This window comes from Streptomyces sp. NPDC127092 (assembly GCF_042722475.1).
In the GTDB taxonomy this organism is placed as follows: Bacteria; Actinomycetota; Actinomycetes; order Streptomycetales; family Streptomycetaceae; genus Streptomyces.
Genome location: NZ_JBHXFE010000016.1, coordinates 1 through 56,175, shown reverse-complemented (window position 1 = coordinate 56,175; position 56,175 = coordinate 1). Strand labels below are relative to the sequence as shown.

At 72.6% G+C, this 56,175-nt stretch carries 53 protein-coding genes (1 of these 53 only partly in view); 25 read left to right on the top strand and 28 right to left on the bottom strand.

Going from position 1 to position 56,175, the window contains the following annotated elements:
* Positions 1-282 carry the beginning of a phosphoribosyltransferase gene (locus tag ACFWJO_RS15800; protein WP_386865373.1) on the bottom strand. It extends 2,208 nt beyond the left edge of the window, so only the first 282 of its 2,490 coding nucleotides appear in the window; its start codon is at positions 280-282; its stop codon lies off the left edge, out of view.
* Positions 283-310: 28 nt separating this feature from the next.
* Positions 311-1,564, bottom strand: a complete 1,254-nt coding sequence (locus tag ACFWJO_RS15795) for an HpcH/HpaI aldolase/citrate lyase family protein (protein WP_386865371.1) — start codon at positions 1,562-1,564, stop codon at positions 311-313.
* 154 nt (positions 1,565-1,718) lie between these two features.
* On the opposite strand from ACFWJO_RS15795, the gene ACFWJO_RS15790 reads away from it, so the two are divergent.
* The gene (locus ACFWJO_RS15790; protein WP_386865369.1) at positions 1,719-2,633 is read left to right on the top strand and encodes a TerD family protein; all 915 of its coding nucleotides are present in this window, start codon (positions 1,719-1,721) and stop codon (positions 2,631-2,633) included.
* A 71-nt stretch (positions 2,634-2,704) separates the two neighbouring features.
* Here the strand turns inward: ACFWJO_RS15790 and ACFWJO_RS15785 are convergent, their stop codons facing one another.
* The 6 genes from ACFWJO_RS15785 to ACFWJO_RS15760 all read right to left on the bottom strand — a co-directional run bounded on the left by ACFWJO_RS15785 (position 2,705) and on the right by ACFWJO_RS15760 (position 7,173).
* Positions 2,705-3,439: a Tellurium resistance gene (locus ACFWJO_RS15785; protein WP_386865368.1), complete on the bottom strand. Its 735-nt coding sequence runs from the start codon at positions 3,437-3,439 to the stop codon at positions 2,705-2,707.
* 138 nt (positions 3,440-3,577) lie between these two features.
* Complete coding sequence (locus ACFWJO_RS15780; protein ID WP_386865366.1) at positions 3,578-4,726, bottom strand: DUF475 domain-containing protein; 1,149 nt, start codon at positions 4,724-4,726, stop codon at positions 3,578-3,580.
* 30 nt (positions 4,727-4,756) lie between these two features.
* On the bottom strand, positions 4,757-5,332 hold the full coding sequence (locus ACFWJO_RS15775; RefSeq protein ID WP_386865364.1) for a TerD family protein: 576 nt from the start codon (positions 5,330-5,332) through the stop codon (positions 4,757-4,759).
* Between the two features lie 96 nt (positions 5,333-5,428).
* Positions 5,429-6,004, bottom strand: coding sequence for a TerD family protein (locus tag ACFWJO_RS15770; protein ID WP_384417313.1), 576 nt, complete (start codon positions 6,002-6,004; stop codon positions 5,429-5,431).
* A 140-nt stretch (positions 6,005-6,144) separates the two neighbouring features.
* Positions 6,145-6,603, bottom strand: a complete 459-nt coding sequence (locus tag ACFWJO_RS15765) for a peroxiredoxin (protein ID WP_386865362.1) — start codon at positions 6,601-6,603, stop codon at positions 6,145-6,147.
* 147 nt (positions 6,604-6,750) lie between these two features.
* Positions 6,751-7,173 (bottom strand): DUF3052 domain-containing protein, encoded by a 423-nt coding sequence (locus ACFWJO_RS15760; protein WP_384417316.1) that lies wholly within the window; start codon positions 7,171-7,173, stop codon positions 6,751-6,753.
* 414 nt (positions 7,174-7,587) lie between these two features.
* On the opposite strand from ACFWJO_RS15760, the gene aceE reads away from it, so the two are divergent.
* Together aceE and ACFWJO_RS15750 are read left to right on the top strand one after the other, a co-directional pair.
* Positions 7,588-10,320: a pyruvate dehydrogenase (acetyl-transferring), homodimeric type gene (gene aceE, locus ACFWJO_RS15755; RefSeq protein WP_386865360.1), complete on the top strand. Its 2,733-nt coding sequence runs from the start codon at positions 7,588-7,590 to the stop codon at positions 10,318-10,320.
* A 142-nt stretch (positions 10,321-10,462) separates the two neighbouring features.
* A complete protein-coding gene (locus ACFWJO_RS15750) occupies positions 10,463-11,227 on the top strand; it encodes a potassium channel family protein (protein ID WP_386865359.1) in 765 nt (254 codons plus the stop codon).
* Here ACFWJO_RS15750 and ACFWJO_RS15745 read toward each other — a convergent pair.
* Positions 11,208-11,696: a peptidase inhibitor family I36 protein gene (locus tag ACFWJO_RS15745; RefSeq protein WP_386865357.1), complete on the bottom strand. Its 489-nt coding sequence runs from the start codon at positions 11,694-11,696 to the stop codon at positions 11,208-11,210. The two genes, ACFWJO_RS15750 and ACFWJO_RS15745, sit on opposite strands and share 20 nt — an antisense overlap.
* 127 nt (positions 11,697-11,823) lie before the next feature.
* Entirely contained in the window at positions 11,824-13,446 is a 1,623-nt protein-coding gene (locus ACFWJO_RS15740) for an MFS transporter (RefSeq protein WP_386865355.1), read from the bottom strand.
* A gap of 127 nt (positions 13,447-13,573) precedes the next feature.
* On the opposite strand from ACFWJO_RS15740, the gene ACFWJO_RS15735 reads away from it, so the two are divergent.
* The 7 genes from ACFWJO_RS15735 to ACFWJO_RS15705 all read left to right on the top strand — a co-directional run bounded on the left by ACFWJO_RS15735 (position 13,574) and on the right by ACFWJO_RS15705 (position 21,169).
* Positions 13,574-14,200, top strand: coding sequence for a TetR family transcriptional regulator (locus ACFWJO_RS15735; protein ID WP_386865353.1), 627 nt, complete (start codon positions 13,574-13,576; stop codon positions 14,198-14,200).
* A 258-nt stretch (positions 14,201-14,458) separates the two neighbouring features.
* Entirely contained in the window at positions 14,459-15,670 is a 1,212-nt protein-coding gene (locus ACFWJO_RS15730) for an alpha/beta hydrolase (protein WP_386865351.1), read from the top strand.
* Positions 15,671-15,746: 76 nt separating this feature from the next.
* Entirely contained in the window at positions 15,747-16,613 is an 867-nt protein-coding gene (locus tag ACFWJO_RS15725) for a DUF4429 domain-containing protein (protein ID WP_386865349.1), read from the top strand.
* Positions 16,614-16,702: 89 nt separating this feature from the next.
* Positions 16,703-18,094 carry a sensor histidine kinase gene (locus ACFWJO_RS15720; protein ID WP_386865348.1) on the top strand — a complete coding sequence of 464 codons (1,392 nt, stop codon included), beginning with the start codon at positions 16,703-16,705 and terminating at the stop codon, positions 18,092-18,094.
* Between the two features lie 40 nt (positions 18,095-18,134).
* Positions 18,135-18,815 (top strand): response regulator, encoded by a 681-nt coding sequence (locus ACFWJO_RS15715; protein WP_386865346.1) that lies wholly within the window; start codon positions 18,135-18,137, stop codon positions 18,813-18,815.
* Positions 18,816-18,986: 171 nt separating this feature from the next.
* Positions 18,987-19,967 carry an alpha/beta hydrolase gene (locus ACFWJO_RS15710; RefSeq protein WP_386865344.1) on the top strand — a complete coding sequence of 327 codons (981 nt, stop codon included), beginning with the start codon at positions 18,987-18,989 and terminating at the stop codon, positions 19,965-19,967.
* Positions 19,964-21,169, top strand: a complete 1,206-nt coding sequence (locus ACFWJO_RS15705) for an acyltransferase (protein WP_386865342.1) — start codon at positions 19,964-19,966, stop codon at positions 21,167-21,169. Before ACFWJO_RS15710 ends, ACFWJO_RS15705 begins: the two co-directional genes overlap by 4 nt.
* Before the next feature lie 80 nt (positions 21,170-21,249).
* Here ACFWJO_RS15705 and ACFWJO_RS15700 read toward each other — a convergent pair whose 3' ends face one another.
* Positions 21,250-22,290, bottom strand: a complete 1,041-nt coding sequence (locus tag ACFWJO_RS15700; RefSeq protein WP_386865340.1) for an aldo/keto reductase — start codon at positions 22,288-22,290, stop codon at positions 21,250-21,252.
* Complete coding sequence (locus ACFWJO_RS15695; RefSeq protein ID WP_386865338.1) at positions 22,287-22,727, bottom strand: MerR family transcriptional regulator; 441 nt, start codon at positions 22,725-22,727, stop codon at positions 22,287-22,289. The genes ACFWJO_RS15700 and ACFWJO_RS15695 overlap by 4 nt, the downstream gene beginning before the upstream one ends.
* A gap of 52 nt (positions 22,728-22,779) precedes the next feature.
* On the opposite strand from ACFWJO_RS15695, the gene ACFWJO_RS15690 reads away from it, so the two are divergent.
* Entirely contained in the window at positions 22,780-23,646 is an 867-nt protein-coding gene (locus ACFWJO_RS15690) for a serine hydrolase domain-containing protein (protein ID WP_386865336.1), read from the top strand.
* Between the two features lie 39 nt (positions 23,647-23,685).
* Here the strand turns inward: ACFWJO_RS15690 and ACFWJO_RS15685 are convergent, their stop codons facing one another.
* The 5 genes from ACFWJO_RS15685 to ACFWJO_RS15665 form a co-directional block, all read right to left on the bottom strand.
* Positions 23,686-24,282, bottom strand: a complete 597-nt coding sequence (locus ACFWJO_RS15685) for a hypothetical protein (RefSeq protein ID WP_386865334.1) — start codon at positions 24,280-24,282, stop codon at positions 23,686-23,688.
* Positions 24,279-25,751, bottom strand: a complete 1,473-nt coding sequence (locus tag ACFWJO_RS15680) for an ATP-binding protein (protein ID WP_386865333.1) — start codon at positions 25,749-25,751, stop codon at positions 24,279-24,281. Before ACFWJO_RS15680 ends, ACFWJO_RS15685 begins: the two co-directional genes overlap by 4 nt.
* An 8-nt stretch (positions 25,752-25,759) precedes the next feature.
* Entirely contained in the window at positions 25,760-26,446 is a 687-nt protein-coding gene (locus ACFWJO_RS15675; protein WP_386865331.1) for a response regulator, read from the bottom strand.
* A gap of 78 nt (positions 26,447-26,524) precedes the next feature.
* The gene (gene murJ, locus ACFWJO_RS15670) at positions 26,525-28,231 is read right to left on the bottom strand and encodes a murein biosynthesis integral membrane protein MurJ (RefSeq protein WP_386865329.1); all 1,707 of its coding nucleotides are present in this window, start codon (positions 28,229-28,231) and stop codon (positions 26,525-26,527) included.
* Positions 28,228-29,412, bottom strand: coding sequence for a lipid II:glycine glycyltransferase FemX (locus tag ACFWJO_RS15665; RefSeq protein WP_386865327.1), 1,185 nt, complete (start codon positions 29,410-29,412; stop codon positions 28,228-28,230). The genes murJ and ACFWJO_RS15665 overlap by 4 nt, the downstream gene beginning before the upstream one ends.
* 215 nt (positions 29,413-29,627) lie before the next feature.
* Here ACFWJO_RS15665 and ACFWJO_RS15660 point away from each other — a divergent pair, with 215 nt between their 5' ends.
* Positions 29,628-30,800 (top strand): Ig-like domain-containing protein, encoded by a 1,173-nt coding sequence (locus tag ACFWJO_RS15660; protein ID WP_386865325.1) that lies wholly within the window; start codon positions 29,628-29,630, stop codon positions 30,798-30,800.
* Positions 30,801-30,939: 139 nt separating this feature from the next.
* On the opposite strand, the gene ACFWJO_RS15655 is transcribed toward ACFWJO_RS15660, so the two are convergent.
* Positions 30,940-31,935 carry an ArsR/SmtB family transcription factor gene (locus tag ACFWJO_RS15655; RefSeq protein WP_386865323.1) on the bottom strand — a complete coding sequence of 332 codons (996 nt, stop codon included), beginning with the start codon at positions 31,933-31,935 and terminating at the stop codon, positions 30,940-30,942.
* A 67-nt stretch (positions 31,936-32,002) separates the two neighbouring features.
* On the opposite strand from ACFWJO_RS15655, the gene ACFWJO_RS15650 reads away from it, so the two are divergent.
* Both ACFWJO_RS15650 and ACFWJO_RS15645 read left to right on the top strand, forming a co-directional pair.
* Positions 32,003-32,896 (top strand): oxidoreductase, encoded by an 894-nt coding sequence (locus ACFWJO_RS15650; RefSeq protein WP_386865321.1) that lies wholly within the window; start codon positions 32,003-32,005, stop codon positions 32,894-32,896.
* Positions 32,897-32,936: 40 nt separating this feature from the next.
* The gene (locus ACFWJO_RS15645; RefSeq protein ID WP_386865319.1) at positions 32,937-33,458 is read left to right on the top strand and encodes a DinB family protein; all 522 of its coding nucleotides are present in this window, start codon (positions 32,937-32,939) and stop codon (positions 33,456-33,458) included.
* 154 nt (positions 33,459-33,612) lie between these two features.
* Here the strand turns inward: ACFWJO_RS15645 and ACFWJO_RS15640 are convergent, their stop codons facing one another.
* Entirely contained in the window at positions 33,613-34,272 is a 660-nt protein-coding gene (locus tag ACFWJO_RS15640; RefSeq protein WP_386865317.1) for a pirin family protein, read from the bottom strand.
* A gap of 90 nt (positions 34,273-34,362) precedes the next feature.
* Between ACFWJO_RS15640 and fasR the strand changes: the two genes are divergently transcribed.
* From fasR to fabF, 5 genes are all read left to right on the top strand, one after another.
* On the top strand, positions 34,363-35,544 hold the full coding sequence (gene fasR, locus ACFWJO_RS15635) for a fatty acid biosynthesis transcriptional regulator FasR (protein ID WP_386865315.1): 1,182 nt from the start codon (positions 34,363-34,365) through the stop codon (positions 35,542-35,544).
* A gap of 89 nt (positions 35,545-35,633) precedes the next feature.
* Positions 35,634-36,560: an ACP S-malonyltransferase gene (locus tag ACFWJO_RS15630; protein ID WP_385692247.1), complete on the top strand. Its 927-nt coding sequence runs from the start codon at positions 35,634-35,636 to the stop codon at positions 36,558-36,560.
* Between the two features lie 18 nt (positions 36,561-36,578).
* Positions 36,579-37,610 (top strand): ketoacyl-ACP synthase III, encoded by a 1,032-nt coding sequence (locus ACFWJO_RS15625; RefSeq protein ID WP_384417393.1) that lies wholly within the window; start codon positions 36,579-36,581, stop codon positions 37,608-37,610.
* Positions 37,611-37,671: 61 nt separating this feature from the next.
* A complete protein-coding gene (locus tag ACFWJO_RS15620; RefSeq protein ID WP_386865312.1) occupies positions 37,672-37,920 on the top strand; it encodes an acyl carrier protein in 249 nt (82 codons plus the stop codon).
* A gap of 94 nt (positions 37,921-38,014) precedes the next feature.
* On the top strand, positions 38,015-39,277 hold the full coding sequence (fabF, locus tag ACFWJO_RS15615) for a beta-ketoacyl-ACP synthase II (RefSeq protein WP_386865310.1): 1,263 nt from the start codon (positions 38,015-38,017) through the stop codon (positions 39,275-39,277).
* Between the two features lie 334 nt (positions 39,278-39,611).
* On the opposite strand, the gene ACFWJO_RS15610 is transcribed toward fabF, so the two are convergent.
* Entirely contained in the window at positions 39,612-40,106 is a 495-nt protein-coding gene (locus ACFWJO_RS15610; protein WP_384417401.1) for a DUF3145 domain-containing protein, read from the bottom strand.
* Positions 40,107-40,368: 262 nt separating this feature from the next.
* Between ACFWJO_RS15610 and ACFWJO_RS15605 the strand changes: the two genes are divergently transcribed.
* Entirely contained in the window at positions 40,369-41,241 is an 873-nt protein-coding gene (locus ACFWJO_RS15605) for an SGNH/GDSL hydrolase family protein (protein WP_386865307.1), read from the top strand.
* A gap of 74 nt (positions 41,242-41,315) precedes the next feature.
* Here the strand turns inward: ACFWJO_RS15605 and ACFWJO_RS15600 are convergent, their stop codons facing one another.
* Positions 41,316-43,772: a beta-glucosidase gene (locus tag ACFWJO_RS15600; protein WP_386865305.1), complete on the bottom strand. Its 2,457-nt coding sequence runs from the start codon at positions 43,770-43,772 to the stop codon at positions 41,316-41,318.
* 157 nt (positions 43,773-43,929) lie between these two features.
* Here ACFWJO_RS15600 and ACFWJO_RS15595 point away from each other — a divergent pair, with 157 nt between their 5' ends.
* The gene (locus tag ACFWJO_RS15595) at positions 43,930-44,553 is read left to right on the top strand and encodes a TetR/AcrR family transcriptional regulator (RefSeq protein WP_386865303.1); all 624 of its coding nucleotides are present in this window, start codon (positions 43,930-43,932) and stop codon (positions 44,551-44,553) included.
* Between the two features lie 213 nt (positions 44,554-44,766).
* Here the strand turns inward: ACFWJO_RS15595 and ACFWJO_RS15590 are convergent, their stop codons facing one another.
* Both ACFWJO_RS15590 and ACFWJO_RS15585 read right to left on the bottom strand, forming a co-directional pair.
* On the bottom strand, positions 44,767-46,005 hold the full coding sequence (locus ACFWJO_RS15590; protein ID WP_386865301.1) for a serine hydrolase domain-containing protein: 1,239 nt from the start codon (positions 46,003-46,005) through the stop codon (positions 44,767-44,769).
* Positions 46,006-46,197: 192 nt separating this feature from the next.
* Positions 46,198-47,175, bottom strand: a complete 978-nt coding sequence (locus ACFWJO_RS15585; RefSeq protein ID WP_386865299.1) for an NAD(P)-dependent oxidoreductase — start codon at positions 47,173-47,175, stop codon at positions 46,198-46,200.
* A gap of 49 nt (positions 47,176-47,224) precedes the next feature.
* Here ACFWJO_RS15585 and ACFWJO_RS15580 point away from each other — a divergent pair, with 49 nt between their 5' ends.
* Positions 47,225-48,151 carry a LysR family transcriptional regulator gene (locus tag ACFWJO_RS15580; protein ID WP_386865297.1) on the top strand — a complete coding sequence of 309 codons (927 nt, stop codon included), beginning with the start codon at positions 47,225-47,227 and terminating at the stop codon, positions 48,149-48,151.
* Positions 48,152-48,171: 20 nt separating this feature from the next.
* Complete coding sequence (locus ACFWJO_RS15575; protein ID WP_386865295.1) at positions 48,172-48,897, top strand: carbon-nitrogen hydrolase family protein; 726 nt, start codon at positions 48,172-48,174, stop codon at positions 48,895-48,897.
* 93 nt (positions 48,898-48,990) lie between these two features.
* Here ACFWJO_RS15575 and ACFWJO_RS15570 read toward each other — a convergent pair whose 3' ends face one another.
* Positions 48,991-51,183 carry a M4 family metallopeptidase gene (locus ACFWJO_RS15570; protein WP_386865293.1) on the bottom strand — a complete coding sequence of 731 codons (2,193 nt, stop codon included), beginning with the start codon at positions 51,181-51,183 and terminating at the stop codon, positions 48,991-48,993.
* Positions 51,184-51,328: 145 nt separating this feature from the next.
* Between ACFWJO_RS15570 and ACFWJO_RS15565 the strand changes: the two genes are divergently transcribed.
* Complete coding sequence (locus ACFWJO_RS15565; RefSeq protein WP_386865291.1) at positions 51,329-52,288, top strand: LysR substrate-binding domain-containing protein; 960 nt, start codon at positions 51,329-51,331, stop codon at positions 52,286-52,288.
* Positions 52,289-52,462: 174 nt separating this feature from the next.
* Here ACFWJO_RS15565 and ACFWJO_RS15560 read toward each other — a convergent pair whose 3' ends face one another.
* The 3 genes from ACFWJO_RS15560 to ACFWJO_RS15550 form a co-directional block, all read right to left on the bottom strand.
* The gene (locus tag ACFWJO_RS15560) at positions 52,463-53,353 is read right to left on the bottom strand and encodes an EI24 domain-containing protein (protein ID WP_386865289.1); all 891 of its coding nucleotides are present in this window, start codon (positions 53,351-53,353) and stop codon (positions 52,463-52,465) included.
* Positions 53,354-53,460: 107 nt separating this feature from the next.
* Positions 53,461-53,883: an organic hydroperoxide resistance protein gene (locus ACFWJO_RS15555; RefSeq protein WP_386865287.1), complete on the bottom strand. Its 423-nt coding sequence runs from the start codon at positions 53,881-53,883 to the stop codon at positions 53,461-53,463.
* A gap of 64 nt (positions 53,884-53,947) precedes the next feature.
* The gene (locus tag ACFWJO_RS15550) at positions 53,948-54,967 is read right to left on the bottom strand and encodes an NADP-dependent oxidoreductase (protein ID WP_386865285.1); all 1,020 of its coding nucleotides are present in this window, start codon (positions 54,965-54,967) and stop codon (positions 53,948-53,950) included.
* A gap of 90 nt (positions 54,968-55,057) precedes the next feature.
* Between ACFWJO_RS15550 and ACFWJO_RS15545 the strand changes: the two genes are divergently transcribed.
* Positions 55,058-55,507, top strand: a complete 450-nt coding sequence (locus tag ACFWJO_RS15545) for a MarR family winged helix-turn-helix transcriptional regulator (protein WP_386865283.1) — start codon at positions 55,058-55,060, stop codon at positions 55,505-55,507.
* 30 nt (positions 55,508-55,537) lie between these two features.
* On the opposite strand, the gene ACFWJO_RS15540 is transcribed toward ACFWJO_RS15545, so the two are convergent.
* The coding region (locus ACFWJO_RS15540) for a hypothetical protein (protein WP_386865281.1) at positions 55,538-56,175 on the bottom strand (638 nt) is incomplete at its 5' end.

Here is a 56,175-nt window from a genome sequence, read left to right as displayed (position 1 = left end):
GCTGTGGCCGAGGCCCGTCGCGGTCTCGGCGTAGCCGACGACGACGGCCCGGGCGGCCTCCTCGTCGCCGAGCAGTCGCCGTACCCGTACGCCGAGGTCGTGTCCCGCCGCGTACACGACGCCCGGCCGCTGCGGCACGTGCTTGCCCAGCACGTTGGACACCAGCAGGTGGGCCCGCTTGGGGTTGCGGCGCAGTGCGAGGCCGAGCAGGTCGGGCAGCGCCTCGTCGCCGATCAGTTCGACGCCCAGTCGCTCCGCGACCCAGGTTCCGGTCCACACCACGTCGTTGTCGTCCCTTCGTCGGCCGGCGTCAGCCGGCGAGTCCCGCGGTGAGCAGCTCCACGAAGCCGACGTCCTCGCGGGCGACGCCGAAGACCTCGGCGCGCCGCAGGGTCCGCTCGGCCCACGCGCGGTGCGGCTTCACCTCGTTCATCTTGTTGGTGTACGCGGAGCGGAGCACTCCGCCACCGCCTCGTTCCGGCCTCAGGATGTCCTGGGCGTCGCTGAACTCCTCGTGGCTGACCACGGACAACGCGTGGACCGGCACCACGTGGGTGGGGTGGATGCAGGTCTTGCCGAGGAGGCCGTTGGCGCGGTCGAGTTCGATCTCGCGCAGCAGTCCGTCGAGGTCGTGCTCGATGAGCGTGGTGCGCAGGTCCTCGGCGCGGCCCTCCAGGAAGGGGCTGCGGCGCAGCTGTGGCTTGAACATGCGCTCGCCGGGGCGGAAGTACTCCCACACGGGTCCGGTGACGGTGAAGCCGGTGCCGTCGGCGCGGCCGAGGACGTTGACGACGTCGCCGATGACGGCGGCGACGATCTGGACGTCGTAGGCGGTCATGAAGGGCGAGCGGCGCAGGCCGTAGTTGGAGCAGAAGTCGGTGACGCCGAGGCGGAGCGCGAGGATCCGCTCGCGGTACTTCCCGGTGAGGGCGGCGATGCCGGCCAGGGTCTCGGCCCGGGTCTCCAGGTGGAGCAGTTCGGGCGACTCCAGGACGGGCATCGCGAAGAGCCGGCGGCCGCTGTCGCGCTCGGCGACGGCGAGCGCTTCGAGGAAGGGACGGCCACGGGTCTCGGTGAACTTGGGAAGTACGAATCCGGACAGCAGCCGTACGGTGTCGCCGAGCCGGGCGACGAGGTCGGTGATCTGCCGGGGTTCGCGGACCCGGATGAAGAGCAGCGGCAGCTCGCCCCCGTCGCTCCCGGCCGCGTCCACGGCGCCGTCACCGCCCGCCGGCCCCTCGCCGGCCCCGTCCCGTGCCCCGGTGGACGCGCCCCGTGCGGTGCCCGCGGCCAGCTCGGCGAACTGGCGGACCAGGTTGGCCTCGCCCGCCTCCACCTCGGCGTCGCTGATCGAGTCCTCGAGGCAGAGGACCATCGAGGCCACGCCGCGAGCACCCTGCTTGCGCACGTCGTCGGCGAGCCTCGGCCGCGTGGCCGGGCTGTAGAGCGTGGCGCCGAGCGCCACGGCGAGCGTGTCCGCCGGCGAGTCCGCCGTGAACACGGCGGGCTCCTGGTGGAACAGCGCGGCTCGCGCGGCGGCCGGGATGTGCCCGAAATGACGCATGTTTCTCCCCCGACTGCCGGAACGGCCCCTGACGACATGTGGCCGGTAATAGTACGTAGGTGAGGGTGTCCGTAGTTCCCCGCGTGCGTGAAGTTCAGGTAACTCGTCCGCATCCGGCCCCCCGCGTTGTCCGGAAGGCGGCCGGGCAGGGAAGATGACGGGCATGACGCACGCGATGCTGAAGGGCTCCAACGTCCCGCTCGACACCGCGGCCGTACGGGCCGTGCTCCGCTGGACGCCGGGTACCGGGGTGCCCGACGTGGACGCCTCGGCCCTGCTGGTGGGCCCGGACGGGCGCGTGCGGTCCGACGAGGACTTCGTCTTCTACAACCAGCCGCGGCATCCCTCGGGTCTGGTGCGCCATCTGGCGAAGCAGCGCGGCCCGGAGGGTCTGACGGACACGGTGGAGGCCGACCTCGGCCGGCTGGACTCCGCGGTCGACCAGGTGGTGATCGCCGCGTCCTCGGACGGCGGCACCTTCCGCGCCGTCTCCGACCTGCGGATCCTGCTGTACGACGCGACGCCGGGCGCGGGTGCCGATCCGCTCGCGGTGTTCGACGTGTCGGCGGAGACCGGCGAGGAGACGGCGATCATCTGCGGCGAGCTGTACCGGCGCGGTGAGGGCTGGAAGTTCCGCGCGGTGGGGCAGGGCTATCCGACCGGTCTGGTCGGGCTCGCCACCGACTTCGGCGTGTCGGTCGACGACGCGGCGGAGGGCGGTCCGGCCGCGGAGTCCGCCCCGGACCCGGCCGCCGCTTCGGGCACGGACGCGTCCCAGGCCTCCTCCGCGGCCACCGGCTCCGCCTCCGCGGCCACCGCCTCCGGCTCCCCCTCCGGCCAGGATCCGGCGCACGACCCGGACGCCACGGTCGTCCGCGCTCCCGGCGTGCCCTCGACGCCTCCGCCGCCGCCCGTGCCGCCGCAGCCCACGGCGCCTCCGGCTCCGGCACCCGCCTACGGCTATCCGCAGCCGACCGGAGCGCCGGCCGGCGCTCCCGCGTACGGCTACCCGCACGCGGCCCCGGAGTTCCGGATGCCGCCGATGGGTCCGCAGTTCGCCAGGCCCTGACGCGCGGCGGGCGCACGGCCGGCCGCACCGCCGGTCGCACCGCCGGTCGCACCGCCGGCCCCGCGTGAGGATCAGGTCTTGGACTTGTAGCCGCGGCCCCACTGCATGCCCCAGCCGTACAGCCGGTCCAGTTCGGCCTGGAAGCCGTACACGAACCGCACCTCGCGGCGGACCACGAGATCGCCCTTGACGTTGTCGACGGAGAAGACGGCGCAGGAGCGGGCCTGCGGCGCGTCCTCGTCGAGCTCGATCTCGATGCGGGGGCCGTTGCTCGGGTAGAGGGTGACCTTGGCGTGGGTGCGGTCGAAGGCCGGCGTCTGGTCGTAGATGTAGACGAAGAACAGCAGTCGCTTGATCGCGTCGCGGTGGTCGAGGTTGACGAAGATCGTCTCGCCGGAGCCGGAGCCGAACCGGTCGTCGCCGCTGAGCTTCACGTACGGCGGCTCGTTCAGCTCGCCGTAGAAGCCGCCGAGCGGCTGCACCACGCCCCTGCTGCCGTCGGCCAGTTCGTACAGGCAGCCCAGGTCGAGGTCGACGTTGACCATGCCCTGGGTGTGGGCCTGGACCTCCTCGGGCTTGAAGAGCCGGGAGGGGTGGCGGAGGAGACTGGTGGACTGGCGGCGGCGGTCCTCGATGTCGGAGCTCCGCATCCGCCAGGAGAGGTTGACCCGGAGGTTGCCGGTGGCGGCGCCCTGCTTGGTGAGGGAGACCGTCGGACGGCGTCTGGTCAGGTCGATGGAACCGCCGGAGTCGCCCGAGTCGAACGGCTCTCCCCGTCCCGGAAAGAGATTGTCGAAGAAGCCCACGGCTCCGCACCCCCCACGCTCGGTCCACCCCTGTCCTGTGCCGCGCTCACACGCCGCGGGGCGGCCGGGTGCTCCCGGCCGCCCCGCAGTGAAGCGTTCCTCATTGCCGGGGTGGTCACACCCCGATTGTCGGAGGTGTCACACCCCGGACGTCACTTCGGCCTTGTCGTCCGAGGCGTCAGCTTTTCCCTCGGCCGCCGCGAGCGCCTTGTTGCGGCGGACGGAGGACCAGAAGGACCAGGCGATCAGGGCGACGCCGATGCCGCCGGTGACGATCTCCGGGATCTCGTACTGGATGGTGACCATGAGGACCACGGCCAGGGCGCCGATCGCGTAGTGGGCGCCGTGCTCCAGGTAGACGTAGTCGTCGAGGGTGCCCTGGCGGACCAGGTAGACCGTGAGCGAACGGACGTACATGGCGCCGACACCGAGGCCGAGGGCCATCAGGACGATGTCGTTGGTGATGGCGAAGGCACCGATGACGCCGTCGAAGGAGAAGGAGGCGTCGAGGACTTCGAGGTAGAGGAACATGAAGAAGGCGGCCTTGCCGGCGAGCTGGACCGCCGAAACCTTCTTGCCGCTGCGCTTGGCCTCTTCCTCGGCCTCGTGCTCGCGCTCCTCTTCCTCCTCCAGCTTGTTCTCGAAGTAGCCGGAGAGTCCGCCGACGACGAGGTACGTGATGAGGCCGGCGACACCGGAGATGAGCACCGTCTGCGCCTTGTCGACGTGCGCGCCGCCGTGCTGGTGGGCCTGGGTCGCGAAGGTCATCGCGGTGATCAGCAGGACGACGAGCGCGATGCAGACCGACAGCATGTCGACCTTGCCGAGCTTGGCCAGCGGGCGCTCGATCCAGCGCAGCCACTGGATGTCACGCTCCTCGAAGATGAAGTCGAGGAAGATCATCAGCAGGAACATGCCACCGAAGGCGGCGATCGACGGGTGCGCGTCGGTGACCAGTTCCTGGTACCTGTCCGGGTTGTTGAACGCCAGGTCGACGGCCTCGATCGGGCCGATCTTGGCGCTGATCGCGACGATCACGACGGGGAAGACCAGACGCATGCCGAAGACGGCGATGAGCACACCGATCGTGAGGAAGATCTTCTGCCAGAAGGCATTCATCTTCTTCAGGATTCCGGCGTTGACCACCGCGTTGTCGAAGGAGAGCGAGATCTCGAGGATGCAGAGGATCGCGACGACTCCGAACGCCTCCCACCCCCCGTAGATCACGCCGGCGACCAGGCCGAGCGCGGTGATCGCGAACGACCAGCCGAAGGTTTTCAGAACCACTGTCTACCCCATCGTGATATTTACGCGGCTTTACGAAACGTTGACCCCGAAGTCTAGAGCGATGCCCCGAAGGCCGGACGCGTACCCCTGACCCACGGCCCGGAACTTCCATTCGCCGTTGTAGCGGTAGAGCTCCCCGAAGATCATCGCGGTTTCGGTGGAGGCGTCCTCGGAGAGGTCGTAACGCGCGAGTTCCTGTCCGTCCGCCTGGTTCACCACGCGGATGAAGGCATTGCTGACCTGTCCGAAGGTCTGGCCGCGATTGTCGGCCTCGTGGATGGACACCGGGAAAATGATCTTGTCGCAGTGCGCCGGGACCTTGGTGAGGTCGACGATGAGCGACTCGTCGTCGCCGTCGCCCTCGCCGGTGAGGTTGTCACCGGTGTGCTCGACGGAGCCCTCGGGGCTCCTGAGGTTGTTGTAGAAGACGAAGTACTCGTCGCCGAGCACCCGTCCGGACTGGCACAGCAGGGCGCTGGCGTCGAGGTCGAAGGGGGCTCCGGTGGTGGAGCGCGCGTCCCAGCCGAGACCCACGAGCACCTGGGTGAGATTGGGTGCGGCCTTGGAGAGGGAGACATTGCCTCCCTTGGCGAGCGTGACGCCCATGACGGTGGTTCCTCCCCGGGGTTCTGCGGATGCGCGATGAGGCGCGTCCGGCGCCGCACGGAAGGTGCGGCGCCGGACGGGATGCGGTGCGTCGGCTCAGACGTTGACGCCGAAGTCCTGCGCGATGCCGCGCAGGCCCGAGGCGTAGCCCTGGCCGACGGCGCGGAACTTCCACTCCGCGCCGTGGCGGTAGAGCTCGCCGAAGACCATGGCGGTCTCGGTCGAGGCGTCCTCGGAGAGGTCGTAACGCGCGATCTCGGCGCCGCCGGCCTGGTTCACCACGCGGATGAACGCGTTGCGGACCTGGCCGAAGGACTGCTGGCGGTTCTCGGCGTCGTAGATGGACACCGGGAAGACGATCTTGGCGACATCGGCGGGGACGCCGGCCAGGTTGACCTTGACCTGCTCGTCGTCGCCCTCGCCCTCACCGGTGAGGTTGTCACCGGTGTGCTCGACGGAGCCGTCGGCGCTCTTCAGGTTGTTGAAGAAGACGAAGTCCTGGTCGTTGCGGACCTTGCCCGCCTCGTTCACCAGGATGGCGCTGGCGTCGAGGTCGAAGTCCGTACCGGTGGTGGTGCGGACGTCCCAGCCCAGACCGACGGTGACGGCGGTCAGGCCAGGGGCCTCCTTGGTCAGCGAGACGTTGCCGCCCTTGCTGAGGCTGACTCCCACGAGTCCCTCCATTGGTTTCCAGGGGCAGCGCCCCCAGTCGTGCGTTGGCATCGGATCAACGACTGGATCCTAGTGACGGGTTCCCAGTCGAAACAGACGTTTCGCCCGAGTGTTGGCGGGCGATCCCCCTGGACGGGGCCTCAGAGGGCCGCCAGGGCCTTGGCGTACTCGTCGGTGTCGCGGGCGTCCGGGAGGGCGTTGACGACCGACCAGCGGACCACGCCGGCCCTGTCGAGGACGAAGGTGCCGCGCACCGCGCAGCCCTTGTCCTCGTCGAACACGCCGTACGCGCGGGAGACCGCGCCGTGCGGCCAGAAGTCGGAGAGCAGCGGGAACTCCAGGTCCTCCTGCTCGCCGAAGACGCGCAGGGTGTGCATGGAGTCGCTGGAGACGGCGAGCAGCTGGGTGTCGTCGTTGACGAACTCGTCGAGGCGGTCGCGCAGCGCGCGCAGCTCGCCGGTGCACACACCGGTGAAGGCGAAGGGGTAGAAGAACAGCAGGACGTTCTTCGTGCCGCGGAACGAGGACAGCCGCACGGTCCGGCCGTGGTTGTCCTTCAGCTCGAAGTCGGGGGCCTCGGCCCCGATCTCGATCGCCATCGCTCACGCATCCCTTCGCGGACGGGCCGGCCCCTGGGCCGAAACGGTGAAACCCACCCTAAGGGGCCGGGGGGCCGCGCCCGGCCGGGCCCTGACGCGCGGGAGCCCCCGCCGGAGTCGGCGGGGGCTCTGCGCAGCGTAGGGGGATCAGCGCTTCGGAGTGCCGAGGCGGGTGCCCGTCCAGTCCTTGGCGACGCTGATGCTCTTGGTCTGGGAGAGACCAGCGGTCTGCGCGGCATCGTTGATGTCGCTCGGCTCGATGTAGCCGTCGCGGCCCGTCTTCGGCGTCAGCAGCACGATGTGGCCGCTGTCCTCGAGGAGACCGATGGAGTCCACCAGGGCGTCGGTGAGGTCACCGTCCTCGTCACGGAACCACAGCAGCACGACGTCGGCGACGTCGTCGTAGTCCTCGTCCACGAGATCCTGGCCGATAAGGGACTCGATGCCTTCACGGAGATCGAAGTCGACGTCGTCGTCGTAGCCGATCTCCTGGACCACCTGTCCGGGCTCGAACCCCAGCCTCGCCGCCGGGTTGGTCCGCTCCTCCGCGTGGTCCGCGGTCGCGCTCACGGCTTGCCTCCTGCTCATGTATCGGAAAATGCCTCGCCACGCGCGGGCGCGCGGCGCTGGCCGTAGTCCACACGTGCCGGGGCGGATCGCGCAAGTACCCGGCCGATGAGACCGCCGAAACGGTGACGTTTGGGGCCGTCTCGCCGCAACTTCCGGCGAGGACCCGTCGCGCTCCGTGACAAGGCACTCACTCTTCGCCCCGCTTTGTATGTCTCTGCGGCTTCAGTCTGCCGAACGGACTGGCGGAACGCATGCGCGGGATGGGCGTAAGGTTGCGATTTGACCGGACAAGGCACCCCGCGAGGGTTACCGCTCGGTAAAGATGACGTTTGCCGTCGGCGGGGTACACGATGAACATCCCGGCCCCGGCGGGGTTTCCGTCCCGTGGGCTCCACCGACCAGCGAAGGAACAGCGTGGCTTCCGCATCCGATCGCAACCCGATCATCATTGGCGGCCTTCCCAGCCAGGTCCCGGATTTCGACCCGGAAGAGACCCGGGAATGGCTCGACTCCCTGGACGCCGCCGTCGACGAGCGGGGCCGGGAGCGCGCCCGCTACCTCATGCTGCGGCTGATCGAGCGGGCCCGCGAGAAGCGGGTGGCCGTGCCCGAGATGCGCAGCACGGACTACGTCAACACGATCGCCACCCGCGACGAGCCCTTCTTCCCGGGCAACGAGGAGATCGAGCGCAAGGTCCTCAACGCCACCCGCTGGAACGCGGCCGTGATGGTCTCGCGCGCCCAGCGCCCGGGCATCGGCGTCGGCGGCCACATCGCCACCTTCGCGTCCTCCGCCTCGCTGTACGACGTCGGCTTCAACCACTTCTTCCGCGGCAAGGACGAGGGTGACGGCGGCGACCAGATCTTCTTCCAGGGCCACGCCTCCCCCGGCATCTACGCCCGCGCCTTCCTGCTCGACCGGCTGAACGAGACGCAGCTCGACGCCTTCCGCCAGGAGAAGTCGAAGTACCCGAACGGCCTCTCGTCCTACCCGCACCCGCGGCTCATGCCGGACTTCTGGGAGTTCCCCACGGTGTCGATGGGCCTCGGTCCCCTCGGCGCGATCTACCAGGCCCGGATGAACCGCTACATGGAGGCCCGCGGCATCGCCGACACCTCCAGGTCGCACGTGTGGGCCTTCCTCGGCGACGGCGAGATGGACGAGCCGGAGTCGCTGGGCCAGCTGACCCTGGCGGCCCGCGAGAACCTCGACAACCTCACCTTCGTCGTCAACTGCAACCTGCAGCGCCTCGACGGCCCGGTGCGCGGCAACGGCAAGGTCATCCAGGAGCTGGAGTCGGTCTTCCGGGGCGCCGGCTGGAACGTCATCAAGCTGATCTGGGACCGCTCCTGGGACCCGCTGCTCGCCCAGGACCGCGACGGCATCCTCGTCAACAAGATGAACACCACGCCGGACGGGCAGTTCCAGACGTACGCGACGGAGACCGGCGCGTACATCCGCGACCACTTCTTCGGCGACGACCAGCGGCTGCGGGCCATGGTCGAGCACATGACCGACGACCAGATCCTGCACCTGGGCCGCGGCGGTCACGACCACAAGAAGATCTTCGCGGCGTTCTCCGCGGCCAAGGCCCACAAGGGCCAGCCGACGGTGATCCTCGCCAAGACCGTCAAGGGCTGGACGCTGGGTCCCAACTTCGAGGGCCGCAACGCCACCCACCAGATGAAGAAGCTGACGGTCGACGACCTCAAGGGCTTCCGCGACCGGCTGCACATCCCGATCACGGACAAGCAGCTGGAGGAGGGCCTGCCGCCCTACTACCACCCGGGCCGGAACTCCGAGGAGATCCAGTACATGCACGACCGCCGCAAGGCGCTCGGCGGGTACGTGCCCACCCGCGTGGTCCGCTCCAAGCCGCTGGTGCTGCCGGACGACAAGACCTACGCCGCCGTCAAGAAGGGCTCGGGCCAGCAGTCCATCGCCACGACGATGGCCTTCGTCCGGCTGCTCAAGGACCTGATGCGGGACAAGGAGATCGGCAAGCGCTTCGTGCTGATCGCGCCGGACGAGTACCGCACCTTCGGCATGGACTCGTTCTTCCCGAGCGCCAAGATCTACAACCCGCTCGGCCAGCAGTACGAGGCCGTGGACCGCGAACTGCTCCTCGCCTACAAGGAGTCCCCGACCGGCCAGATGCTGCACGACGGCATCTCCGAGGCGGGCTGCACCGCCTCCCTGATCGCCGCCGGCTCCGCGTACGCCACGCACGGCGAACCGCTCATCCCGGTCTACGTCTTCTACTCGATGTTCGGTTTCCAGCGCACCGGCGACCAGTTCTGGCAGATGGCCGACCAGCTCGCCCGCGGCTTCGTGCTCGGCGCCACCGCCGGCCGCACGACGCTCACCGGCGAGGGCCTCCAGCACGCCGACGGACACTCGCACCTCCTCGCCTCGACGAACCCGGCGTGCGTCGCCTACGACCCGGCCTTCGGCTTCGAGATCGCGCACATCGTCCAGGACGGTCTGCGCCGCATGTACGGCCCCGAGGCCGAGGACGTCTTCTACTACCTGTCGGTCTACAACGAGCCGATCCAGCACCCGGCCGAGCCGGCGGACGTGGACGTCGACGGCATCCTCAAGGGCATCCACCTCTACCGGAAGGGCGAGACCGGCGCGATCCCCGCGCAGATCATGGCCTCCGGCGTCGCCGTGCCGTGGGCCCTGGAGGCCCAGCGGATCCTCGCCGAGGAGTGGAACGTCCGCGCGGACGTCTGGTCCGCCACGTCCTGGAACGAACTGCGCCGCGAGGCCGTGTCCGTCGAGGAGCACAACCTGCTCCACCCGGACGAGGAGCAGCGCGTGCCGTACGTGACGCGCAAGCTGCAGAGCGCCCAGGGCCCGTTCGTGGCGGTCTCCGACTGGATGCGCTCGGTGCCGGACCAGATCTCCCGCTGGGTGCCGGGCCGCTACACCTCGCTCGGCGCGGACGGCTTCGGCTTCGCGGACACCCGCGGCGCGGCCCGCCGCTACTTCCACATCGACGCCCAGTCGATCGTCCTCGCGGTCCTGACCGAACTGGCCCAGGACGGCAAGGTCGACCGCTCGGCCCTGAAGCAGGCCGTGGACCGCTACCAGCTGCTCGACGTCTCGGCCGCCGACCCCGGCCCCGCGGGCGGCGACGCCTAGCAGGCCAGGGCCGCGCGGCGACGGCAGGAGGACGCGCATCACCTGCCGAGGACGCGCATCGCCTGGTGAGGGCACGTATCACCTGGTGAGGGCGGTGGGACCGATGGTCCCGCCGCCCTTCGGCGTTCCCTACGATGCCGGGATGAAGGAACGCTGGGAAGAGCGCACCCAGACGCCGCTGCTGGTGCTGGCCGTGGCGTTCGGGATCGCCTACGCCGTACCGATCGTGGCACCGGACGCCGCCCCCTGGGTGCACCGGCTGTGCACCCATGTCGAGTGGGCGGTGTGGGCCGCGTTCGCCCTGGACTACCTCGTACGGCTGGCGCTCGCCCCGGCCCGCTGGGCCTTCGTGCGCAGCCATCCGGTGGACCTGCTCGCGGTGCTGCTGCCGATGGTGCAGCCGCTGCGGCTGCTTCGGGTGGTCTCCACGCTCCTCCTGGTGGGCCGGCGGGCCCGGATGGCCCCGCAGATAACGCTCACCACCTATGTGGCGGGCGCGGTGGTCGGGCTGATGATGTTCGGCTCGCTGGCCGTGCTCCATGTGGAGCGGGACGCGCCGAACGGCAACATCAAGACGCTCGGGGACGCGGTCTGGTGGTCCTTCACCACGATGACCACCGTCGGTTACGGCGACCACGCCCCGACCACCGGTCTGGGCCGGGTGCTCGCGGTGGGCCTGATGCTGTCCGGCATCGCGCTGCTCGGTGTGGTGACGGCCAACATCGCCGCCTGGTTCATCGCGCGCTTCGACCGGGACGACGAGGTCGAACGCCGGCAGACCGAGCTGCTGGAGGCGCTGACCCGGGAGGTGCGGGAGCTGCGGGCCGAGGTCGCGCGCCTCTCGGCGCCGCCCTCCGGCACCCCCGACGGACCGGAGCTGCCCGCCCCTATCTCTCCCAGATCTTGAACGCCCGGACCTGGTAGGGCGTCTGCGGCACCCAGGTGCCGCGCCCCGGATAGGTCTCGAACTCGCCGGTCTCCGCGCACGTCGGGGACTGGTACGTGGTGACCGGCCGGCCCGTGCGGTTGGCCAGGGACTGGGCGCTCGTCCCGGCCGGCAGGGCGACGCAGCTCTCGACGTCGACCGCGGCCAGCTCGTGCGCCTGCGCGCGGCCCTTGAAGTCGGCCTTGGGCCACAGACACAGCTGGCCGGCACCGCATGCGCCGAGCACCGTGCCGGACGCGGCGGCCGGTGCTGGTGCGGCGGCCGTGACGGCTGCCGGTGCGGCGGCCGGTGCTGGTGCCGCTGCCGGAACGGCGGGCGTGACCGCCGTCGGCGCCGCGGCGGTCGCGGCCGTCGGAACCGCTGCGGTCGCCGGGGCCGTGAGCGCGGCGGTCAGAACGGCCGCCGCGGCGAGAAACGTCTTCGTGTACATGCAGGTGAACCCCCGTCTCGTAACTCTCCGTAATCACGAGCATGGCGAAGAGATCCGGGGGACGGAAGAGGGGCCGCCCCCGTTCCCACGAACGGGTGACGGCCCCCTACGGGAACCCTGAGGGACGTCAGATGTGCGCCGCGCCCACGCCCGCCTCCGCGTTCTCGCCGCGCTTGGTGAGCGTGGCGACGAGCGCCGCGACGACGGCCACGACACCGGCGACGGTGAAGGCCAGGCCCATGCCGTCCATGAACGTGTCGTGGATGACCTTGCCGATGGTCTGGAACATCTCCGGCGTCATGCCGGGCGCCTTGGCCAGCTCCGGCGGCACCATGCCGAACTCGGCCGCCTGCTCCAGGCGCGGGTCGGCGGGCACCGGGATGCCGGCGTCCTTCCAGTTCTCGGCGAAGGCGCTCGACACCTTCGACGACATGACCGCGCCGAGCACCGCCGTGCCGAGCGCGCCGCCGACCTGCATCGCGGCCTGCTGCAGACCGCCGGCCACGCCGGACAGCTCCAGCGGGGCATTGCCGACGATGACCTCGGTGGCACCGACCATGACCGGGGCCAGGCCCAGGCCGAGCAGCCCGAACCAGAGCGACATCGCGAGGTTGCCGGTGTCGGCGGTGAGGGTGAGCATGCCGAACATGGCGGCGGCCGTGCAGACCATGCCGCCGACCAGCGGGACCCGCGGGCCGAACTTGGTGATCAGCGCGCCGGCCAGCGGCGAGGAGACGATCATCATGCCCGTCAGGGGCAGCAGCGCGAGCCCGCTGTCGACCGGGCTGAGGCCCTTCACGCCCTGGAGGTAGAAGGTCACGAAGAACAGGCCGCCCATGAAGGCGAAGGCCATCAGGACCATGAGGACCACACCGGCCGAGAGCGGCACGGAGCGGAACATCTGGAGCGGGATGAGCGGCTCCCTCACCTTGGTCTCCCAGAGGGCGAAGACCGCGAAGAGGACAACGGCGCCGATCAGGCAGCCCCAGGTCTTGCCGCTGCCCCAGCCCCAGGACTCGCCGGCCTTGATGATGCCCCAGATGAGGGCGGCCATCGCGGCGGAGAGCAGCACGATGCCGAGGATGTCGAAGGAGCGCGGGGCGTTCTCGGCGCGGTGGTCCTTGAGGATCACCAGGCCGAGCGCCAGCGCGAGGACACCGACCGGCACGTTGATGAAGAAGACGGACTGCCAGCTCTGGTGCTCGACGAGCAGGCCGCCGACGATCGGACCGCCGGCGGTCGAGGCGCCGATGACCATGCCCCAGATGCCGATGGCCATGTTGAGCTGCTCGGCCGGGAAGGTGGCGCGCAGCAGGCCGAGCGCGGCCGGCATCAGCAGGGCGCCGAAGAGGCCCTGGAGCACGCGGAAGGCGATGACGAGGCCGATGGAGTCCGACAGGCCGATCGCGCCGGAGGCGAGGGCGAAGCCGGCGATGCCGATGAGGAAGGTCTGCCGGTGGCCGAAGCGGTCACCGAGCTTGCCGGCGGTGATCAGCGCGACGGCGAGCGCGAGCAGATAGCCGTTGGTGATCCACTGGACCTCGGCGAGCGACGCCTGGAGGTCCTCCTTGATGGCGGGGTTGGCGATCGCGACGATCGTGCCGTCGAGCGCCACCATCATCACGCCCACGGCGACGGCGAGCAGGGTCAGCCACGGGTGGCCGCGCAGTCCCTTCGCCGGGGCCGTCTCGGGCGCCCGGCCGCCCCCCTGACCCTGCGGGGCCTTTTCCACGGTGATCTGACTAGTCATGCGATCGAGGCTAGTGTCAGTCACTGACAATTGACAAAGCGATTCACGCGCCGGTAACTGTCACGTAGCTCACAGGTACCCTGAGCCGGACGAAGTGGCGAAAAAGCAGCGCGGAGAGGGCCCGACCATGACCGTTCCCGGCCTGCGCGAGCGCAAGAAGCAGCGCACCCGCGACGCGTTGATCCGGGTCGCCCTCGAACTGTTCACCACCCAGGGCTTCGAGCGGACCACGGTCGACGAGATCGCCGACGCCGTCGACGTCTCCCAGCGCACCTTCTTCCGCTACTTCGCCACCAAGGAGGACGTGGCCTTCGCCGTCCAGCAGATGGTGGAGGAGCGCTTCGTCCGGGCCCTCGCCGAACGCCCGCCCGAGGAGGGCCCGTTCGACGCGATGCGCAACGCGGTCCTCGGCGCCTGGGACACCATTGGCGAGGCGATCGTGGAGGTGGTGCCCGTCGAGCTGTACCTGCGGACCTTCCAGAGCATCGAGTCGACGCCCGCCCTCCTCGCCGTGCACCTGCGCCGTTCCACGGAGATGGAGGAGACCATCGCCCAGCTGATCGCCGAGCGCGAGGGCCTGGACGTGGACGAGGACCCGCGCCCCCGGATCGCGGTCGCCGCGTTCAGCGGCGTGATGCGGGTGACCGGGCAGCTGTGGGGACGCAGCGAGAACCCCACCCTGGAGTCCATCCGCGCCCTCACCGAGCACTACCTGGACCACCTGGCGCCGGCGCTGGAGCCGCACTGGCGCTAGGCCGCCCTTCCGGACCCTGACCGGGTCCGCGCCTGATCCGAAGGAAATGGGTCGGATCCTGGCCGGGTCCGCGCCTCACCCGAAGGAAACGGGTCAGATCCCGGCCGGGTCCCCACCTGAACCGAAGGAAACACCCCCGGCCCGGAGCGAGCTCCGAGTACCGCCACGCACACGCACCGTCACCGCGCCACTCGGGGCGGAGTGATCCGCGTCACTCGCCGCACGGGCCCGCCCCGCCGCCCCCTAGGGTGGCGGCCAATGCCTTCCTTCGACTCCTCCCCCACCCTCACCGCCTGGCGGATGCTGCTCGCCCTCGCCGTGGTGTTCGTGCTCCTCGCGACGACCGGGTGGACCACGATCCGGCATCAGCGCACGCCGGGGCCGACGCGGGAGGAGGCGCTCCTCTCGTGGACGCACGACCGGATCGGCCACCGCGCGCTGCCCGACCCGAAGGCGCCCGCCCGGACGGTCGCCGCGTTCTTCGCCGCGATCGGCCCGGCGCAGGCCGCCCGGCTCGCCGACACCCATCCGTTCGTCGTCGGCAACCTCAACGGCGTCCCCGTCACCCTGCGCTACCGCGCCAACCGGGAGTCCCTGTCCCGCGCCCTGGCCGCCGAGCGCGACCGGGTGGACGACCCGCGGCTCACCGCCGAGGGCCGCCACCAGGCCGTGCGCCGGGTGCACCGCTTCACCAGCCTGATGCGGCCGGGCCGGCAGATCCTCGCCTTCGACCCGACGGGCACCGGACGGACCGCGGAGGTGCTCGGCGACCTGGAGCGGGCCCGGCGGATCTCGGTGATCGTGCCCGGCGTCGACACCAACCTGCTGACCTTCCAGAAGACCGCCCGCCGCTACTCGGCGCCGGCCGGCATGGCGGACGCCCTGTACGCCGCCGAGCGCCGGGCCGATCCCCGTACCCGTACCGCCGTCATCGCCTGGGCCGACTACACCGCGCCCGTCGGCGTCGGCATCGAGGCCGCCATCGGGCGGCTCGCCGCGAACGGCGCCGTACGGCTCGTCGACCTGACCGCCGCCCTGCCCGGTGACGCCCCGGTCACCCTCTTCTGCCACAGCTACGGCTCCGTGCTGTGCGGCGTCGCCGCGCCCCGGCTGCCCGCCCGGGTCACCGACCTGGTCGTGGCCGGCAGCCCCGGCATGCGGGCCGAGAAGGCCGCCGACCTCGGCACCCGGGCCCGGATCTGGGCCATGCGGGACACCGACGACTGGATCGCCGACGTGCCCCACATGGAGCTCGGCGGGGTCGGCCACGGCGCCGATCCGGTGGCGCCGGAGTTCGGCGCGCGACTGCTCTCGGCGGAGGGCGCCGCCGGTCACGCCGGCTACTTCGAGCCGGGTACGAGCAGCCTGCGGAACTTCGCCGCGATAGGGGTCGGCGCGTACGGCACTCTGACCTGCGCGAGCGCCGACAGCGCTTGCCTCGGCGGAATTTCCGGCGGTGCGGCCGTCTGACGCGCGTAGATCACGGCGGATTTACGGTGGTCGTGAAGGGGCGACGTCGGGGCATACGCCACATACGATGAGGCGTATGGGTGATGTGCTGGCCGGAATTCATGCCACCTGGGAGTTCGAGAGCGACGCAGTCGTCATCCGCTTCGAACGGGGGATCCGAACGCCGAAGCTCCTCAACGCGCTGCGCGAACGGCGCATCCCGCACGAGGCGCTGGCATCGGTGACGCTCTCCCCCGGGAAGCGGGGCACCGTCGTGCTCCACGCCGTGCCGCGGGACGGCGCCGATCCGCTGATGGAAGCGGCCGCAGGGCAGCTCAAGGACGGCAGCGACCCCTACCGTCTCGTGCTGCCCGCCGAGCGGGAGACGCTCGCCGAGTACTACCGCGACGAGCTGCGCACCGCGATCGCGCCGTACGAGGACCTGGGCCCGGCGGACCGCTTCCTGGTGGCGGCGCCCGAGGGACCGCAGTCCTTCAAGGCGTACGACGGGAAGGCGAGCTTCGACGGGACGGCGGAGATCTCGTTCCGCTGGTTCTGGACGGGCGCCTCCTCGGAGAAGTGGAAGGCGGGCGACCAGACCTTCCGGGTGCGGGAGCTCAGCGGCGTCGAGTGGCGCTCGCCCGAGATCCTCGACGGCTATCTGCGGCTCGTGCGCCGCGACGGCCACGACGCGCGCCCGGTGCAGCCCGACCACGACCCGGCCTCCGTCGTCTTCGGCCTCGGCTACGGACCGGTGCACGAGTCCCTGCCGTTCGCCGCGTCCGTGCTCGCCGCGATCCGCGGCGCGTCCGACCGGGTGCCGGTCGCGGTGCAGGCGGCGCCGCACCGGGACCCGGCGGGAGTTGCGGATAGGATCCGCCACCTCGGCGAGCTGCATCAGGCGGGGCTCGTGACGGACGAGGAGTTCTCCGCGAAGAAGGCGGAACTGCTCGCGGAGCTGTAGCGCTCGGGGGTCGTACCGCGGTATGACCCACCGGCCCCCACTCCGGTATGACGTTCCCGCCCGCCCCCGCTGCCTACGCTGGGCGGGCCATGGAAAAGGAACAGGAACAGCCGCGCACGCCACGGTCCGGAGCGCGGGCCCGGACGCCCGGAGCCTCATCCCGGACGCCGGCACGTCCGGCCCGGACGCCCGGAGCCTCAGCGCGGACGCCCGGCGCCCGGGCCCAGGAGCTGCTCCGCAGCTTCGGGACCGCCCTCGCGACCCCCACCGGACCCGGCGAGCCGCTGCTCGCCCGGGCGTCCTCCCGATGGGTGCGCCTGCTGCCGTACGGCGTCGCCGTCGTGCTGGTCGCGGCCCTGCTGCCCGTCACCGTCACCGTGCTGGTGAACGAGTACGACGTCAACGGCGCCGTCGCCGGGGCCCTCGCGACCGCGCAGACCGTGCCGTTGCTGCTGGCCGTCACCCGGCCGCTCCAGGCCTGGTGGGTGATCGTCGTGGCGGACGTCCTGGGCGGCTTCGTGCTGCTCGGCTCCGACTACCACCAGCTCCCGTGGCCGTGGACGCCCACGGTCGTCGTCGGCTACCTCTTCCTGATGCTCGCCCTCGGACTGCGCGAGTCCCGGCGCGCCCTGGTGGGGGTGTGGCTGGTGACCGGCGCCGCGGGAGCCGTCTTCGAACTCATCTCGCCCGGCCGCCCCGGCGACGGCATCATCGTGCTGCTGTTCGTGATCAGCGGGATCCTGCTGCTCCTCACCGCGACCCTGCGCGGGCGCGGCGAGGCGGAACGGCGCCTCGTCGAGCAGGAGACCATCAGCGAGGCCGAGCGGGCCCGCCGCACCCTCCTGGAGGAGCGGGCCAGGATCGCCCGGGAGCTGCACGACGTGGTCGCCCACCACATGTCGGTGATCACCGTGCAGGCGGACTCCGCCCCATACCGCATCCCTGACCTGCCGGACGCGGCCCGCGAGGAGTTCGCGTCGATCGCGTCCGGGGCGCGCGAGTCGCTCGCCGAGATGCGGCGGCTGCTCGCGGTGCTGCGCAGCGAGGGCACGGAGGGCGAGCGGGCGCCGCAGCCCGGCCTCGACCGGCTGCAGCAGCTGGTGGAGGCGACGGTACGGGCGGGGGTTCCGGCCGAGCTGTCGATGGCGGCGGACCTCGGGGAGTTCGTCGAGGTGCCGCAGGCGGTGGACCTCTCGGCGTACCGGATCGTGCAGGAGGCCCTGTCCAACGTCGTCCGGCACGCGCCGGGCGCCGTGACCCGGGTGTCCGTGCGGGCCGACGGGAAGGGCTGGCTGACCGTCCTGGTCGTCAACGGACCCACCGCGGAGCGGACTTCGCCGCTGGAGGGCGGCTCGGGCACCGGGCACGGCCTCGTCGGGATGCGCGAGCGCGTACGGTTGACCGGCGGCTCGCTGGACACCGGGCCGCTGCCGGACGGGGGCTTCCGGGTCGCCGCCCGGCTGCCGCTGACACCTCCCTGACGCACCCCGCCGAACCGCTGACGACCCCGAAGGGCGCCCCGTGACCATCCGCGTGATCATCGTCGACGACCAGGCCATGGTGCGGGCGGGCTTCGCCGCCCTGCTCTCGGCGCAGACCGACATCGACGTGGTGGGCGAGGCGCCCGACGGCCGGCAGGGCGTGGAGGTGGCCCGTACGACCCACCCGGACGTGGTCCTGATGGACGTGCGGATGCCCGAGATGGACGGACTCGCGGCGGCCCGGGAGATCCTCGACCCTCCGCCGGGCGTCGTGCACCGGCCGAAGGTCCTCATGCTCACCACCTTCGACGTGGACGACTACGTGTACGAGGCGCTGCGCGCCGGCGCCTCCGGCTTCCTCCTGAAGGACGCGCCGCCGGCCGACCTGATCGCCGCGGTCCGGGTGGTCGCGGCGGGCGAGGCGCTGCTCGCGCCCTCGGTCACGAAGCGGCTGATCGCCGACTTCGCCGCGACCCGGCCCGCGCCGCGCGGCGACCGGGCCGCCCTGCGTCTCAACGGGCTCACCCCGCGCGAGACGGAGGTCCTGGAACTGATCGCCCGGGGCCTGTCGAACCAGGAGATCGCCGACCACCTGGTGCTCGCCGAGCAGACCGTGAAGACCCACATCGGGCGGGTGCTCGCCAAGCTGGACCTGCGCGACCGGGCGCAGGCGGTGATCTTCGCGTACGAGTCGGGTCTGGTCACGCCGGGCGGCCAGTAGCCGGCGAGGCGGGGGAAAACCCCACCCCCGTCCTGGGGCAGGCCGCTCGTCCGCCCCCTACCCCGGTATCACTTCACGGTTGGCGCCCCGGTGTGACGTGCCGTCACCCGTCCGCTTCCTACCTTCCTCTCGCTCACGACGACAGGAACAGGAACGGAAGGGAAGTGGCCGATGCGCCGGTTCACGAGGACCCTGCTCGCCACCGCACTCACCGCCACCGTGATGGCGGGCACCGCGGGCTGGGCGTCCGGGACCACCCAGCAGGCCGTGACCGGGGCACCGGCCGGTACGGCGGCCTGGCGGGCCGAGGGTCTGCCCGATCCGGAGCGGATGACGCCCGCTCAGACGGCCGCGTTCTTCGGCAAGTTGCCCAGGGCGGAGCAGCAACGGCTGCTGCGTGAGCACCCAGGGGTGGTCGGCAACCTCGACGGCGTCCCGCCCGCCCTCCGTTACGCCGCCAACTCCCGGGCGTCCGGCGGCCGGTTCGCCGGGCAGCAGGTGCTCGCGTACGACCCGCGGGGCCGCGGGCAGGCCGTGCTGGTGTACGGCGACCTGGTGAAGGCCGAGCACGTCGCCGTGATCGTGCCCGGCTCGGACGTCGACGCCGGGAACCTCGCGCCGCTCACCCGCAAGGCCACCGCCCTGCGCGAGGCCACCGGCGGGCGGACCGCCGTCGTCGCCTGGGCCGGCTACACCACGCCCGTCGGCGTCGGTCTCGACGCCGCGTCCGGTGACCTCGCGGAGGCCGGCGCCCGGCGGCTCGTCCGCTTCACCGACGGCCTGCGGGCCGTCGGCGCCGCCGAGCCCGCCCTGTTCTGCCACAGCTACGGCTCGGTGGTGTGCGGGCTCGCCGCGCACGAGCTCAAGGCCAGGGACCTGGTCGCCGTCGCGTCCCCGGGGATGCGCGCCGACGACGTGGCGGCGCTCGGCACCTCGGCGCGGGTGTGGGCGGCGAAGGACCCCACGGACTGGATCGACCGGGTGCCGAACGTCGAGTTCGCCGGGCTCGGCCACGGCACCGACCCCACCAGCCCCGAGTTCGGCGCCCGTGCCGTGCCGGCCGCCGACGCCCAGGGCCACGACGGCTACTTCGCGCCCGGCACCGAGTCACTCCGTACGTTCGCCGCGATCGCGGAGGGGGAACTCCGATGAAGCAGCTGCTCGCCACGGTCGAGAAGATCGAGAAGCGCACCCCGGCCCACCGCGACCGCGCGATCGACGGACTGCGGGCCCTCGCGCTGCTCGCCGTGCCCACCGGGCACTGGCTGCTCGGCGGGTTCACGCTCTCCGCCGACGGCGCGATCCACAACGCGAGCCCGCTGTCCGCGTTCGGCGGGCTCGCGCCGGTCAGCTGGATCCTCCAGATGCTGGGCATCTTCTTCCTGGTCGGCGGCTACGCCTCCGTCCTGTCCTTCCGCCGCCACCAGGACTCCACCGCCGAGTGGCTGAAGGGCCGCCTGGCCCGGCTCGGGCGACCGGTGCTGGGCGTCACGGCCGTGTGGGCGGCGCTGCTGCCCCTCCTCCATTACGGCCTCGGCGTGCCGGCCGACACGCTGCGGACGGCGTCGACGCTCGTCGTCCAGCCGCTGTGGTTCGTCGGCGTGTACACGGTCGTCACCGCGCTGACGCCGTACTGCGTGCGGGCCGCGCGCCGGCTCGGCGCGTGGGCCGCGGCCCCGCTGCTCGGCTCGGTCGCCGTGGTCGACTTCCTGCGCTACGGGCCGTACGCCGAGGCGATGCCGTCCTGGCTGAGCGTCCTCAACATCCTGCCGGGCTGGCTCTTCGCCTATCAGCTGGGCGTCTCCTGGGGCGAGGGCCGGGTCACCCGCCGCCACGCGTGGGGCCTGCTGCTCGGCGGCGCCGCCCTGTTCGCCGCGCTGCTCCTCCACTTCGGCTACCCGGCGTCGATGGTCGGCGTCCCCGGCGAGGCCCGCACCAACTCGCACCCGCCGTCCCTGCTGGTCCTGGCCCTCGCCGCCGCGCAGAGCGGCGCCGCGATCCTGCTGCGGAACCGGCTCGGCCGGCTGCTGCGCCGGCCCGCGCTGTGGGCGCCGGTCGTGGTGGTCAACCTGTCCGCGATGACGATCCTGTGCTGGCACCAGACCGCCATGCTGGCCGCCGCGATCCCCGCCTCGTACGCGGGTGAGCTCGCCGGCCTCGTCGGGTCGCCCGACTCCGTCGGCTGGATCCTGGCCCGCCTGGCCTGGATGCCGGTGTTCGCCGCCCTGCTCGTCCTCATCGGGCGCTACGCACGCGGCTTCGAGTCGCCGTGGACGCGGACGGGCACTGCCCGCCGCGCGCTGGCGGGCGTCCTCGCGGCGGGCTTCGCGGTGTTCGCCCTGGGCCTGGCATGAGACGGCCCCGGCCACGACCCGGGAGAGTCGGCCTGGGCCCGTCCCTTTCGGACCCGGCCACGATCCGGGAGAGACGCCCCCTAGCCCTCCCGAGCCGCCGACGTGAAGCGCATGTCGGGGTAGCGGTCGCCGGTGACCTGCGAGGCGATCGGTTCCAGGAGGGCGAGCTCCGCCTCGCTCAGGGTGATCCGGGTGGCGGCCGCGTTCTCCAGCAGGCGGGCGCGCTTGCGGGTGCCGGGGATGGGGACGACCGTCAGGCCGTGCACGGCCGCGCGCTGCTGGACCCAGGCCAGCGCGATCTGCGCGGGCGTCGCCCCGTGGGCCTGCGCGATCGCGCGGACCGGCTGGAGCAGGGCCGCGTTCCGCTCGGCGTTCTCGCCGTTGAAGCGCGGCTGGTGGCGGCGGAAGTCGTCGTCCGCGAGCTCCTTCGACGCGTCGGCGAACGCGCCGGTGAGGAAGCCGCGGCCCAGCGGCGAGTACGGCACGAAGGTCACGCCGAGCTCGGCCGCGGCGGGGACCGCGGTGCGCTCCACGTCCCGGGAGAACAGCGACCACTCCGACTGGAGTGCGGCGATCGGGTGGACGGCGTGCGCCTCGCGCAGCTCGGCCCCGGTGACCTCGCTCAGCCCGATCTGCCGGATCTTGCCCTCCTTCACCAGCTCGGCCATGGTGCCGACGGACTCGGCGAACGGCACGTCCGGGTCGGCGCGGTGCATGTAGTAGAGGTCGATCGTCTCGACGCCGAGCCGGCGCAGGCTGACCTCGACCGAACGCCGGATGTACGCGGGCGAGTTGTTGACGCCGCGGTAGTGGGGGTCGTCGGCGCGCCGCTCGATGCCGAACTTGGTGGCGAGGACGATCTCGTCGCGGTGCGCGGCGACGAACGGGGCCAGGAACTCCTCGTTGGCGCCCTGCCCGTAGACGTCGGCGGTGTCGATGAGGGTGACGCCGGCCTCCAGGGCCGCGTCGAGGGTGTCGCGGGCGGCGGCCTCGTCCGTGCCGCCGTAGAACTCGCTGATGCCCATCGCGCCGAAGCCCTGGACACCGGTCTCGGGCCCGTCCGGGCCGCCGAGGCGCACGGTGTCGATCCGGCCGGTCAGCGGGGTCGTGAACGCGGTCATGAAGGGGTGCCTCCGCAGATGGTTCCGTAGTGATCGATCTTGCGGTCGAGCACGGCGAGGGCGTCCTGGAGTTCGGCGATGCGGGCGACGACGTCGTCGCGGGTGCCTTCGAGGATCGCGCGCCGCTGGTCGTGGGTGTGGGAGCCCTCCCGTACCAGCTCCGCGTACCGCACCATGTCGGCGACCGCCATGCCGGTGAGCCGCAGCTTGCCGACGAAGGCGAGCCAGTCCAGGTCGCGCCGGGTGAACCGGCGCTGGCCGGTGTGGGTCCGGTCGACGTGCGGCATCAGGCCGATCCGCTCGTACCAGCGCAGGGTGTGTGCCGACAGGCCGGTCAGGGCCGCGACCTCGCTGATGGTGAACCGCTCCTGGGAAACGGGAGCCACCGTGGTCGTGGCCGCCGCCGTGCTCGTGCTCGTGCTCTCGATCACGCTCATGACCACCACGCTAAAAGGTTGGAGTGCACTCGAAGCAAGTAGGCTCGGCAGCATGCAGCAGAGCAGTGTGCCCGGCCTGGTGTCCCTGGCGTCGATCGAGAACTGGCCCGTCCCCACCGCGGCGGCGGCCGTCGTCCGCGCGGACGGCACCCTGGCGGGGTCCCACGGCCCCACCGGGCGCCGCTTCGCGCTCGCCTCCGTCACCAAGCCGCTCGCGGCGTACGCGGTCCTCGTCGCGTACGAGGAGGGCGCGGTCGACCTCGACGAGCCCGCCGGGCCCGAGGGCGCGACCGTACGGCACCTGCTCGCCCACACCTCGGGTCTCGCCTTCGACGAGAACCGGGTGATGTCCGCGCCCGGCACCCGCCGGATCTACTCGAACACCGGCTTCGAGGTGCTCGGCGACCACGTCGCGAAGGCCACGGACATCCCCTTCGCCGAGTATTTGCACCAGGCCGTCCTGGAGCCGCTCGGCATGACCTCCACGACCCTGGAGGGCTCGCCCGCCAAGGACGGCGTGTCGACCGTCGACGACCTGGTGCGCTTCGCCGCCGAGGTGCAGGCGCCGCGGCTGCTCGACCCGCGCACGGTCCTGGACGCGATGACCGTCACGTACCCCGGGCTCACCGGGATCCTGCCGGGTTACGGGCACCAGCGGCCGAACGACTGGGGTCTCGGCTTCGAGATCCGCGACGGCAAGTCGCCCCACTGGACCGGCGCCACGTCCTCGCCGCGCACCTTCGGGCACTTCGGTCAGGCCGGCACCTTCCTGTGGATCGATCCCGAGGCCGGGTGGGCGGGCGGGAGCGGCACGGGCGCGGCGTGCGTGGCGCTGACGGACCGGCCGTTCGGGCCGTGGGCGATCGAGGCGTGGCCGCCGTTCACGGACGCGGTCCTGGCGGAGCTGCGGGCGCGGTAGGGCCTGGCCGGCCCTGTTCCGCCGGACGGGCCCGAGGCCCTACTGCGGCTCGCAGCGCGTGGCCGGCAGCGGGCCGTCCGTGCCGGTGACCAGGACCGTGATCGCGCCGCCGAGGCCCTCGGCGTAGGCCGTCGTGCAGACGAGCTGCTGGTGGGCGACCGCGTCGAGGTCCTGCACGCGGGTCCCGAGACGGAGGGTCAGCACCGGGCGCCCGTCGGAGGCCCTCTGGAGCTCCGCGTGCGGCCGGCCCGCGCCGTGCAGGCTGAGCCGGGTGGTGAGCCCGGCGGCGCGTTCCCGCTCGTCCGGGCCCTCCAGCAGCGTGGCGAGCACCTTGTCGGTCGCGATCCGGTATCCGCCGTCCACCGGGTGGGTGGGCTGGATGACGCGGCCGTGTTCGTCGACGAGGCTGGTCTCCCCCTCGGGCCCGACGGACAGGCCGATGTTGCGGGAGACCGGCATGAGCCGCCCGTCGGCGCCGACGAAGTACAGCAGCAGCTTGGTCCCACTGGTCGGCTGTACGGCGACCGTGGCCGCGCCCCCGGCCTCCACGACGTCGCTTCCCTGTATGCCGCACGCGGCGAGCGCCGGCAGGCACAGCGCGGCGGCGACGGCGGCGGCGGTCCATCGGGTTCTCACAGCGGGATCCTGACGGTGAAGACGGCGCCGCCGTCGGGGCGGTTGGCGGCGACGACGGTTCCGCCGTGCAGCCGCACGTTCTCCTGGGTGATGGCCAGGCCGAGACCGCTTCCGGCCGATCGCGCCCGCGCCGCGTCGGCCTTGTAGAAGCGGTCGAAGACGTGGGGCAGCACGTGGTCCGGGATGCCCGGCCCCCGGTCGGCCACCTCCGTGACGAGCGTGTTCCCGGCCCCCTCCTCGACGTGGACCCGGACCGTCACCGGCGGGCGGCCGTGCCGCAGCGCGTTGCCGACGAGGTTCGCGACGACCACGTCGAACCGGCGCGGGTCGAGCCGGACCCGGATGCCCTCGGTGAGGGTGGCCACGATCTGCTCCGGGTCGGTCCAGTGGCGGTTGATCAGCGTCTTGCGGACGGCCTCGGCCGCGTCCACCTCGTCGGTGTGCAGCTCGGCGGCGCGCGCGTCGAAGCGCGAGATCTCCATGAGGTCCTCGACCAGGACGGCCAGTTTGCCGGTCTCCGCGCTGATCAGGCGGACCGCCCGGGCGGTGTCCGAGTCGAGTGCGCCGGCGTCCTCGTCCAGGACCTCGGTGACCGCGAGCATGCCCGCGAGCGGGGTGCGCAGTTCGTGCGAGACGTCGGAGGCGAAGCGCCGGGCGCGTGCCTCGGCCCGCCGCAGCTCGGCGACGGAACGTTCCAGCTCGGCTGCCGACTCGTTGAAGGTCCGGGCGAGGTCGGCGAGTTCGTCGCTGCCCTTGGCGTGGATACGGGTGTCCAGGCGGCCCCGGCCCATGCTGTGCGCGGCGCGCCGCAGCTCCCGCACCGGGCGCAGCACGCCCCGGGCCGCGAGGAGCGCCGGGACCAGGGCGACGAGGAGCGCGGGCAGCGCGCCGTCGCGGGCGGCGAGGACCATCGCCTCGATGTTCGCCTCCTCCTCTCCGAGGTCCATGACCGCGTACACGACGAGACCGGTGGGGCGGCTCGCGGGATAGCCGCCGCGGCCGCTGAAGACGGCGGGGACGGCGACGGTGAGGTACGGGGTGCCGTTCCTGACGACCCGCTGGAAGCTGCCGTGGGTGGCGCCGGCCGCCGTGGCGCGGCGGCGCAGTTCGGGCGTGAGGACGCTCGACTCCGGCCGGTCGGTGGACGACACCCGCAGGTCGCCGTACTCCGCGTACACCCGCCAGGGCCGTGGCTTGCCCTGCCGGGCGATGCGCTGGAGCTCGCCGCGCAGGCCCTCGGGGTCGATCGGCAGTCCGGTGTTCAGGGTCTCGACCTGCTGCCGGAAGGCGGTGACGGCGGTGTCCTGGGTCTGCTCCAGGATCGCGTTGCGGGCGGCGCGGTAGGTGAGGGCGGCGGTGGTGCCGCAGCCGACGGCGGCGACCAGGAGGAAGGCGAGGACCAGCCGGGTGCGCAGCCCGAAGGGGCGCGGCCGGCGTCTTCTCGGCGGCCGTTCGGCGTCGCCGGGCACGTGGGCCTTCACTGGAGCGGGCCGAAGCGGTAGCCGAAGCCGCGCAGGGTCTGGATGTAGCGGGGCTCGCCGGGGGTGTCCTCGATCTTGTTGCGGAGCCGCCGTACGCAGGCGTCGACGAGCCGGGCGTCGCCGTGGAAGCTGTGCTCCCAGACGTGTTCGAGGAGCTGCTGGCGGCTGAAGACCTGTTCGGGCGCGGAGGTCAGGTGCAGCAGCAGCTTCAGCTCGGAGGGGGCGAGGGCGACCCGTTCGCCGTTCTTGGCGACGGTGAGGCCGGCCCGGTCGACGGCCAGCTCGCCGTGGAACTCCACGGCGGGCCGCCCGCCGCCGGGCTCCTCGATCCGGCGCAGCACCGCGCGGATGCGGGCCTCGATGACCTCGGTGCGGGCGGGCTTGACGATGTAGTCGTCGGCGCCGGCCTCCAGGCCGACGACCACGTCGAAGTCGTCGCCGCGGGCGGTGAGCATGATGATCGGCAGCTGGCTGCTCTCCCGGACCAGCCGGCACACCTGGACGCCGTTCATGCCCGGCAGCATCAGGTCGAGCAGCAGCAGATCGGGCCGGAACTCGCGGAGCGCGGCGAGTCCCGCCTCGCCGGTCGCGGCGGTCCGCACCTCGTGCCCGCGGCGCCGGAGCCCGAGCTCGACGCCTTCGCGGACGGAGGGATCGTCTTCGATCAGCAGCACGCGTGGCATCTGTGGAGTATCCCAAGGTCGGAGCGGTGCCCCGCCGGGGAGGGGGCCCGGCAGGGGCTGGTCGGAGGGAGGGCGGCGTCAGCCCCGTCGTACGAGACGGCGGGCGCGGCCGGTGACGTTCCCGATCAGCGAGCGCACTTCGTCGAGCCGCAGCGGCCGGGCGAGCAGGGCGAACACGGCGACGATCACGAGGGCGCCGGCCAGGCCGGCCGCCACCGGGCCCGCCGGGGCGCTCAGGTCGGCCGTCAGCAGGCCGAGCCCGGCGGCGGGCACCGCCGCGGCGAGCAGCCGCAGGAGCGCGGCACCGGCCCCCGCACCCGTGGGCTCGGCAGCCACCGCCCCCGGACCCGCCGCCCCCGCACCCGCGGGCTCGGCAGCCGCGTTCCTGAGGCGGCGGCTGAGGACGTACGCCGTCAGGCCCCAGCCCGCCCACAGCGCGAGCGAGTAGCCGGCCGCCATGCCCGCGACGGCCCAGCGCGCGGGCAGGAAGGCGGAGGAGCAGACCGCGAGCAGCGCGTTGAGCCCGGCGATGACCAGGTTGAGCAGGAACGGGGTGCGGGTGTCCCGCATCGCGTAGAAGGCGCGGGTGCACACGTACTGCCCGGAGAGCGCGATCAGGCCGGGCGCGAGGGCCATGAGGATCCAGGCCATCGAGCGGACCGCGCCCGCGTCGGTCCGCCCGTACTGGAAGACCGTGGCCATCAGCGGGACGGCGAGCGCGAACAGGGCGCAGGCGGCGGGGACGACGGCGGCCGCGGTGGTGCGCTGCGCGTAGGCGACGTCGCGGCGCACGCCGGCGAGGTCGCCGTCCGCCGCCGCGCCGCTCATCCGCGGCATGAGGGCGGTGACGAGGGCGACGGTGACGATGCCGTGCGGGACGGCCCACAGCAGATAGGCGTTGTTGTACGCGCTGAGCCCGGCGCCCTCGGCGCGCTGTCCGGCCGCCGTGGCGACCTTGGTCGTCACCCAGTACGCGGCCTGGTTGGTGAGGACGAGGAGCACGAGCCAGCCGGCCGCGCGCAGCGGCGCGGCGAGCCCGCTGCCGCGCCAGTCGAACCGGGGCCGCCAGCGGAAGCGGGCCGCCCGCAGCGAGGGCAGGAGCGCCAGGGCCTGGAGCGCGATGCCCGCGGTGGTGCCCCAGCCGAGGAGCGCGGTCTCGCCGGGGGTCAGGTCGCCGCCGTCGGACACGGCGAGGAAGAGCGCGAAGACGCCGATGACGACGAGGTTGTTGAGGACGGGCGTCCACATCATCGCGCCGAACCGGCCGCGCGCGTTGAGCACCTGCCCGAGGAGGGTGAAGAGGCCCAGGAAGAAGATCTGCGGCAGGCAGGAGCGGGCGAAGGCGATCGTCATGTCGCGCTGCGCGCCGGTGTAGTCGGTGTAGCCGTCGACGATCGCGGGCGCCACGAGGACGGCGACGGCGGTCAGGACGGTGAGGGCGAGCACGCAGACGGTGAGCAGCCGGTCGGTGTAGGCGACGCCGCCGTCCTCGTGCTCCTTGGCCGCCTTGACCAGTTCGGGCACGAAGACGGCGTTGAGGGCGCCGCCGAGCAGCAGCATGTAGACGATGGTCGGCACCGAGTTGCCGACGGCGTACCCGTCGGCGACGAAGCCGGTGCCGATGGCGGCGGCGACGACCGCGGACCGGACGAAGCCGGTGGCGCGGGAGACCAGCGAGCCGGCCGCCATGAGGGCGCCGCTGCGGGCCACGGAGGGCGCGGCCTTGGCCCCGGCCGGCTCCCCGGCGGGCGTTGCGGTGGGCGTTGCGGTGGTGCTCGCCGTCATCGGCGGGCCAGGTACGCCTGGAAGGCGCGGTACAGCGTGTGGTTGGTCGTGCCGGGCAACGGAATCTCCCACTCCCCCAGGGTCTCGACGACCTGTCCGCCGGTGCCGAGCTTCCAGCGCAGCAGCCCGTGGGCGCGGTCGTCCGGGTCGAGGGTGGAGGGTACCCCGCGCAGGTCGTAGACGTCGGCTCCGACGGCGTGGGCGTCGAGCATCATGCGCCACTGCAGGGCGTTGGACGGGCGGACCTCGCGGCGGTGGTCGGCGGAGGCGCCGGTCTGGTACCAGACCCGCCGGCCGACGGTGACCATGGTGTGGGCGGCGAGGACCTCGCCCTCGTGCCGGGCGAGGTACAGCTTCATGCGTCCGGGCTGCTCGGCGTTGAGGACGGCGTACTGGCGCTCGTAGTACGCGAGGGAGCGGCCGAGCCGGAAGCCGTCGCGTTCCTCGGTGATCCGCAGCAGCCGGTGGAACTCGGGCAGGTCGGCGGCCGAGCCGACGACCACCTCGACGCCGCTCTTGCGGGCCTTGCGGACGTTGCGCCGCCACTCCTGGTTGAGCCCGTTCCACAGGTCGTCGGGGGTGCGGCCGGTGAGCGGCACCTGGTAGACGTGCCGGGGCTGGGCGTCGGCGCCGTCCTCGGAGTCGCCGCCGCACTTGCGCCAGCCGCGGGCGCGCAGCCGTTCGGCGACGGCGGAGCCCAGCGGGTCGACCTCGCTGGCGAGGACGTCGCCGAGGCGCCGCCCGGGTCCGGTGTGCGCCTTGAGGGTGGCGGCGCTCCAGCGGCGGTACGCGGGCCCCGGCCCGATGCGTACGGCGAAGACGCCGGAGGCCCGCAGGTGCTTCAGGAGCGGGTCGAGCCAGCCGTCGACGTCGGGGTCGGCCCAGTCGGCGACGGGACCTTCGGGCAGGTAGGCGAAGTACTTGCGGGTGCCGGGGAAGGCGCGGAGCAGGACCAGGCCGACGCCGGTGAGCTGGCCCGACTCGGGTCCCCAGCCGAGGAGTTGGTGCGTCCAGCCGTCCTTGACCTGCGCCCAGGCGGGCAGCTGGAGGAAGCTGGGCCCGTCCGGGCCGGTGGAGCGGGTCGCGAGGAAGGCGCGGTACGCCTCGGGTGTGACCGGTCCGAGCCGCAGCGCGCGAGCGGGAGCCGGTGTGGACGCGGGCGTCACGAGCAGCGCTGACACAACGGGGAGCCTCCTTGTTCCGCCCCGTTCGGTGGTGGGGCGCACAGCAGGCTCACAGCCGGTATTGACCGGTCCGCGCGAGGAATGTGACCGGACGATGACCGTTTCTCTGCAGCCGCCGTCACATGGCGCGGGGGCGGGGCGCGAGCGGCGCGGGGCGGCCTACAGTCCGGTTCATCCCACCCTTTCCCGCTCCTCCCGCGGAGGTCTGTCCCGTGCTGCGGACACGTATACGCATATCCCTGCTCGTTCTCACGGCGGTGTCGCTGACCGCCTGTTCGGCGGCGACGGCGGACGACGCCAGGCCACCGGCGGCCGCCGCCTCGCCGGACACCCCGGCGAAGGTGACCGTGGCCCCTCCGGAGGCAGGCCGGCCCATGACCGTGACGGCGAGCGGCGGCACCCTCGCCCGGGTGAAGGTGGTCGACGGGGACGGCGGCGAGCTCGCGGGCCGTACCGCTGCCGGCGGGGGCTCGTGGACCTCGGACCGCAAGGCGGCGCCGGGCACCTCGTACACGGTCGAGGTGACCGCGCGCAGCGCCGGCGGCAAGGAGACGACGTCGCGGTCGACGCACGCGATCCCGGAGGCGGACACGGTCAACAAGCTGACGCTGGCGCCCGGCAAGAACACCACGGTGGGCATCGCGCAGCCGCTGTCGATCGTGTTCGACCGCCCGGTGAAGAACAAGGCGGACGTGGAGCGCCAGTTGAAGGTCACGACCTCCAACTCCACCGAGGGCTCGTGGGGCTGGCTGACGGACTATTCCGGCAAGGACCGGGTGGACTGGCGGCCCAAGGAGTACTGGAAGCCGGGCACCAAGGTGACCCTGGAGGCGACCCTCGACGGCACCGACTCGGGCGGCAGCGGCGGCTGGTTCGTCCGCGACTACCGCACCGGCTTCACCGTCTCCGACCAGGCGCAGGTGATCAAGGTCGACCTGGACGCCAAGAAGCTCACCGTCCAGCGCGACGGCCGCACCGTCCGCACCATCCCGGTCTCCGGCGGCACGCCCGGCGGCGACAAGCGCTCCTGGCGGGGCACGGCCGTGCTCATGGCGAAGGAGGGCACGATCAACATGAACTCGGAGACGGTCGGCCTCGGCGACGCCTACGACAAGATGGTCGACTACTCGATGCGCCTGACGTGGTCGGGCATGTACGCCCACGCGGCTCCGTGGAACGCCGCCTGGTTCGGCCGCGCGAACAAGAGCTCCGGCTGCATCGGCATGAGCACCGAACAGGCCGCGTCCTTCTACGACCTGGTCCGCCCCGGCGACCCCTTCGAGATTAAGGGCGAGGACACGAAGGGCACGGTGGCGGAGGGCAACGGCTACGGGGCGTGGAACGTGTCGTGGCAGGCGTGGCAGGCGAAGAGCGCGCTGCGCTGACGCGCCGACGTCACGACCGGCCCCGGAAGCCCTACGGGGGTGGGCTTCCGGGGCCTCAGGGCTGCCGGAGCCTCAGGGGCTGGCGGGGCCTCAGGGGCTGCCGTGCCTCTGGGCTTCCGGCCCCCAAAGCTTCCCGGCCTCAGGCGGAGGCGGCCTCCAGGAGGGTCTCGGCGGCGGCGGTGCGGGCGTAGAGCACGGAGCGGCCGGCGCGGTGGGCGCTGACCAGCCCCGCGTCCCGCAGGGCCGTGAGGTACTGGGACACCCCTGCCGGTGACAGGCCGGTGCGGTGGGCCAGTTCCGTGGTGGAGGCCGGGGTCTCCAGCTCGGTCAGCAGCAGGGTGCGCGAGCGGCCGAGGACGGGCGTGAGGGCGCGGGCTCCGGCGACCGGCCGTTTCTCCCACAGCCTGCCGGTGCCCCGTGCCGGGTAGGCGAGCTGCGGCGGGTCCGGCGGTCGTACCCGGGTCCGCAGGCCGGGCCCGGTGAACGCCGAAGGGATCAGGAGCAGTCCCGCACCGGTGGAATCACGCGGCATGTTCCGTTTCCGGCGGGCCAGCCGCAGCGCACTGCCGTGCCAGCTCACCGAGTCGTGCAGGTCGTCGAAGAGCCGGCCCGCGCCGTGCTCGGCGACCGTGCGGGCCCGGTGATGGATGTCGGCGTCCAGTACGGCCCTGACCCGTCCCCAGTAAGGGGCCAGGGCCAGTTCCCAGTACCGCTCGATGTCCTCGACGACCTTGCTCAGGCGACCTCGCGGATCGGCGTGCAAGGCCCGCAGCCGTGGGCCGAGGTGCCCCTGGTGGCGGGCGAGGTGATCGAGGTCCGCGCGTACCCGGTCGGCGGGCGAGGCCAGGATCGCCCGCAGCTCCGCCGCCGGCGCGGGGGCCGGTCCGGCGGGGGCGGGGTTGAGGAAGTCGGGCACGTATCCGGTGGGCGGGATCAGCTCGGCGAGCCAGCCCCTGTCCAGTCCGGCGGCCACGACACGCGGCCGTGCCTGGTCGATCCAGGGCCGGTGGACCGGATGCCCGGCGCGGGACGTCAGCAGCCGGAAACTGGGCGCGACCTCCCACATCGGGGAGACGGCGAACCGTACCTGTGCGAGGTCGCTCGCCGAGAACGCCAGCTCTGCCAGGACGACCACTCTCCGATGGATTCAGACATGCATGAATCAGTGGCAGGCCAGCCTACCGGGCGCCGATCATCCCGCCATGACCTCACAGACGATCACCGCGGCGGCATCCGGCACCTGGGAGCTCGGCGACCGCACGGTCAACCGGATCGGTTTCGGCGCGATGCGCCTGACGCAGCACGGCGAGGCGTTGGTGCCCGGCGCGGTCCCGCGCGACCGCGACCAGGCGGTCAGGGTGCTGCGCCGCGCGGTCGGACTCGGCGTCAACCACATCGACACCGCCGCCTTCTACTTCTCGCCGACGCGCTCGGCCAACGAGCTGATCAACCACGCCCTGGCGCCCTACCCGGACGACCTCGTCATCGTCACCAAGGTCGGACCGGGCCGCGACCCCTCCGGCGACTGGCTGCCGCATGCCACTCCCGGGCAGCTGCGCGGCCAGGTCGAGGAGAACCTGCGCCAGCTCGGCCGCGACCACCTCGACGTGGTGAACCTGCGCGTCGTCGGCACCGACTCCGTCGCCGAACGCTTCGGCGCGCTCGCCGAACTGCGCGATGCCGGACTCATCCGCCACCTGGGCCTGTCCAACATCCGCCCCCACCACCTCGCCGAGGCCCGGGCCATCGCCCCGGTGGTCTGCGTCCAGAACATGTACGGCATCGGCGCGTCGCCCGAGCAGGAGGAACTGCTGCGCCTCTGCGGGGAACAGGGCATCGCGTTCGTGCCGTTCTACTCGATCGCCGGCGAGGGACGCACGGCCGGCGCGCCCGCCGACGACGGCGGCGCGGTGCGGGCCGTCGCCCGCGCCCGTGGCGTGAGCACCGCCCAGATCCGGCTGGCCTGGACGCTGCACCGAGGCCCGCACGTCCTGGCCATCCCCGGCACCGGCGACCTCGACCACCTCGCCCAGAACGTCGCCGCCGGCGCGCTGCGCCTCTCCGACGACGAACTCGCCACCCTGGACTCGCATTAACCGTTCGACACCGCCTCTGGCCGACGGCAGACTTCCGCCGATGACGACGACCGAACGAACCGACACGCCTCCCGCCTGGGACGAGCGCACGCAGCTGACCACCTTCCTGGACTACGCCCGCGCCACGGCGGTCGCCAAGTGCGAGGGCGTCTCCCCGGAGGACGCCCGCAAGTCCCCCCTCCCGAACTCGCCGCTGATGACGCTGTGCGGCCTGATCAGCCATCTGCGGTGGGTCGAACACTGGTGGCTGGACGTGGTGTTCCTGGACGGAGAACTTGAAGGCCCGCTTGCCGAGGCGACCGACGACGACCCCGACCCCGAGATGCGGACGGCGGTCGACATCCCGCTGCCCCAACTCCTCGCCGAGTACGAGGAACAGAGCGCCCGCTTCCGCAACCTGGTGTCGGAACACGACCTGGACACGAAGGCCAAGCGCCCGATCCGCGACGGCCTCGAAGTGGACCTCCGCTGGATCCTCCACCACCTCATCGAGGAAACGGCCCGCCACAACGGCCACCTGGACATCCTCCGCGAGCTCCTCGACGGCCGCACGGGCTACTGAAACACCCCCTGCCGGTGGCTTGTCCGATACACGCCACCGGTCTGCGACGCGCCGGCCACGGTCGACGCAGCGGAACGGACGCCGCGCCGCTACGCCGCGCCGCAGGCCGGAGGTGGGGTGCCGCGGCGTGGCAGGCCTTCGTGGACGGTGTCCGCTAGACGGCCCGCATCTCCCAGACCAGGACCTCCGCGTCCGCCGTAGCCAGCAGCGCCAGCCCCTCCTCCCCCGTCACCCGGGCCGCGTCGCCCGCCGTCAGTTCCTCGCCGGCCAGGCGGACCGTGCCGCGGGCCACGTGGACGTAGACGTGGTCCGCGTCCGGGATTGCCGCGCGTTCGCCGAGTTCCAGGCGGCGGACGTGGAGCATCGCGCCGGCTGCCGGGAGGGCGTACGGGGTGGCGTCGGCTATGCCGCGGACCACGTCGTACGACGGGTCGCCGCCCGGCTGCGACGGGGCCAGCCACATCTGGACGAAGACCAGCGGGTCGGGGCCGTCGTTCCGCTCGACGTGCCGGACGCCGGCCGCCGCGCTCAGGTGCTGGAGGTCGCCGGGGCGGACCACCGTCGCGTGGCCCGTCGAGTCGCGGTGGGTCAGCTCGCCCTCGACGACCCAGGTGACGATCTCCGTGTGGCTGTGGGGGTGCTCGTCGAAGCCGGAGCCGGGGGCCAGGCGTTCCTCGTTGCAGGCGAGCAGCGCGCCGAAGCGGAGGTTGTCGGGGTCGTAGAAGCGGCCGAAGGAGAAGGCGTGCCGGGTGTCGATGCCGGTCTCGGGGTCGCCTCCGGGGTACCGCTCCCCGCCGCGCTGGATGCGTATCACGGGGTCACGGTAGCCGCGGCCACCGCCGCGACGGCGGTGAAACCGCCCCGACCCCGCACGTCGCCGTCCCGATAAGGCAGTCTTGTCCCCGTGTCTGAACCCGTGAACGCCGCTCACCCGCATGCCGCGACCCTGAAGCGCCTGGAGCAGTCCTCCGGGCGGCTCGCCGCCAGCGCCATTGCCCGTATGGACGAGACGCTGCCGTGGTACCGGGCGATGCCGCCCGAGAACCGGTCGTGGATCGGGCTGGTCGCGCAGGCGGGCATCGCCGCGTTCACTGAGTGGTTCCGGCACCCGGAGACCCCTCAGGCGATCTCCACCGACGTCTTCGGGACCGCGCCGCGCGAGCTGACCCGGGCCATCACGCTGCGGCAGACCGTGGAGATGGTCCGTACGACGATCGAGGTCATGGAGTCGGCGATCGAGGAGGTCGCCGCGCCCGGCGACGAGTCGGTGCTGCGCGAGGCGCTGCTGGTGTACGCGCGGGAGATCGCCTTCGCGACCGCCCAGGTGTACGCGCAGGCCGCGGAGGCCCGGGGCGCCTGGGACGCGCGGCTCGAGTCGCTCGTCGTCAACGCGGTCCTTTCGGGAGAGGCCGACGAAGGGGCCGTGTCCCGCGCCGCCGCCCTCGGCTGGAACTCGCCGGAGAACGTGTGCGTGGTGCTCGGGACCGCGCCCGACGGCGACAGCGAGCTGACCGTGGAGGCGATCCGGCGGGCCGCCCGGCACGCCAAGCTCCAGGTGCTCACGGGTGTGCTCGGCGACCGGCTCGTGGTGATCGCGGGCGGCAACGACAACCCGCTGGCCGTCGCCAAGGCCCTCATCGGGCCGTACGCGGCCGGTCCCGTCGTCGCCGGGCCCGTGGTGCCCGACCTGCTCGCGGCCACCCGGTCCGCGCAGGCCGCCGCGGCGGGCCTCAAGGCGTGTACGGCCTGGCAGGACGCCCCGCGCCCGGTGCTCGCGGACGATCTCCTGCCGGAGCGCGCGATCGCGTCGGACCCTTCGGCACGCGAGCAGTTGGTGGAGGAGATCTACAGACCGCTGGAAGAAGCGGGCTCGGCGCTCCTCGAAACACTGAGTGTCTATCTGGAGCAGGCGAGCAGCCTGGAAGGCGCGGCCCGGATGCTCTTCGTGCACCCGAACACCGTGCGCTACCGGCTTCGACGTGTGACCGACGTCACCGGATGGTCACCCTCCGACGTCCGGTCGGCCTTCACCCTGCGGATCGCGCTCATCCTCGGACGCTTGGCCGACGCGGATACGCAGTCCTAGACTTTTGTCGAACACCAACAATTCCCCCGACGGTTCTTCGTCCTTGTCCCCACGGGCGCCCAGGACCGTCCCCAAGAGAGAGTGTGAGGGTGCTCGTACTCGTCGCTCCCGGCCAAGGCGCTCAGACGCCCGGCTTCCTGACTCCCTGGCTCGAAATCCCCGGTGCCGCCGACCGCGTCGCGGCCTGGTCCGACGCCATCGGGCTCGACCTTGCCCACTACGGCACGAAGGCTGACGCGGACGAGATCCGTGACACGGCCGTGGCCCAGCCGCTGCTCGTGGCCGCGGGCCTGCTGTCCGCCGCCGCCCTCGCCGACGGCCTCGACCTCGCTCCCGGCGCGGTCGCGGGTCACAGCGTCGGCGAGTTCACCGCCGCCGCGTTCGCGGGCGTCCTCGACGACACCGCCGCGCTGCGTCTCGTGCGGTCCCGTGGTCTGGCGATGGCCGAGGCCGCCGCGATCACGGAGACCGGCATGTCGGCGCTGCTCGGCGGCGACCCCGAGGTGACCGTCCCGCACCTGGAGAAGCTGGGCCTGACCCCGGCGAACGTCAACGGCGCCGGCCAGATCGTGGCCGCCGGCACCCTGGAGCAGCTGGCCGCCCTGGCCGAGGACAAGCCCGAGGGTGTCCGCCGCGTCGTCCCGCTGAAGGTCGCCGGCGCGTTCCACACGCACCACATGGCGCCCGCCGTGGCGAAGCTGGAGGAGGCCGCCCAGGGTCTGTCCCCGGCGGACCCGACCACGGCCTACGTCTCCAACAAGGACGGCAAGGTCGTCACCGGCGGCGCGGACGTCATCGCCCGGCTGGTCGGCCAGGTCGCCAACCCGGTCCGCTGGGACCTGTGCATGGAGACCTTCCAGGAGCTCGGCGCGACCGGCCTGATCGAGGTGTGCCCCGGCGGCACCCTGACCGGCATCGCCAAGCGCGCCCTGCCCGGTGTCCGCACCGTGGCCCTGAAGACCCCGGACGACCTCGACGCGGCCCGCACGCTCGTCGCGGAGACGGCCTCGGCCTGACAAGGAGTGTCGACAAGCATGGCGAAGATCAAGCCCAGCAAGGGTGCCCCGTACGCGCGCATCCTCGGTGTCGGCGGCTACCGCCCGACCCGTGTGGTGCCCAACGAGGTGATCCTCGAGAAGATCGACTCGTCGGACGAGTGGATCCGTTCGCGTTCCGGCATCGCGACCCGTCACTGGGCGTCCCCCGAGGAGACGGTCACGGCGATGTCCGTGGAGGCCGCGGGCAAGGCCATCGCCGACGCCGGGATCGACCCCGAGCAGATCGGCGCGGTCGTCGTCTCCACGGTGTCGCACTTCAAGCAGACCCCGGCGGTGGCGACCGAGATCGCCGACAAGATCGGCTCCGGCAAGCCGGCCGCGTTCGACATCTCCGCCGGCTGCGCCGGCTTCGGCTACGGCCTCACGCTCGCCAAGGGCATGATCGTCGAGGGCTCCGCGGAGTACGTCCTCGTGATCGGCGTGGAGCGGCTGAGCGACCTGACGGACCTGGAGGACCGCGCGACGGCCTTCCTGTTCGGCGACGGCGCCGGCGCCGTGGTCGTCGGCCCCTCGGACGAGCCGCACATCGGCCCCACGGTGTGGGGTTCGGAGGGCGACAAGTCCGAGACCATCAAGCAGACCGTGCCGTGGAACGAGTTCCAGCTCGGCGACGTCTCGAAGCTTCCCCTCAACGACAAGGGCGAGGTCAAGTTCCCCGCCATCACGCAGGAGGGCCAGGCGGTGTTCCGCTGGGCCGTCTTCGAGATGGCGAAGGTCGCCCAGCAGGCGCTGGACGCCGCCGGCATCTCGGCGGACGACCTGGACGTCTTCATCCCGCACCAGGCCAACATGCGGATCATCGACTCGATGGTGAAGACGCTCAAGCTGCCGGAGCACGTCACGGTCGCCCGTGACGTGGAGACCACCGGCAACACCTCGGCCGCCTCGATTCCGCTCGCGATGGAGCGGCTCCTGGCGACCGGGAAGGCGAAGAGCGGCGACACGGCGCTCATCATCGGCTTCGGGGCGGGTCTCGTCTTCGCCGCGACGGTCGTTACTCTCCCCTAGGCACTCCGGATCTCTCCGGAAAGCCCGTTACCTCAGCACAGACACAAGAAGGAGCGCCAGCATGGCCGCCACCCAGGAAGAGATCGTCAAGGGTCTCGCCGAGATCGTGAACGAGATCGCCGGCATCCCGGTCGAGGACGTCGAGCTCGACAAGTCCTTCACCGACGACCTGGACGTCGACTCCCTGTCCATGGTCGAGGTCGTCGTGGCCGCCGAAGAGCGCTTCGACGTCAAGATCCCGGACGAGGACGTCAAGAACCTCAAGACCGTCGGCGACGCGACCGACTACATCCTCAAGCACCAGGGCTGATTCGGCCCCAGCCGGACCCGCTTCGGCTGACCCGGTCCGCCACCCAGCGGTGGCGCCGTTTTTCGACCATCACACACATGGAGAAAGAATTCCTGTGAGCTCGACCAATCGCACCGTGGTCGTCACCGGTATCGGCGCAACCACTCCGCTGGGTGGCGACTCCGCTTCCACCTGGGAGGGCCTCCTCGCGGGACGCTCCGGCGTCCGGCCCCTCGAGGGCGAACGCTTCGCGGAACTGCCCGTGCGGATCGCCGCGCAGATCGCCGTCGACCCGTCCGAGGTGCTCCCCCGTCCGCAGGCCCGCAAGCTGGACCGCTCGGCGCAGTTCGCGCTGATCGCGGCCCGCGAGGCGTGGGCCGACGCGGGCTACACCGCCCCGGCCGGCGAGGACGCCAAGATCGCTCCCGAGCGGCTCGGCTCCGTCATCGCCTCCGGCATCGGCGGTGTCACCACCCTGCTCGACCAGTACGACGTGCTGAAGGAGTCCGGCGTCCGCCGCGTCTCCCCGCACACCGTGCCGATGCTCATGCCCAACAGCCCCTCCGCCAACGTCGGCCTGGAGGTGAACGCCCGCGCCGGCGTCCACACCCCCGTGTCCGCGTGCGCGTCGGGCGCCGAGGCCATCGGCTACGCCATCGAGATGATCCGCACCGGCCGTGCCGACGTGGTCGTCGCCGGCGGCACCGAGGCGGCGATCCACCCGCTGCCGATCGCGGCCTTCGCCAACATGATGGCGATGTCCAAGAGCAACGAGGAGCCCGAGAAGGCCTCCCGCCCCTACGACAAGGCCCGTGACGGCTTCGTCCTGGGCGAGGGCGCGGGCGTGATCGTGCTCGAGTCCGAGGAGCACGCGAAGGCGCGCGGCGCGCGGATCTACTGCGAGGCGCTGGGCCAGGGCCTGTCGGCCGACAGCCACCACATCGCGCAGCCCGAGCCGACCGGCCGTGGCATCGCGGAGGCGCTGCAGAACCTGCTCGACGCCTCGGACCTGAAGCCCTCCGAGGTCGTCCACCTCAACGCGCACGCCACGTCGACGCCGCAGGGCGACGTCGCCGAGATCAAGGCGCTGCGGAAGGTCCTGGGCGACGACCTCGGCCATGTCGCGATCTCCGCGACCAAGTCGATGACCGGTCACCTCCTGGGCGGCGCGGGCGGCATCGAGACCGTCGCCACGGTCCTCGCCCTGCACCACCGGGTGGCGCCGCCGACCATCAACGTCGACGACCTCGACCCGGAGGTCGACGCCGACATCGTCCGCGACGAGCCGCGCGAGCTGCCGCAGGGCACCATCGCCGCGATCAACAACAGCTTCGGCTTCGGCGGCCACAACGTGGTGCTGGCCTTCCGTTCGGTCTGATCCGTCGTCACAACATGTGTGAGGCCCCCTGCCGGAACGTCCCGGCAGGGGGCCTCACGCGTGTCGTCGCCCGCCGCGCCCACCGCCGTCGGCCGGGGAGGCCGGCGCGGCGGGCCGAAGCCCGTGAGGCGCCCCCGGCGGCGTGCGGTGCGAGGCCGTTTCTTTCGGATCAGGGCCGGATAGGCCGCGGCGTCTGGTGCGGTGCCTCGCAAGGCGCCGGAGCGTCGCGATAGCGGAGCTATCGGGGCGTTTCGGCAACGCGGCGAGGTGCCGTGCCAGGCGTCGCGGACCCGGCCAAGATCCGGAAGAGACGGCCTAGGGGCGCGGCGAGGAGTCAGACCACCTGGTGGAGCCAGCGGACGGGTGCGCCCTCGCCCGCGTAGCGGAAGGGCTCCAGTTCGTCGTCCCAGGGTTTGCCGAGCAGCTTCGCGATCTCGGCCTCCAGGACCGTCTCGCCCTGCGCGGCGCGGGCCAGGGCGGCGCGCAGCCGGTCCTCGGGGATCAGGATGTCGCCGTGGATGCCGGTGACGGCGTGGAAGATGCCGAGGTCGGGCGTGGCGCTGTAGCGCTCGCCCTCCGCGGTGGCGCAGGGCTCGGCGGTCACCTCGAAGCGGAGCATCTGCCAGCCGCGCAGCGCGGAGGCGAGTTTGGAGGCGGTGCCGGTCTCGCCCTGCCAGGAGAACTCGGCTCTCCAGGTGCCCGGGGACGCGGGCTGACGGATCCAGTCGAGCTGGACCCTCGCACCGAGCACGCCCGCGACCGCCCATTCGACGTGCGGGCAGAGCGCGCGCGGTGCGGAGTGAACGTACAGGACTCCACGTGTCGTCACCGGGACCTCCAGTGTGGGACGAGGTTCGCCTTTTCCCAGCGGCCTCAGTAAACAACATCACGAAGAATGAGCTTCGCAAACCCCCAAAAAGGGGACAGCATGTGACGTGATGTAATTTACCGGAGCCGATCGGCAGGGGCGCCTCTGGTTCGACGGGGGAAAAGCTACCGTGCCGCGCCCGCGTCGGGGTGACGTACGGTCGGTCGGGGGCGGGTGGACACGAAGCTTTCACTCGCGAGGACGCCGAGGAGGGGCCGCCGGGATGCGCGGGCGACGACGATTCCGGGCTGCCGCCGCGGCGGGCGCGCTGTGCGCGCCCCCGACCCCGGCGGGCTGCTCGGGCGGCGGCCGGGTGGAGGCGGCCGCCCCGAAGCCGCGGCCGGCACCGACGCCCGTCTGGAACGCCTCGCCCGGTTCGCTCGCCGCCGTCGGCGACTCCGTCACCCGCGCCTTCGACGCCTGTGCGCTCCTCGCGGACTGCCCCGAGGCGTCCTGGGCGACCGGCACGGACGCGGCGGTCAACAGCCTCGCGCTGCGGCTGCTCGGGCCGGAGAAGGTGGCCGGCCGCAGCTGGAACCTGGCCCGCAGCGGGGCCCGGATGGCGGACCTGCCGGACCAGATGACCGCGGCAGCGGCCGAACGCCCGGAGCTGGTGACGGTGATGATGGGCGCGAACGACGCCTGCCGGGACCGGGTGACGGAGATGACCCCGGTGGAGGACTTCCGCGCCTCCTTCACGACGGCGCTCGCCCAGCTGCGGGCCGGTGCGCCGAAGGCGCAGGTGTACGTGTCGAGCGTGCCCGACCTGCGGCGGCTGTGGGAGACCGGCCGGGTCAGCCCGATGGGCCGTCAGGTCTGGAAGCTGGGCATCTGCGGCTCGATGCTGGCGGACGCCGAGGACCTGGGGGCCGCGGCCGAGGAGCGCCGGACCCGGGTCCGCGACCGGGTGGTGGCGTACAACGAGGTGCTGCGCGAGGTGTGCGCGAAGGACGCCCGCTGCCGCTACGACGGTGGCGCGGTCTTCGGCTTCGCCTTCGGTCAGGCCCAGCTGAGCCCGTGGGACTTCTTCCATCCGAGCAGGAACGGCCAGGCCCGGCTGGCGGAGATCGCATACCGGGAGATCAGCAGGAAGTAGGGCGGCGGGATGCCCCCGGGCCCCGGAGCGGCTGTCAGGTTCCGCTCCGGGGCGGCTCTTGGCGGCGGGCGCCGTCAGATCTCCAGCGCCGCGGTCAGGCGGGCGTCCGCCAGGGAGTGGGCGGCCAGGACCTCGTACGCCCCGGGGACGACGGTCCAGCCGTTCCGCTGCTCGTCCCAGATCTCGAAGGCGCGGCGCGGCAGTTCGATCGTGACCTCGACGCTCTCGCCGGCGCCGGCCTCGACGCTGGCGAAGCCGGCCAGCCAGCGGGCCGGGCGCTCGGCCCGGTCCTCGGTGGGCGCGAGGTAGATCTGGACGACCTCGCGGCCGGTGCGCCCGCCGGTGTTGGTGAGGCGGACGGTCGCGGACTCCGGGGTGACGGCGAGGGACTCGTAGGTCCAGGTGGTGTAGCCGAGGCCGTGGCCGAAGGGGTACGCGGGGACGGCGCCGGCCCTGTCCCAGGCGCGGTAGCCGATGAACACGCCCTCGGCGTAGTGGAGTGCGCCGTCGACCGGGGTGACCTCGGTGACCGGGACGTCGGCGAGGGCGACGGGCCAGGTGGTGGGCAGGCGCCCGCCGGGCTCCTCGGCGCCGGTGAGGACGTCGGCGAGCGCGGCGCCGCCCTCCTGCCCGGGGAACCAGCTGAGCAGGACCGCGGCGACGTCCTCGCGCCAGGGCATCTCGACCGGGGAGCCGGCGTTGACGACGACCACGGTGTTCGGGTTGGCGGCGGCGACGGCGCGGACCAGGTCGTCCTGGCGGCCGGGCAGGGCGAGGTCCTTGCGGTCGAAGCCCTCGGACTCGACGCGCTCGGTGGTGGCGACGACCACGACGGCGGTGTCGGCGGCGCGGGCGGCGGCGACGGCTTCGGCGATCAGTTCGTCGGGGTCGCGGCGCGGCCCGAGGTGGACGAGGGAGAACATGACGGCCGGGAGCGGCGCCGCGAACTCCTTGTCGAGGGTGTGGAGCAGGGACACCTCGACGGTCTCGCCGGCCGTGAGGGCGACCTTGCCGCGCTCGACGGGCGAGCCGAAGAAGGCCTCGAAGGGGTCGGTCTCGGGGCCCATGGCCTGCACGCCGGCGAAGAGGGTGCGACCGGCGACGGTGAGGGTGTACGCGCCGAGGCCGCGGGTGCCGAAGGAGTGCTCGCCGCTCTCGCGCGGGGTGAAGGTGCCGACGACCTCGATGGAGGCGAGGTTCTCGTGGGTGACGCCGGCCGGGAGGTCGTCGCCGATCCACTGGACCTGGCCGTTGGGCAGGCTGCCCTCGCCGAGGACGTTCCCGGCGGCGTCGCGGCAGACCGCGCGGAGGGTGAACCCGGGCGAGATGGAGCCGGCGGGGGCGAGTTCGTCGCTGGGGTCGGCGCCGACCGCGTACGAGAGCGCCCCGTCGGGGAGGGCGGCGGTGAGGCCGTCGAGCGGGGAGACGACGTGGTCGGGGAAGACCTGGGCGGAGCCGCCGCCGAGGACCCGGGCGTCGCGGGCGGCGGCGCCGGACAGGGCGACGGTGGTGCCGGCGGCGAGCGGAAGGGTCCCGCCCTCGTTCCGTACGAGGACGAAGCCGCGGCGGGCCGTCTCGCGGGCGAGGGCGTTCCCGTCGATGGTCTCGGGGACCTCGGTGACGACGGCCGGGGCGCCGTCGAGCGCGCCGACGCGGGCGGCGAGCCGGAGCACGTTGCGCACGGCGGTGTCGACGGCGGACTCGTCGACCTCGCCGGCCCGTACGGCGGCGGCGAGCGCCTCGCCGTAGACGGTCTGCGGGCCGGGCATGGCGACGTCGAGGCCGCCGTCGATGTCGCCCTTGGTGGAGCGGGCGGCCATCCAGTCGGAGACGTTGTAGCCGTCGAAGCCCCACTCGCCGCGCAGCACCTCGTTCACGAGGTACCGGTGCTCGGTCATGGTCGTGCCGTTGACCTGGTTGTAGGCGGTCATGATGCCCCAGGGGTGGGCGTTCCTGACGATGGCCTCGAAGGGGGCGAGGTAGAGCTCGCGCAGCGGGCGCGGCGCGATCCGGTTGTCGACGGTGAAGCGGTCGGTCTCGGCGTCGTTGCCGACGAAGTGCTTGACGGTGGTGCCGACGCCGCCGTCCTGGACGCCCTGGACGTAGCCGGTGCCGATGGCGCCGGTGAGGAAGGGGTCCTCGCTGTACGCCTCGAAGTGGCGGCCGCCGAGCGGGGTGCGGTGGAGGTTGACGGTGGGCGCGAGGAGGACGTGGACGCCCTTGCGGCGGGCCTCCTGGGCCAGCAGCCGGCCGGCCCGGCGGGCGAGGGCCGGGTCCCAGGAGGCGGCGAGCGCGGTCGGGGACGGCAGGGCGATCGACGGGTCGTCGGCGGTCCAGCGGACGCCGCGGACGCCGATGGGGCCGTCGGACATGACCAGCGAGGCCAGGCCGATCTCGGGCAGGGCGGGCAGCGACCACATGTCCTGGCCGGCGAGCAGCCGCGTCTTGGCGTCCAGGTCGAGCTTGCCGAGGGCCGCCTCGACGGCTGCCTCGCGCACGGTGTCCGCGGTGTCAGCGGTCGTCTCCGCCATGGCCGTACCTCCTCGTGATGAGCCTTGTGCGGCCATGGTGACCCGCCTACCTGTAGATCGGTAGGTTACGTTAGCGTTTCGTTATCTGCGGAATGGCGTACGGTCCTGTCGACAGCGGCGTACGCAGACACGTCACGACCGGAAGGGGGACGAGGCCATGGCGCGGTCCAGGAGCGAGGAGCGCAAGGCGGAGATCGTCCGCGCCGCCCTCGAGGTGATCGCCGAGCGCGGCTACCGGGGCGCGTCCCTCGGCGCCGTCGCCGAGCGGGTCGGGCTGACCCAGCAGGGCCTGCTGCACTACTTCCCCACCAAGGAGGCGCTGCTCGTCGCCGTCCTGGAGGAGCGCGACCGCTGGGACACCAGCGGCGGCCGGGACCGCGAGCGCTGGCGGCTCGACCTCATGGAGTCGCTGGTCGAGTACAACGCGATGCGCCCGGGCATCGTGCAGACCTTCTCCGCCCTGCTCGGCGAGAGCGTCACCGAGGACCACCCGGCCCGGACCTTCTTCACCGAGCGCTACACACAGGTGCGGGAGAACATGGCGGACGTGCTGCGCGCCGAGTTCGGCGACGAACTGCCCGGCGGCCTCAGCCCGGAACGGGCCGCGCCGCTGCTCACGGCAGTGATGGACGGCCTGCAGTTCCAGTGGCTGCTCGACCCGGGCGCGGTGGACATGCCGGCCGCCTTCCGGGACTTCCTGCGCCTGCTGGGGGCGGACGGGGCGCCTGCCGGGCACGAGACCGGCGGGCAGCCCGGGAACGGGCGGAAGAACGAGGACTGACGGGTCGGGCGCGGGGCCGACGGAATTCGAACCCGCGCGGCCGGCCGCCAGGTCCGGCGACCGGCCCCTCGGCCCGGGCTTCGGGAACCTCCTCCGCCCGGGACTGCAATCGACCGCTCTGCCACGGCCCCGCGCCCTGTGGTCCCACGCGCGGAACCACTGCGGGCGAGCCTAACTTTCCTCACCCGGCGGGCACATGGGGTTTTCCGTGGCCTAGGGCCGCGCCTGACGCTGTGTCCGGCGCGGGGTGATCCCGCCCGCGTAGACGTTCTTCGGGGTGATGACGGACGTGACCGCGCGGGCGACGAGGGTCGAGGGCTCCTGGCCGTCGACGAGGGAGTCCGTGTTGAGGATGAGGACCAGGGTCGCCTTCTGCGAGGGCAGGTAGACGGTCACGGTCTCGTAGCCGGGCAGGGAGCCGTTGTGCCCGATCCAGCCGTTGGTGTTCAGGATGCCGAGGCCGTAGCCGGTGCCGGGGAAGCCGGTGGGGAGCGTCTTGAGCCGCTGGGCCTGCGTCTCGGGGCTCAGCAGCTTTCCGGTGGCGAGGACCGGGGCCCAGCGGCGCAGGTCCTCGAGGTTCGAGATCATCCCGCCGGCCGCCCAGGCCCAGCTGGGGTTCCAGTCCGTGGTGTCGGCGACGGCGCCGGTGAGCGTCTGGTCGCTGTAGCCGTGCGCGTGCGGCTCGGGGAACTCGGCGCCCTTCGGCAGGAAGCTGTGGCGCAGGCCGCCCGGCCGGACCACGCGGTCGTGGATGACGTCGGCGAGCCGCCGGCCGGTCACCTTCTCGACCACCAGGCCGAGCAGGACCAGGTTGGAGTTGCAGTACTCGAACTTCGCGCCGGGCTCGAAGGTGTTGGCGTGCCGGTAGCCGTAGGAGAGCACCTCCCACGGGTTGAAGGCGCGCTTCGGCTCGCTCAGGAGGTCGTGGATGAAGTCGGGGTCGGAGGTGTACGGGAACAGCCCGCTGCGCATCTCGGCGAGGTGGCGCAGCGTGATCCTGTCGCCGTTCGGGACGCCGCGGACGTACGTGTCGATCGGGTCGTCCAGCTTCACCTTGCCGTCGTCGACGAGTTCGAGCAGCGCGGTGACCGTGAAGGTCTTCGTCTCGCTGCCGATCCGGACGTAGGTGTCGGTGAACATCGGCCGGCCGGTGGCCTTGTCGGCGACGCCGGTCGCCCGGACGTAGCAGCCCTTGCCGGGCATCCACACGCCGACGACGAGGCCGGGGATGCCGGCCTGCACGCGGACGTCCTCGATCGTCCTGTCGAGCCTGGCGGTCAGCTGGGGGCCGAGGCCGCCGGGCGGGCAGTCGTCGCCGTGGTGCGGGCCCGTGCCCGCGCGCGGGGCCGGTGCGGCGTGGACGGGCGTGAGGGGGACCGTCGCCATCGGAGCGAGGACGGCGGTGGCGAGCAACGTCGCGGCGAGCAGCCGGCGGTGAGGGGTACGTCGCATGGTGGGGGCGCCTCTTCCAGGTCGCGGGCCCGGACCGGTTGCCGCCCGGGCGCGCACTCGTAGTCGGACTCGACCTCGGACGGCCAGATCAGCACCGGGTCGGGCGCGGACCGCACACCGCCCGGTCCGCGCCCCGGCGAGTCCACTCGTTCGGCGCCGCCGCGCGCCACGCCCGAGCCCGGGGGACGCCTGCTAGCGCGCGATCGCCGCCAGGTCCTCGCCCGCGAGGGACGGGTCGGCGGTCAGGGCGGCGTGCACGGCCTCCAGGACCGGCAGCTTCGCCGCGGTCGCGCCGGTCGCCAGGGCCACGTCCTTGGCGGCGAGCGCGACCGGGAAGTGGACGCCGGTCGCCGTGGCGCGGCCGACGGCACCGGCCAGCGGGCCCGCGCCGAGGGTGCGCAGGGCCAGGTCGCGGGGCAGGCCGAGGGAGTCCGCGAGGGTCAGGGCCTCCCCGATCAGCGCGACCCCGCCGATGACGGCGTTGATGAGGACGAGCTTCAGGGCGGCGCCGGTGCCGGGGCCGCCGCACGGCGTGACGGTGCCGAGCCGGTCGAGGACGTCCGCGACCGGGGCGGTGTCGCCGCCCGCGAAGATGAGCAGCTCGCCGGTGGCGGCCCGGTCGACGCTGCCCATGACGGGCGCGTCGACGAGGGTGACGCCCTCGGGCAGCCGGGCGGCGAGCGCGGCCACGGTGTCCGGGCCGATGGTGGAGGTGTCGATCCAGTGGGTGCCGGGGCGCAGCGCCGGGATCATGGTGTCGGCGACGGCGAGAGCGGCGGCCGGGTCGGCCAGCATGGTGATGACGACGTCGGCGTCGGCGACGGCCCCGGCCGGGTCCGCGGCGCGCACGGCGCCGTCGGCGACGAGCGCGTCGGCCTTGCCGGGCGTGCGGTTCCAGACGGTGAGCGGGTGGCCGGCGTCGAGGAGGCGGCGGGCCATGGGCAGGCCCATGTTGCCGAGGCCGAGGAAGGCGATCTTCGGCGCGGCGTGCCCGGGCTGCCCGGGCCCGGGCTGCCCGTGCCCGGGCTGCCCGGGCCTGGGCTGAGCGGGCTCGGGCTGCGCGGGCGCGGGACGCGTCTGCTCGTTGCCGTTCGCGGTCTCGTTCGCGCGGTCGCCGCCGGTCTCGTTGACGTTGTCGCCGGCGGTCTCGTTCGCGTTCTCGTTCTGCATGCCCTCGACGCTAGGGCGAGCCCTTCCATGCGACAAGCGAATGTCTAGCATGGCTGCCATGCCCACTCCGCATGGCTCGCAGAGCCTGTACGAGGCCTTCCTCGCCGTCGCCCGCGCGGGCTCCTTCACCGCCGCCGCCCGTGCCCTCGGCTACACCCAGTCCGCGGTGTCCCGGCAGATCCAGGCCCTGGAGGAGGAGACCGGCGCGGTGCTGTTCGAGCGGCTGCCGCGCGGTGTGCGGCTCAGCGAGGCGGGACGGGTGCTGCTGCCGCACGCGGAGGCGGTGCGGGACCGGCTCGCCCGCGCCCGGGCCGAGCTGGTGGCGCTGCGCACGCTGGACGGCGGGCTGCTGCGGCTCGGCGCCTTCTCCAGCGCGGGCGCGGCGCTCGTCCCGCGCGCGCAGGCCGCCTTCCGGGTGCGCCATCCGGGCGTCGTGGTGACCAGGGTCGAGGGCCCGTCGGTGAAGCACCTGGGCCTCGTCTCGGCCGGCGAGGAGGACCTGGCCGTGGTCAGTCCGGCCGCGGACGGCCCCGCACCGGAGGGCGTGACGCTCCATCACCTCCTGGACGAGCCGATGCTGGTGGCGCTCGAACGCGGGCATCCGTACGCGGGACGGCGCGACGTGCGGCTCGCGGAGCTGGCCGACGAGGAGTGGATCGTCGGCAACGAGCGGCTGGAGGACACGCTGTTCCGGCCGGCGGTCACGGCCGGACTGCGCCCGCGCACCGGGCTGGTCGCGCACGACTGGATCGCCAAGCTGGGCGCGGTCGCGGCCGGGCTCGGCGTCACGCTCGTACCGGCGCTCGCGGCGGCGTCCGTGCGGCCGGACGTGACGCTGGTGACGATCCACCCGGACGACGTGCCGTACCGCAGGATCTGCGCCGCGACCCCGCCGGTGCCGACGGTGGCGGCGACGGCGTTCCTGGGGCTGCTGCACGAGACCGCGCGGGAGCTAACACCCACAACGCGGTATTGATCCTTACAAGGAGACACGGGATGATGGCGGCCATGATCGTCGCCGCCTCGCAGTTCGCCCCGGTCGCCGGGGACATCGCCGCCAACGTCCGCGTCATCACCGGCCTGGTCCGCGCCGCCGGGGCCGAAGGGGCCCGGCTCGTCGTCTTCGCCGAGCTCTGCCTCACCGGCTACGAGCCGAGCCTGATCCGCCGCACTCCCGAGCTGGTGCTCACCGAGGACGACGCGCGCCTGGAGCCGCTGCGGCAGGCGTGCCGCGAGGCGGGCACCGCGGTCGTGGTCAACGGACCCGGCCACCGGCCCGCCGGCCGCCCCGGGATCACCTCCTTCGTGATCGGCCCGGACGGCTCGCTGCTCGCCCGCTACGACAAGCAGCACCTGTACGGGGTGGAGGCCGAGGTCTTCGCGCCGGGCACCGCCGACGGGCGCTTCGAGCTCGACGGGGTCCGCTTCGCGCTCGCCACCTGTTACGACAACCGCTTCCCGGACCTCGCCGAGCGGGCCGCCGCCGACGACTGCTCGGTCTACCTGGCCAGTTCGGTGCTCGGCGCCGACAACGACTCGTTCGCCGCGGTCTATCCGGTGCGGGCCCGCGATTTCGGTCTGTACGTCGTCCTGGGCAACGCCCTCGGGCCCAACGAGGACGGTGTGGCGGTCGGCATGGCCGGCGCCTGGGGCCCGGACGGCGGGCGGATCGCGGACGCGGGCCCGGACAAGCCGGGCTTCGTCCTCGCCGACGTCGGCTGAGGGCCGAGCCGTCACGGAACCCCCTGTCCGTGACGGCTCTCCCCCGCCCCGTGAGGGGCGCTCAGAACTCCCCTACGGGGCGCTGTCCACTCCCTACGGGGCGCTCAGGCCCAGCGTGTAGGCGCCGGAGCCGCTGTAGGCGTGCACCACGTAGCGGTAGTAGCCCGCGGTGCCGTTGTAGGTGATGTCCTCGTCGGCGCTCGCCGTGCCGCCGACCGCCACGTCCGCCCAGCCGGAGCCGTTCCACTTCTGCAGGTAGAGGTCGAAGTCGGCGCCGGCCGGGCCGCGCAGGCAGCCCACGTGGGTGCCGGAGGTCGCCGAGTAGTAGTACGAGCCGTCCGGCTGGGCCTCGGCCTGGCCGCTGCTCAGCGAACCCTCGTACGTGTACTCCGTGTTCGCGCAGCCGGTGGGCGGCGGGGTGTCCGTGCCGACCGTCAGCTGGTAGGTGACGGTGTGGGTGGCGGAGCCCTTGCCGGTGACGGTGATCGGGTAGGTGCCGTTGGCGGTGCCGGCCGCGACCTGGACGGTCATCGTCGAGGAGCTGCCGGAGGTCACCGAGGAGGGGCTGAAGGAGACGGTGACGCCGCTCGGCGCGCCGCTCGCGGAGAGCTGCACGGTCTGCGCGCTGCCGCCGGTGGTGGTCGTGCTGACCGTGGAGGTGACCGAGGCACCCGCCTGGACGGAGCCCGCGGCCGGGTTCAGGGCGAGCGAGAAGTCCGGCGTGCCGGTGCCGCCGCAGTCGGTCTCGCCGGACTGGGCGGGGACGCCGATTGCGTTCCAGGCGGTCTTCACGGCGTTGCACTCGGCGCTGCCGTAGGTGTTCTTGGCGGTGGCCAGGGTCGCCTTGCGGGCGGCGAGGTGGTTCCAGGAGGAGGTCTTCATCAGGAGCGCGCCCATGAAGATCTTGCCGGCCTTCTGCACGCCGATGCCGGTCACGGAGGACGGGCCGCCGGAACAGATGGGGCTCGACGGCTTGCCGCCGCCCGGGTTGGAGCCCTCCGCCAGCAGGTAGAACCAGTGGTTCTGCGGGCCGGCCGCCGCGTGCACCTCGGTGCCGGAGTTCAGCTGCGGGTAGCAGTTGGGGTCGCCGGCGAGCGAGGGGTTGTACATGTAGCGGATCGGCTTGTTGTCGCCGAGGAAGTTCAGCTTCTCGCCGACGGTGTAGTCCGGGGTGTCGTTGGGGTTGGCGGCGAAGTGCTCGGTGAGCGCACCGAATATGTCGCCGGTGGACTCGTTCATGCCGCCGTTCTCGTTGGACGAGCCGGCGCTGCCCGGGGTCCGGTCGAAGATCTCGTGACCGTACTCGTGGGCGACGACGTCGATGCCGGTGAGCTGGTTGGTGCCGTTCTGGTTGCGGCCGTACGTGGTCTTGGTGCCGTCGTAGTACGCGTTGACCTCGCCGAGGCCGGCGCGGGCCGGGACCATGCCGCCCTGGCCGTTGATGCCGTTGTAGCCGAACCACTGCTTGAGCATGTCGGACTCGCGCTGGGCCGCGTACATGATGTCGACGCAGGCGGTCACGAGGTCGTTGGCGGTGCCGTTGCCCCAGGGCGGCGTGCCGGTGTAGGCGCTGCCGTTCTGGCCGCCGCACCGGAAGCCGGAGCGGTTGGGGTCGGTCATCGAGCTCGCGGCGGTGTCGATGGTGACGTTGCCGTTGTGGTAGCCGCGGCCCTCGGCGTGCCTGACCTTGTCGGTGACCTGGGTGACCTTGCCGGTGCGGGCGTCGACGTAGCTGTCGAGGGAGCTCGGCAGGTCCTGGGCGGTGCGGCCGACGACCAGGGTGTGCCAGGTGAGGACGGGCTTGTTCCCCTTGAGCAGCACGGTGAGTTCGGGCGTGCTCGCGCTCTCGACGTCCGCGAGCTGCGCGCGGGCGGTGGCGAGGGCGGCGGCCTCGCCGACGGCGGCCCTGGTGGACAGCCTGATGGCCGGGGCGGGCGCGGCGGCGACGTGACGGACCTTGCCGGCGCTGTCGGAGAGGACGACGGCGTCGCCGCCGGTGACCGGCAGGCCCTTGTAGGTGCGCTCGTAGGCGGCGTAGTAGAGGCCGCCGGTCCACGGGGTGACGGCGGTGCGGACGAGTTCCTCGTCGCTGCCGTGGCGCAGCCCGTCGAGTCCGCTGGCGGCGGCCTGGTCGGCGGCGGCGAGCGCGAGGGACCTGCCGTGCCCGGGCGGTACGGGCTGCGACGGTCCGCCGGTGGCCGCGGTGGCGGTGCCCGCGAGGGTGCCCGCGAGGCTCGCCGTCAGCGCGAGCGCCGCCAGGGCCGCGGTGAGTCTGGTGGGGTGCACGTCTGCTCCGTTCGGGTGGGGGGAGACGGTGGGACGCGCCGAGTATGTGCATGGACATGGCAAGTCGGGGACATCCCACCCGGCATAAGACCCGCGTTATGCCGAACCCGGCCCTCCGCCCCGACGCGCTGCTTACCCTGCTGAAATGCAGCTGGAGTTGAGACATCTCGAAGCCGTCTGCCGCATTGCGGAAGCGGGCAGTCTGGGCCGCGCGGCGGCCCGGCTCGGCGTGTCCCAGCCGGCCCTCTCCGCGCAGCTGCGGCGGATCGAGCGGGCCGCGGGCGGGGAGCTGTTCGTCCGCGGCAGGCACGGCGTCGAGCCCACGCCGCTGGGCGAGTTCGTGCTGTCCAGGGCCCGCCGCGTGCTCGGCGAGATGGACGCCCTGGCGGCCGGCGCCCGCGCCGCCGCACCCCACCCGACGCTGCGGCTCGGCTGCATCCTGCTGGTCCTGATGGACCGGCTGATCGGTCGCCTCGAGGAGGAACTCGCGGGCCTGGAGGTCGAGATCGGCATCGAGCACTCGGTGACCACGCTCAGCCGGATGCTCGGCGCCGGACAGTACGACGCGATCGTGTACGGCGAGGTCGGCGACCACGAGGTGCCGCTGCCCGACGGCGTGGCGGCCCGCACCCTCGTACCGAAGGAACCGTTCTGCGTCCGCATGTCGGCGGCACACCCGCTGGCCGGGCGCGAGCGGATCGACCTCGCGGAGCTCGCGGGAGAGACCTGGATGACCATGGTGGAGGACGACGACGGCGGCCCTGAGGCACTGGTCGGCGCCTGCCGGAAGGCCGGCTTCACCCCGACGCTGCGCTACCGGATCGCCGACCGGAAGATGCACTACGACCTGATCGCGGCGGGCCGGGCGATCTCGGTGAGCCAGCCGACGGCGCCGCCCGCCGAGGGCACCGTGCTGCGCCCGCTGGCCGGCGACCCGCTCACCGGCCGCATCCGGCTCGCGTGGAACCGGGCCGCCGTCTCCGGGCGGCGGGCCGCGCACCTGTACCGGGCGGCGGGGCTCGCGTACCTGGACAACGTGCCCGTCAACGCCTTCCACCGGACGTGGTGGGAGGCCCGCCCGGAGCTGCACCCGGTCCTGGACTGAGCGGGCGGACCGGTGGCCCCGGCGCATCGGGGCGCCGCACCGCTCCGGGAGGCGAACGGCCCGCGGCGCACCCTGGATGCCGGGCGGACACGACGCGTGTCTCCCGGGTCCTGGCCACGCTGGGGCTGCGCGACCGCGCGCAGGCGGTGATCGCCGCCTAGGAGACCGGTCCGGTCACCCCCGGCGGTACGGCTTCGGGGCCGCGGCGGGCGTGAGGTGTCCGGCCGGAGCGGCCGGACCCGAGCGCTGGGCCGGGCCCTGGCCCGCGCCGCCGTGCTCGTGCTCGTTCGTGGGCGCGTTCGTGTGGGCGTCCTCGTCCGGGTCCGCCGTCTCGCCGTTCAGCTCGCGGGCCATCAGGGTGGCGCCGGCGACCGCGCCCGGCATCAGCAGGACGGCGACGAAGGGGACGAGGAAGGCGAGGGTGAGGGGGACGCCGAAGCCGAGGGCGGCCATGCGGCGGCCGCGCAGCAGGGCGAGCCGCTGCTTGAACTCGACGCGGCGGCGCTGGAGCGCCACCGCCGTGAGCTCCTCGGTGAGGAAGAAGCCGGAGACGGCGAAGCCGATCGCGGGGACCACGGTCTGCCCGACGACGGGGATGAAGCCGGCCGCGAAGAGCAGGATGCCGTAGAACGCGACGCGCAGCAGGACCCGGACGCTGTCGCGGGCGGAGATCCACAGTTCGCGCCAGAGCGGCAGCCCGGACTCGGGGGCCTCGCCGCTCTCGCTGCGGTCGACGGCCTCGGAGAGCGACTCGTAGAAGGGCTGCCCGATGAGGAGCGTGACGGCGGTGAAGGTGATCACGGCGAGGAACAGTCCGAGCGCGAAGACCAGGAAGGTCAGGGTGCCGCGGAGCAGGCCCTGCCAGGGCGAGCCCCAGTCGTCGGCGAAGGGCGTCGCCCAGGACGTCAGGTCGTCGGCGCCGTAGAAGAGGCCGACGAGCGCGCCCACATAGAGGACGAAGGTGACGAGACCGGGCAGCAGCCCGAAACCGAACCAGCGTCCGTGGCCGGCGACCCACTTCTGGCCGCGCAGCAGATAACCGAAGCCCACCCCGAAATCACGCATGGCGATCACCCTAGTGGTGGCCCGGCCGGTACGGCGAAGGACCGCACCCTGGTCGGTCAGGGTACGGCCCCTCTTCAGTCTGCGGGCCGAAGCCCCCGGCGTCTAACTCAGACGGCCAGCTCGACCGTGATGTTGCCGCGGGTCGCCTTGGAGTACGGGCAGACCTGGTGGGCCTTCTCGATCAGACCCTTGGCGGTCTCGGCGTCCACGTTCGGGATGGTCGCCGAGATCTTGACGATGATGCCGAAGCCCTCGTCGTTCTTGCCGATGCCCACCTCGGCGGTGACCGTCGAGCCGGAGATGTCGGCGTTCTCGTTGCGGGCCACGACGCCGAGCGCGCCCTGGAAGCAGGCGCTGTAGCCGGCGGCGAAGAGCTGCTCGGGGTTGGTGCCGGCGCCGGAGCCGCCCATGGCCTTGGGCGGGTTGACGACGACGTCGAGCTGACCGTCGTCGGTGGCGACCCGGCCGTCGCGACCGTTCTCGGCGGTGGCGACGGCGGTGTACAGGACGTCGGACTGCGTGATCGACATGCTGTTGTCTTCCTTCTGCGGTTCGCCGCGACTCGCGCCCACGATCGCGACGGCTGAGGGAAGACTAACGGGTCGCGGAAACGATCATCTTTCCGGTGTTGTCGCCGCGGAGCAGACCGAGGAAGGCGTCCACGCCGTTCTCGATGCCCTCGACGAAGGTCTCGCCGTACTTCAGCTCGCCGGAGCGCAGCCAGCCGCCGACCTCCTGGACGAACTGCTGCTGCAGCCCGTAGTGGTCGCCGACGAGGATGCCCTGGAGGCGCAGGCGCTTGCCGATGATCATGGCCATGTTGCGCGGGCCGGGGACCGGCTCCGTGTCGTTGTACTGGGCGATCATGCCGCAGATGGTGGCGCGGCCGTGCACGTTGAGCGAGGAGATGGCGGCCTCCAGGTGGTCGCCGCCGACGTTGTCGAAGTAGACGTCGATGCCGTCCGGGGCGGCCTCGCGCAGCTGGTCCTTGACCGGGCCGTTCTTGTAGTTGAAGGCGGCGTCGAAGCCGAGCTCCTCGACCAGCCACTTCACCTTCTCGTCCGAGCCGGCCGAGCCGATGACCCGGGAGGCGCCCTTGAGCCGGGCCATCTGGCCGACCTGGCTGCCGACGGCACCGGCCGCGCCGGAGACGAACACGGCGTCGCCCTCCTTGAAGGAGGCGACCTCGAAGAGACCGGCGTAGGCGGTGAGGCCCGGCATGCCGAGCACGCCGAGGTAGGTGGAGAGCGGGGCGAGCTCCGGGTCGACCTTGGTGGCGTGCTGGGCGGGCACGTCCGCGTACTCCCGCCAGCCGAGGCCGTGCAGCACGTGGTCGCCGACCGCGAAGCCCTCGGCGTTGGAGGCGACGACCTCGCCGACCGCGCCACCGTCCATCGGGTGGTCCAGCTGGAAGGGCGGGATGTACGACTTCACGTCGTTCATCCGGCCGCGCATGTACGGGTCCACCGAGAAGTGCAGGTTGCGCACGAGGATGCGGCCCTCGGCCGGCTCGGCGACCGGCTTCTCGCGGAGCGCGAAGTCCGCGGGGACGGGCCAGCCGTGCGGGCGGGCGACGAGGTGCCACTCACGGCTGGACGCGGGGAGTACGGACATCTGCGGTGCCTCCTGAGAAAGTTTCACTACCTGAAACAACCATGCGCCTGGATATTTCAGGTTGTCAAGTATCGGAGTACGATGGTGCCCATGCCCACCTCACGCACGGACCCCCTGACCCGCGAGGTCGTGGAACTCATCGGCTCGGTCGTGGCCCGCTACCACGAGGAGTACGAGGAGGCCGCGGCCGCGCACGCCCTCACCGGGGCGCAGGCCCGGGTCCTCGGGCTGCTCGCCCTGGAACCCACGCCCATGCGGAAGATCGCCGAGCAGCTCAAGTGCGAGCCCTCGAACATCACCGGGATCATCGACCGGCTGGAATCCCGCGGCCTGGTGGAGCGCCGGCCCGACCCGGCCGACCGCCGCGTCAAGGTGGCCGCGCCCACCGACGAGGGCCGCGAGACGGCCCGCCGTCTGCGCGACTCCCTGCATTTCGCCCGGGAGCCGCTGGGCGAGCTCACCGAGGTGGAGCGCACGCTGCTGCGCGACCTGCTGAAGCGCATGCTGGGCGAGCCGACGGCGCCGACCGCCGGCGCGTAAGCGCCCGCCCGCACCGCCCTGAGGCCTGGCCTAGACGCACCACCAGAGGAACCAGTTGCACGACGGTTCCGGGCTGGGCGTGGTGGTGGGGGCCGGCGCGGTGGACGACGGCGCCGGTGCCGAACCGCTCCCCGTGGGCGTGGCCGTGCCGCCGGGCGTGCCGGAGGGAGCCGTGGGGGCGCCGGTCGTCGCCCTCGGAGAGGGTCCCGGCCCGTCGCCCGCGCCGTCGCCGGACCCGGAGCCGGGGCCCGTACCGGAACCGCTCCCCGTCCCCGTACCCGTACCGGTTCCCGTGCCCTCGCCCGTGCCGCCGTCGCGGCCGGAGCCGCGTGCCGGGTGGGGCGTGGTCGTCGGGCGCGCCGTGCCGGACTCGACCGGCCCCGGGCCGTCGGGACGACCGCTCTCGGAGGGCGTCGGCTGCTCCGGGTCGAGGGGCACCTCGACGGCGTCCTCCTGCTCGACGGCGGTGGCGGGGCCGCCGTCCTGCGGAGGTTCGAGGGCCAGCTTGGCCATGCTCAGCGAACCGGCAGCGAGCACGAAGCCGAGGGTGGCGAGCAGGACCGTACGGCCGCGCCGCGACCGCGCCCGGCGCCCGCTCCGGCCGGCGGCGGCGCCGCTCCTGCCGCCGCCCCTGGCACGGCGACACACAGCGGCGCGCCCCTCGACCG

Coding starts and splice junctions, on each gene's coding strand:
- ACFWJO_RS15795 (WP_386865371.1), bottom strand. CDS start 1,564: ATGCGTCATTTCGGGCACATCCCGGCCGCCGCGCGAGCCGCGCTGTTC.
- ACFWJO_RS15790 (WP_386865369.1), top strand. CDS start 1,719: ATGACGGGCATGACGCACGCGATGCTGAAGGGCTCCAACGTCCCGCTC.
- ACFWJO_RS15775 (WP_386865364.1), bottom strand. CDS start 5,332: ATGGGCGTCACGCTCGCCAAGGGAGGCAATGTCTCCCTCTCCAAGGCC.
- ACFWJO_RS15765 (WP_386865362.1), bottom strand. CDS start 6,603: ATGGCGATCGAGATCGGGGCCGAGGCCCCCGACTTCGAGCTGAAGGAC.
- ACFWJO_RS15750 (WP_386865359.1), top strand. CDS start 10,463: ATGAAGGAACGCTGGGAAGAGCGCACCCAGACGCCGCTGCTGGTGCTG.
- ACFWJO_RS15745 (WP_386865357.1), bottom strand. CDS start 11,696: ATGTACACGAAGACGTTTCTCGCCGCGGCGGCCGTTCTGACCGCCGCG.
- ACFWJO_RS15740 (WP_386865355.1), bottom strand. CDS start 13,446: ATGACTAGTCAGATCACCGTGGAAAAGGCCCCGCAGGGTCAGGGGGGC.
- ACFWJO_RS15735 (WP_386865353.1), top strand. CDS start 13,574: ATGACCGTTCCCGGCCTGCGCGAGCGCAAGAAGCAGCGCACCCGCGAC.
- ACFWJO_RS15730 (WP_386865351.1), top strand. CDS start 14,459: ATGCCTTCCTTCGACTCCTCCCCCACCCTCACCGCCTGGCGGATGCTG.
- ACFWJO_RS15725 (WP_386865349.1), top strand. CDS start 15,747: ATGGGTGATGTGCTGGCCGGAATTCATGCCACCTGGGAGTTCGAGAGC.
- ACFWJO_RS15720 (WP_386865348.1), top strand. CDS start 16,703: ATGGAAAAGGAACAGGAACAGCCGCGCACGCCACGGTCCGGAGCGCGG.
- ACFWJO_RS15710 (WP_386865344.1), top strand. CDS start 18,987: ATGCGCCGGTTCACGAGGACCCTGCTCGCCACCGCACTCACCGCCACC.
- ACFWJO_RS15705 (WP_386865342.1), top strand. CDS start 19,964: ATGAAGCAGCTGCTCGCCACGGTCGAGAAGATCGAGAAGCGCACCCCG.
- ACFWJO_RS15700 (WP_386865340.1), bottom strand. CDS start 22,290: ATGACCGCGTTCACGACCCCGCTGACCGGCCGGATCGACACCGTGCGC.
- ACFWJO_RS15695 (WP_386865338.1), bottom strand. CDS start 22,727: ATGAGCGTGATCGAGAGCACGAGCACGAGCACGGCGGCGGCCACGACC.
- ACFWJO_RS15690 (WP_386865336.1), top strand. CDS start 22,780: ATGCAGCAGAGCAGTGTGCCCGGCCTGGTGTCCCTGGCGTCGATCGAG.
- ACFWJO_RS15675 (WP_386865331.1), bottom strand. CDS start 26,446: ATGCCACGCGTGCTGCTGATCGAAGACGATCCCTCCGTCCGCGAAGGC.
- murJ (WP_386865329.1), bottom strand. CDS start 28,231: ATGACGGCGAGCACCACCGCAACGCCCACCGCAACGCCCGCCGGGGAG.
- ACFWJO_RS15650 (WP_386865321.1), top strand. CDS start 32,003: ATGACCTCACAGACGATCACCGCGGCGGCATCCGGCACCTGGGAGCTC.
- ACFWJO_RS15645 (WP_386865319.1), top strand. CDS start 32,937: ATGACGACGACCGAACGAACCGACACGCCTCCCGCCTGGGACGAGCGC.
- ACFWJO_RS15625 (WP_384417393.1), top strand. CDS start 36,579: ATGGCGAAGATCAAGCCCAGCAAGGGTGCCCCGTACGCGCGCATCCTC.
- ACFWJO_RS15620 (WP_386865312.1), top strand. CDS start 37,672: ATGGCCGCCACCCAGGAAGAGATCGTCAAGGGTCTCGCCGAGATCGTG.
- ACFWJO_RS15605 (WP_386865307.1), top strand. CDS start 40,369: ATGCGCGGGCGACGACGATTCCGGGCTGCCGCCGCGGCGGGCGCGCTG.
- ACFWJO_RS15600 (WP_386865305.1), bottom strand. CDS start 43,772: ATGGCGGAGACGACCGCTGACACCGCGGACACCGTGCGCGAGGCAGCC.
- ACFWJO_RS15595 (WP_386865303.1), top strand. CDS start 43,930: ATGGCGCGGTCCAGGAGCGAGGAGCGCAAGGCGGAGATCGTCCGCGCC.
- ACFWJO_RS15590 (WP_386865301.1), bottom strand. CDS start 46,005: ATGCGACGTACCCCTCACCGCCGGCTGCTCGCCGCGACGTTGCTCGCC.
- ACFWJO_RS15585 (WP_386865299.1), bottom strand. CDS start 47,175: ATGCAGAACGAGAACGCGAACGAGACCGCCGGCGACAACGTCAACGAG.
- ACFWJO_RS15580 (WP_386865297.1), top strand. CDS start 47,225: ATGGCTGCCATGCCCACTCCGCATGGCTCGCAGAGCCTGTACGAGGCC.
- ACFWJO_RS15575 (WP_386865295.1), top strand. CDS start 48,172: ATGATGGCGGCCATGATCGTCGCCGCCTCGCAGTTCGCCCCGGTCGCC.
- ACFWJO_RS15565 (WP_386865291.1), top strand. CDS start 51,329: ATGCAGCTGGAGTTGAGACATCTCGAAGCCGTCTGCCGCATTGCGGAA.
- ACFWJO_RS15560 (WP_386865289.1), bottom strand. CDS start 53,353: ATGCGTGATTTCGGGGTGGGCTTCGGTTATCTGCTGCGCGGCCAGAAG.
- ACFWJO_RS15555 (WP_386865287.1), bottom strand. CDS start 53,883: ATGTCGATCACGCAGTCCGACGTCCTGTACACCGCCGTCGCCACCGCC.
- ACFWJO_RS15550 (WP_386865285.1), bottom strand. CDS start 54,967: ATGTCCGTACTCCCCGCGTCCAGCCGTGAGTGGCACCTCGTCGCCCGC.
- ACFWJO_RS15545 (WP_386865283.1), top strand. CDS start 55,058: ATGCCCACCTCACGCACGGACCCCCTGACCCGCGAGGTCGTGGAACTC.